Below are 57671 nucleotides of genomic sequence, written 5' to 3'. Positions count from 1 at the left end.
CCCTCAATTAAGTGATGACAACAGTATTTCTGTTACGACGCTCAAGGCTAGTCGAGGTTCGATCTTAGATCGAAACGGGGAAGCAATCGCACAAGATGGGACAGTTTATGAAGTAGGTTTTGTGGCTGGAGAAGAAAGTGGATCTTCTTATAAGGATCTGGCTGATGTACTGGATATTTCGCAAGATACGATTACCAATGCGATGGAAGCACAGTGGGTTCAGGATGGATTGTATGTACCAGTAAAAACGATCTCTGCTTCTGATTATGAAAAGTTGAAAGAAAAGCTTTCAGCAATACAAGGTATTCAGATACAGGAAACGAGCGGACGTGTATATCCATATGGGGAAATCTGTGCACATTTAAGCGGATATGTACAAAAAGCTTCCGCAGAAGATCTGGAAAAGTATGCTGACAAGGGATATACGGAAGATACTTGGATCGGTAAAAGTGGTTTGGAAGCTGCTTACGAAGAGGAACTGCATGCACAGGATGGTGTCAGCGTGCAAGTTGTGAGTGAGAATGGTCAGATCGTTGCGACCATTGGTGAGAAAGCAGCGGTGAATGGAAAAGATATCAAAACAACGATCGACATCGATATGCAAAAAGAAATTTACGAAAAAGTAAAAGATGATGTTGGAAGCAGCGTGGCAATGAATTCTAAAACGGGAGAAGTTTATGCACTGGTCAGCACGCCGGCTTATGATCCAAATGATTTTGCCAATGGAATGGATGACAAGACATGGGAACAGTTGAATAATGATGAAGAAAATCCGTTGCTGAGCCGTTTTCAATCTACCTATTGCCCGGGATCTACATTTAAGGCCATTACCGGTGCCATTGGCTTAGAGAGCAAGACCATAACGGCAGGTACAGTCTATGATAAAACAGACCGCTGGCAAAAAGATGACAGCTGGGGCGATCATTATGTAACAACAACACAGCAGTATTCAGAAGACAGTAATTTAGCAAATGCTCTGAAGTATTCAGATAATATTTTCTTTGCCCGTTTGGCTGATCAGATTGGCGCAGAAACATTCTCTTCTTCTCTGGATGCACTTGGATTCAATGAAACGCTTCCATTTGAATTATCATTGCGTGCGTCTACTTATGGAGAAAATCTAAAGGATGAACAAACACTAGCGGCAACCGGTTATGGACAAGGTGATCTGTTATTGAATCCAGTTCACCTGACAGCTTTATATACGGCATATGTCAATGAAGGAACGATCCTGCAGCCATACTTGATCTATGCTGATGGCGAAAGCAAAGTGTACAAAGAAAATGCATACAGTGCACAGACGGCAAAGACGATTTTTACGGACTTGCAAGAAACAATGGATCATTACGGAACAAATGCAACCCATGCGGCTGGAAAAACCGGTTCTGCAGAAGTCAATGAAGGAAAAGAAGTCATTGGCTGGACATGTGCGGTAAATGATCAAGTCGCATTGACTGTGATGATGGAAAACACCAAGGATAAAGGTTCCAGCATTTATGTTGAACCGATTGCTGAGAAAATTTTAGAGGCAATTACAAAATAGATGTTTCAAACAGACGCAGATGCGTCTGTTTTTATAAAAAAACAGAAAAATACAGTAAATTATAGATAAAGGACACGAAGAAACACTTACAGATATGAAATATTTAATGAAAAAAATACAATTCTATGCGATAATACCAACAAGATAGGAGGTAGGTCAGTTGAAGATCAAAGAAGTGATCGTCGTAGAAGGACATCATGATACAAATGTATTAAAACAATATTTTGATTGTGAAACGATCGAAACCAATGGCCTGTCACTTTCATTGGAAACCATCGAATTGATACGGGAAGCAAAGGAAAAATATGGAGTGATCATCTTTACTGACCCGGATCATCCAGGCGAAAAGATCCGCGCAAAGATCAATGAACAAATAAAAGGCTGCAAGAATGCCTATATCGAAAAAAATAAAGCAAAGACCAGCCGTAAGGTAGGAGTAGAACATGCCAGCAGAGCGGATTTAGAAGAAGCGCTTTGCCATTGTTTTACTTATGCTGAAACACCGTCTGTCACATTTACGATGGAGGATCTGCTGCAGCTAGGTTTGCAAGGCAGGGGCGACAGCAGCAAACGAAGAGCGTATTTGGGAAAAATTTATCATTTAGGAAAGCCCAATGCAAAGACGTTATTAAAACGTTTAAACTTGCTGCAGCTGAGTGTTTCAGAAGTCCGTGAACAGTTAGAGAAGGGAGGATTTGCATGAAAAAGGTGATTGCAACACCATCATCTACGAAAGAAATATTAGAGCGTCATTCTCTATTTGCCAAAAAAAGTTATGGCCAAAATTTTTTAGTGGACAGCGGTGTAGTAGATAAGATCGCCCGTCATGCAGTCATCAGCGATCATTGCGTCGTATTTGAAATCGGTCCCGGCATCGGGGCATTGACCCAATTTTTATGTATGTATGCCAAAGAAGTCATCTCTTTTGAAATTGATGAACGATTAAAAGAAGTCTTAGCGGATACTTTATCCGATGCAAATAATTTTACGTTGGTGATGGAAGATTTTTTGCAAGTGGATCTAAAAGCATGGGTTGATCGTTATCGGCAGCAGGGCTATGATGTGGTCATCGCAGCCAATTTACCTTACTATATTACGACACCGATTTTATTTAAGATCTTTGAATCTGATGCGCAGATCGATGCGATTACGGTCATGATGCAAAAAGAGGTGGCAGATCGTTTTCATGCCCGACCGGGCAATAAAGATTACAATGCATTAAGTGTTATTACACAATTTCGTTGCAGCGTACATCCGGTGATGAAAGTGCCAAGAAATGTATTTATGCCAAAGCCAAATGTGGACAGTGCAGTCTTGCAGTTTCGTTTTATCGAACATCCACCACTCGATGAAGAAATGTTTTTTGCCATGGTCAAGGCATGTTTTGCCATGCGGCGAAAAACGATCTTAAATAATTTTTCAAATTTTTGTCAAGATAAAAATAAAGCGGCTGCTCTTTTAGAAGCGGCTGATATAGAACCAGGTGTGCGCAGTGAACAGTTGCCATTGTCTGCATTTCTGCACCTGTATGAGGTATATGAGAATGAAAGAAGATGCGAATGCAAAAATTAATCTATCATTAGATGTCATACGAAGAAGAACGGATGGTTATCATGATCTGCGTATGATCATGTTGCCATTATCATTGCATGATACACTGCATGTTACTTTGTCAGATCAAGATATGTTCACCTGTGATGACCCAAGCGTTCCCTTGGATGAACACAATCTGATATGGAAGGCTCTTCGTTATCTGCGGCAGCAATGGGGACTGCAGGAGCATTTTACGATACATCTTGAAAAAAGGATCCCAATGGAAGCAGGCCTGGCTGGCGGAAGTGCAGATGCAGGTGCCATCATCCGTGCTGCTATGAAATTGGCAAATATTCAAGCGCCTTTAGAAGCGGTTGCACAAGGGGCAAAACAAGTGGGAGCAGATGTGCCTTTTTGTGTGATGAATCAAAGTGCCCGTGTAGAAGGCATTGGGGAGAAGATCACAGTATTGCAAGATGCCTGTTCTTTTGAAATCTTGCTCGTAAAACCTGCAACAGGTGTTTCCACCAAACACGCTTATCAAATGCTTGACTTTGCACAGGTCATACATCCGGATATCGATGCTATCGAACGATGTCTATTACGGGATGATTATCATTCTCTATGTGCTTTATTAGGGAATACGCTGGAATATAGTGCCTTTCTATTGAATCCGCAAGTAAAAGAATTAAAAGCATCATTGATAAAAGATGGCGTGGACAGTGCATTGATGTCGGGAAGCGGTTCTACGGTCTTTGCGATTGACCGGGATCATCAAAAATTGCAGCGGCTGCAGCAATATTACCAGGCACAAGGATATTTTTCTCAGCTCGTGCAGCGAAAGGGATAGAGGAGGAGCTATATGAGATGGATCGAAAATATCAAAGCGTTTTATCATCGCAAATTAGACGGATATTCTTTTGAAGAATATTTGATCATGTTTGTCACATGTTCTATCTTTTTGCCTTATTTCTGTTCATTGATCGCTATTGTCTTCGTACTCTGCTATTTGGCATACACTCATCAACTGATCAAGATCATACGTAAGACGCCGCGTGCATTTTTTATTTTTCTGTTTTGCATGCTTTCTTTCGCAGTTTCAGCTTATTATCAAAATGATACGGGAATGGTCCAGTCATTCGTCATGTTATTGATTTTTTTATACTATATGTTTTACCGCAGTATCATCAATAAACGCCTGTTTATTCTGTTGATTGATGCCTGCTGCATTATTTCCATCTTTTGCTTTATTTGGGCAATCATGGAATATTTTCGGATCATTGACCATTTTGGTTACAATTTTTTGGACCTGGAAGTGGAAGATGCACCTCGCTGGCGGGTCAACTCTACTTTTTACAATGCAAATTTATATGCAATGATGATTGAGTTTCTAGTATTATGCTGTGTCTATAAACTGTTATACTCCAAGGCATTGCATCGAATCTTCTTTTATTGGGGAATCATCTTGTTAAATTTATTTGCTTTGTATCTGACCGGATGCCGTACGGCTTGGGCATCTTTTGTCGTCGCCATACCTGTGATGTTTTTTCTTACAAGACATTGGAAATCATTTACCGTGTCAATGGGGATCATCTTAAGTGGTTTGACGGCAGTATTGGCCGATCCAAGCCTACTGCCCCGCAGCGGTTTCTTAGATTCTTTTATCGTGCGGGGGCGCATATGGAAGACGGCGCTTTTAGGGATCCGCGATCATTTGTTTTTTGGCGGAGGACCGCAGTGTTATCAGATTTTTTATAAACTGTATGACGGAAGAAAGGCAATGCATGCACATAATGTGTTCCTGGATCCATTGTTGAGTCACGGCATTATTGGACTGTTGATCTTATTTTCTTACTTTTGGGAAAATTTGAAGGAAATCAAACGTTTGTATACTAAGCGCTATGATGTGCCTTTGTTTGCACTGATCGTTGCCTTTTTATTAACGGTAGTTATTCATGGTATGTTAGATCATACGATCAATTGGATTCAGACCGCAATGTTGTTTTTAATGGTTTTCTCTTCCAGCGCTATTTATGTAAATAATGGAGGACAACCGGAATTGGAAGGAAATGTCTTTTTTGATAAGAAACAGGATTAAATTTCTGTTTCTTTTTTCATTATTTGAAAAAGAAGACGGCTTTCGTTACAATAGAAGTGGAAAAGAGGAGTATGGATGGTATATACGATCGTAAAGCTGGCTATTTATTTACTTTGTTTTTTGGTGTCGCTCTATGCTTTAAGCGGCGTACGGTTTGATTGCTTTGTCAATGTTCGTCAACCCATGAAAGCGCAAGTGCTTTTGTTGGTGCTGGCAATGGCTTTAGCATATCTGTGCGGACGTTTCTTGCTAGAGCTGACAATTTTTAATGGACTCACTTAAACGTTTTAAAGTCATCGTTGTGGATGAAGATATGCGTCGCCAGCTGCGTATCAAAAATATGATTCCATGGCGAGAGACGGCTTGTGAGATCGTGGCGTTTGCCCAAAATAACAAAGATGCATACCGGTTGTATCGGGAGATCCGTCCAGATATCATTTTATTAGGTGTGAGCGGGAAGCGGTTAGACCGCATCCCATTGATTCATCAGATTCGCCGCATGGACGAGCATGTGCAGATATTATTGATAATGGAAGGATATTCTTATTATCGAGTTCGTTCCTATGTCCGTAGCGGCATTGATGATCTGTTGCTGTATACTTTATTAAGCAAAGAAGGATTACAGGCAGCGATCGAAGAAGCAAAAGTAAAGGCACATCAGCATAAACGGCTGCATGCTGCCGTAGTGGAGGGTGTCATCCGTGAATTGCAACAATGTCTATTGTTGCGAAAAGAAGATCACTCCAGTGATGTTTCCGATTTTGAACAAGTACTGCAGCATCCATATTTTGATTTTATCAAATCTGGTGCACTGCTTGCCTATTTTCGCATTGATCACATTCATCTGATCCATCATCAGCGAAAGATCGATCGTAAATATCTGCGGGCACAGCTAGAACGGCTTTTAAATGAAAATCATTTAGGCGAACCGGATGCAGTTCCTCTATTTTTGAACCAGCACAGCGTAATTGTCCTGTTCCGCAGTGCAGATATTACACAGGCTTTATTTTCTGCCCGCTCTTTTCACTTGCAGTTCACTCAGCAATTAGATTATCAAATGACGGTAATTGTCAGTGATCCTTTTACTTCGGCGCAAGAGATGATGGAACAATTTGATCATTTATTGTTGTGCAGTCGTAACCGCTTTTATGAAAAAGAATCGGTGCTGGTGCTGCGCGAAACAAAAAAACCAGAATTTCAACGATTACAAGCAACAGGGATCCTGTTTCATCGCGATCTGTTTAACGCCGCAATTGCACAGGATTTTGATCGTGTACGGCAAATACAGGAAGAAATTCTGGATTATATGGAAGAGCATCGGATATTGCCAAATGATGTGTTGTCATACAGCAGTTTTATTGTGAGCAATGTAGAAGGAAGAGAGATTACCTTCCGTGTACAAACAAAAGATTTTCCTTTTGAAGATATCGGAGCACTTATTTCCAATTGTGAAACGTTACAGCGATTGCGCATTGAAATGCAGCAGATCTGGAACATCATTGAAACTTGGATCTTGGAACAAAATAAGCCGCGCTATCGCCGGGATGTCCGTGACTGGATGGAATTTATTCATAATAATATCCAGCGTCCGTTAAGCCTGAAAGAGGTTGCGGCCCATTTTCAGGTTTCCGCCAGTTATGCCAGCCGTTTGTTCAAACAGGAGATTGGCAAGACCATGATCACTTTCATAACGGAGGAAAAGATGAAAGAAGCGAGTGTGCTGCTGCATGAATCGAATTTATCGATCAAAGAAATCGCAAAACGTGTCGGGTATGAAGATCCTTTCTATTTTGATCGCGTGTTTCACAAATATTATCAGATGACACCGAGAGAATATCGAAGAAAATTAAAAGAGAGAAGCATATAAAACGATCGCAGTCTCATATAGTGGGAAGAGGATGTGATCGTTTTTGCGTGTTGAGTATAAAGCAGGTTTATTTTTGCTGATCTTATGCCTCTGTATGTACCTGTGGTTATTACAGGAAAGAAATACAGCCTCCTTTCACAGTGAGATCCAGCAAGAGGAGTTAAAAGAACAAGTAGAGGAGAAGACGAAAACAGTGACCTTGCAAAGAGGTGAAGAAATCGTCAAGCTGGACTTGGAAACATATCTAAAGGGAGTGGTCGGGTCGGAAATGACACCTTCCTATGAAATGGAGGCATTGAAGGCGCAGGCAGTTGCGGCCCGTACATTTGTAGCTTCGCGTAATTATAAAGTAGATGATACGACAGCATCACAAGTGTATCTGGATGATTCTCAGCTGAAAGCTGCATGGAAAGAACAATATGAAACAAGTAAAGAAAAAATTGCAGAAGCGGTGGATGCGACAAAAGGAGAGATCATGGTAGTGGATGGAAAGCCGATTACTGCCTTCTTTTTTGCAAGCAGCGGCGGGAAAACGGCAAACAGCGAAGAATATTACAGCAGTGCTCTTTCTTATCTGCGCAGTGTGGATTCGCCGTGGGACGCCGATATAGATCAAGATTATGTCACTACTTTTCGATGCAGCAAACAAGAACTTGCTCACGCGTTGGGCAAATCATCGATTTCTGAAATTGAAGCACCTATTTTCTATGACAGCGGATATGTCAAAGCAATCATGATCGATGGGCAAGAATATAGCGGCCGGACAATTAGAGAAGCATTGCAGCTGAAGTCCAGCTGTTTTCATATTGCTGTTGCAGATGATGAAGTTACTTTTACAGTATATGGTTCTGGGCATGGCGTGGGGATGTCGCAGGAAGGTGCACAGGGCATGGCCAAGGAAGGTTATGACTATAAAGCGATATTAGAACATTATTATAGTGGAATCGAGTGGATGAATGTGTATAAATCATAAAGGCGTGGGCATAATGGGGATAGAGGTGATGAAATGCTCAGTTATGAAAATAAAACAATCAAATGGAAAAAACGTGGAATCATCGTCTTGTCACTATTTTCGCTATTAGCTGTCGGTACCTTGACCTGGATGATGAACCAAGATACAGCGGCAGAACCGACAATGGCGGATGATCAAGAAGTGATCTTACCTTTGCCGGATGCCGAAAAAGAAGAAAAAACGATAAAACCGTTCACGGTAGAAGCAGTAGTTGCAGTAGATTATTTTGACGGTGAAAATAAAGAAGCAGATACTTTTACCAAATTTGAGGATGTGTATCGTTCTTCTCAAGGAATTGACTATACATATAATGGAGAAGCTTTTGCAGTGACTGCCATGTTGTCCGGGAAGATCGCTGATGTAAGAGATGATGGATTATTTGGTAAAACGGTCGTGCTTCAAAGCGGAGAGTTATCTGTGACGATGCAAAGCCTGGGGGATGTAAAAGTAAAAAAAGGTGACCAGGTAAAACAAGGCGATACGATTGCTAACGCAGGGACTTGCGTGTATAGCAAAGATCTTGGCAACCATTTACATTTGGTAACCGAAGTCAAAGGACAATTGGTAAATCCCAATGATGTGTATGAAAAAAGTGCGCAAGAACTGATGGCATTAGTGGAAACGGATGGATGATGAGGCATTCCAAAAGGAGTGCCTTTTCTCTTCTGTAAAGAAAAATGTGAAATGTTGGCTGTTCTCTGCAAGCTATTTGTTTTTAGATGAAAAAGTGATAAAATATAAAAGCTGTTATACCTTGAATTTTTATGGATATGGTTGACAGAGTGTGATATCATTAATAAATCAAGTATGGAGGAATGTTCATGTTTTCAAAAGAAGTTGGAATCGACTTAGGGACAGCAAATATATTGATGTATGTAAAAGGCGAGGGAATCGTTATTGATGAACCTAGCGTAGTAGCAATTGATGCAGAAACGAAACGTTGTTTGGCTGCAGGCAGTGAAGCAAAAGAGATGCTAGGACGTACGCCTGGCAAAATGATGGCAATTCGACCGTTGAAAGACGGTGTTATTGCTGATTTTGAAGTAACGGAGATCATGTTGAATTATTTCTTTAAAAAATTGGAAATTAAAGGCATGTTCCGCCGCCCGATCATTTTGATCTGCTGTCCAAGCAATATTACAAGCGTAGAGCGTAATGCAATTCGTGATGCGGCTTATCGCAGCGGTGCAAAGAAAGTATATATCGAAGAAGAACCAAAAGTTGCAGCTGTTGGTGCTGGTTTAGATATCGGAAGACCAAGCGGCTGTATGGTATTGGATATCGGTGGTGGAACGACAGATGTTGCTGTTATTTCATTGGGAGAAATCATTACGAGCACTTCCCTTCGTGTTGCAGGCGATGCAATGGATCGTGAGATCATCAAATTCTGTAAGGAAGAAAAGAAATTGTTGATCGGTGATCGTACAGCAGAAGAAGTAAAGAAAAAAATTGGTACAGCATGGAAGGGCTCAACGAAAGATGTAATGGAAGTCAGCGGACGAGATCTTGTCAGCGGATTGCCGATCAGCATTGAATTGAATAGTGCAGAAATCCAAGGATGCCTGAGCGAGCGATTAGCAGAGATCGTACATGCATGCCGTACGGTATTGGAAAATACACCACCGGAATTAGCAGCGGATATCGTAACGCGCGGTATTGTTTTAACTGGCGGCGGATCCTTGCTGAAAGGTCTGGATGAACTGCTTCGTGACGAATTGCATATTCCTGTTTTCGTTGCTGATAATGCACTTCGTTGTGTTGCGGAAGGTACCGGCATTTTACTAGAAAATTTGCATTTAGTAAAATAAAGACAGACTGAGGACTTTTTATGAGGGATGTTCTTTATGTCATTCTTCCCTTTCTCATTTCATTGATACTGACGCCAATCGTCAAACAAATTGCTTTTCGTTTGGATGCTTACGCGCAGATCAATGAAAGGACGATACATTCAGGGAAGATCGTGCGGATCGGTGGTGCAGCGATATACCTTGCTTTTATTGTATCAATGGCGGTATTTGTGAAGACGGATATGTCGATGAACGGCATTTTATTAGGTTCTACGGTCATGTTTTTAGGCGGCTTGATCGATGATTTCGTCAATCTGCGCCCATTATACAAATTCAGCTTTCAAATCGTTGCTGCTATTATCTTGATTTCTTCCGGTGTAACTTTAGATGTGATCCGGCTGCCGTTTGGGATTACGATTTCAATGGGTGTCGTATCGGTGATCGTGACATTCTTTTGGATCACAGGGATTACAAATGCAGTCAATCTGATCGACGGGTTAGATGGCCTGTGCGGGGGAATCAGCGTTATCATACTGGTCGTAATTGCAATGCTGGCTGTCATTGAACGCAGAAGTGATGTTGAAATGATTTCATTGATCTTAGCTGGTGCTACATTAGGATTTCTGGTGTATAATGCACATCCGGCAAGTATTTTCATGGGCGACTGCGGAGCATTGTTTTTAGGTTTCATCATATCGGCGATCTCGCTGCTTGGATTTAAAAGTTCAACGATCATGACGCTGGCATTGCCTTTGTTATTGCTTGGACTGCCGATCATTGATACCCTGAGTGCAATTTTACGAAGAACATTAAAAGGACATAAGTTTTCAGAAGCTGATAAAAGTCATATTCATCATTTATTGATGAATAAGTTTGGACATAAAAATACTGTCATCATCATGTGTATTGTGACGGCGATGTTTGGCTTAACGGCGTATTGTTATATGATCAATAAAGGAATCGGGTTACTATCTTTATTTATTATCATGACCATCGTTGAGTTATTTATTGAGGTTTCCGGCATGATATCAGATAAATATCATCCGATTTTATCCATAGCGCGAAAGATGCAGAAAAAAATATGGCGTAAAAAGAGCGCGGAGGAATCCAGCAACAGCAGATAAATGGCTGTTGCTTTTCTTTTTGTCTCGAGAAAAAATTCACATTTTTCTTCTTGACAGGATAACATATCTTACTATAATTGTTAATATACTAATTAGTACGCTAACTAATTAGCGGGGAGGTGAGTAAATGGAAGAAAATATGAAGATCAGCAGTTTACTGCGGATGATCGATATTCGGATACGGATGGATCTGAATTTACGTAATGAAGAATTTCAGCTCTCCTCTTTGCAAGTGCGGATCTTGGCCTTTTTGATTCAGCACGATGAGAAAGAAATCAATCCGCGTGATCTTGAACATTATTTCCATATCAGTAAGCCGACTGTCACAGGTGTTTTAAAGCGCTTGGAAGAAAAAGGGTATTTGCATTATGAGCCAAGCAATAAAGATCATCGATACAAGCAGATCGTTTTAGATGAAAAGGCATATCAATGTGCCAAGCAGCTGGAAAGCAACTTTAAGGCGATGGAAGAAAGATTGTATCAAGGCTTAAGTGATGAAGAATTGCAGCTGGCCCGCTCTTTGTTACTGCGGCTATTAAATAATATTTCAAATGAAGGGAAGGTAGAACAATGAAACGTTTGTTGGAAGAACTAAAAGAATACAAAGCAGCTTCGATCAAAGCGCCATTATTCATGGTTGGAGAAGTTGGTTTGGAACTCTCTTTGCCAACATTGATGGCATTCATCATTGATAATGGTGTTTCCAAAGGGGATATGAAAGCAGCAATCATGATGGGGATCATCATGCTGGTCGTAGCATTCCTCTCGCTTGCCTGCGGTGCTCTGAGTGCGAAGAATGCTTCTTATGCCTCAGCAGGTTTTGTGAAAAATATCCGTCGTGCGATGTTTGAAAACATTCAGCGTTTTTCATTTCGCAACATCGACCGTTATTCTACTGCAGGATTGATCACACGATTGATGACAGATACGACAAATGTGCAGAATGCATATATGATGATCTTGCGTATGTGTGTACGTGCACCAATGATGTTGATTCTGGCAATGATCATGACTTTTACAATTCATGCAAATCTAGCAGTATATTTCTTGTATGCACTGCTGTTCTTAGCAGTTGCACTGACATTGATCACTTGTTTCTCGTATCCGGTATTTCGTAAGGTATTCCGCAAGTATGATGATCTCAATGCCAGCGTTCAAGAGAATATTACGAACATGCGTGTCGTAAAAGCGTATGTGAAAGAAGATGCGGAAACAGAAAAATTCAAAGGCGCAAGTGACAAATTATATCAAATGTTTTGTAAAGCAGAGAAGATATTAGTGTTGAACGGACCGATGATGCAGCTGGCAATGTATGCCTGCATCATGGCTATTGGATGGTTTGGAGCTCAATTTGTCGTGGAAGGTTCACTGACAACAGGAGAATTGATGAGCATGTTCACATACACGATGCAACTGCTGATGAGCCTGATGATGTTATCCATGGTCTTCGTCATGGTTTCTATGTCTACTGCTTCTGCAAAGCGTATCATCGAAGTATTGGAAGAGACCAGTGATATCCATAATCCAAAAAATCCGGTATATGAAATAAAAGATGGATCGATCCGTTTTGAAAATGTATCGTTTGATTATTATACGCATGAATTTGATAAAAATGACAATGATGCGGTTTTACGTAATATTAATTTAGAGATCAAAAGCGGAGAGACGATTGGTATCTTGGGTGGAACAGGTAGCGCGAAAAGTACGCTGGTGCAGTTGATTCCTCGTCTGTATGATACTAGTAAAGGTGCAGTTTATGTAGGCGGACGGAATGTAAAAGAATATGATCTGGAAACACTGCGTAATCAGGTTGCGATGGTATTGCAGAAAAATGTATTGTTCTCTGGTACGATCAAAGAGAATCTGCGTTGGGGGAATGCACAGGCAAGTGACGAGGAAATGATAAAAGCTTGCCAATTGGCGCAAGCAGATGAGTTTATTTCTCGTTTTCCAGATGGTTATGATACACATATCGAACAAGGCGGCAGCAACGTGTCTGGAGGACAGAAACAGAGACTTTGTATTGCACGAGCATTATTAAAAAAGCCAAAGATCTTGATATTGGATGATTCAACGAGTGCAGTGGATACCAAGACGGATGCATTGATTCGCAAAGCATTCCGCGAGGATATTCCAGATACGACCAAGCTGATCATTTCTCAGCGTATTTCTTCAATTGAAGATGCAGACCGCATCATCGTGTTAAATGATGGAGCAATCGATGGTATAGGCACACATGAGGAATTGCTGAAGAGCAATGCCATTTATCAAGAAATCTATGAAACACAGAAGAAGGGGGCAGATGACGATGAATAAGCGACGTATGAATTTTAAAGTGCTTGGACGTTTGCTGCGTTATGTGCTGGCTCATTATAAATTTTCCTGTTTAATTACATTGATATTCATTATTCTGGCAAGTATAGCGAATGTATCTGTTTCATTGTTTATTCGAGTATTGATTGACGATTATATCACGCCTTTATCTCAAAGCGCAGTTCCAGATTTTGCTCCTTTGTTGCGAATCCTGCTGCTGATGTTGTGTATATTTGGTATGGGAGTACTTTCTACTTTCACATATCAGAGAATCCTGGTCAATGTAGGGCAAGGAACTTTACGCAATATCCGTGATGATTTGTTTGCCCACATGGAAAAACTGCCGATTTCTTATTTTGATACACATGCACATGGAGATATCATGAGTGTGTATACCAATGATGCTGATACATTGCGTCAGGTTATCACACAAAGTATTCCTCAGTCGCTGCAGGCAGGATTCAATGTGCTGTTTGTTGGTGTATCGATGCTTGTGATTTCTTTGCCGTTAGCCATTATTTCCTTTCTCATGGTCATCATCATGTTAAATGTGGCCAATATGATCGGTTCTCGTTCTGCGCAAAACTTCCAGCGGCAACAAAAGAATTTGGGTCGTGAAAATGGTTATATCGAAGAAATGATGGAAGGCTCAAAGGTCATCAAAGTATTTACGCATGAAGATGCGGTCATCAAAGGCTTTAATGAAATCAATGAAGAATTATTTGAGAGCAGTTATAAAGCAAATACGTACGCAAGTATCTTGATGCCGGTCATCGCCAATGTCGGCAATATCTCTTATGTGTTGTCTACAATATTTGGCGGAGTACTCGCTATTGGCGGATGGACAGGTCTTACATTGGGCGGTTTGGCCTCCTTCTTGCAGTTAAACCGTTCTTTCAATATGCCTATTTCAAATATTTCTATGCAGATGAATGCAGTCGCAATGGCAATGGCAGGAGCAGAACGTATCTTTAAATTGATGGATGAGACAGTAGAACAAGATCAAGGCGTTGTAACATTGACCCGCTGTAAGATCGATGAGCAGGGACATATTGAAGAAACGCAAGAATATACGACACAGTGGGCATGGCGCCATCCGCGTGCTAACGGAGAAGTGGAATATGTGCCGTTACGCGGAGAGGTATTATTCCATGATGTTACGTTTGGCTATGTACCAAACAAGACAGTCTTGCATAATATTGAACTCTATGCAAAACCGGGACAAAAGATTGCTTTTGTTGGCGCTACAGGTGCCGGAAAAACAACGATCACCAATTTGATCAATCGCTTCTATGACATTCAGCAAGGCTCAATCACGTACGACGGCATTGATATCAAACTGATCAAAAAAGATTCTTTGCGTAAATCGTTGGGAATCGTTTTGCAGGATACTCATCTATTCTCTGGCACGATCCGCGATAATATTCGCTATGGAAAACCAGATGCGAGCGATGAGGAAGTGATTGCAGCAGCCAAATTAGCAAATGCCCATGAATTTATTCGTCATTTAGAGCATGGATATGATACGTATTTAACTGGAGACGGTACTTCTCTCTCTCAGGGACAGCGCCAATTATTGTCCATTGCCCGTGCAGCATTGGCCAATGCACCGGTATTGATCCTGGATGAGGCAACAAGTTCCATTGATTCACGTACAGAAAAAATGGTACAGGATGGTATGGATAAACTGATGAGCGGACGCACGACATTTGTTATTGCCCATCGTTTATCAACTATCAAAAATTCCGATGTGATCATGGTACTGGATCAAGGAAGGATCATTGAACGCGGCAACCATGAAAGCCTGCTGGCTAAAAAAGGAGTCTATTACCAGTTGTACACAGGTGCATTGGAAATGGATTGATCATACGATGTATGAGATCTGTCGAATTTCAATTCGATAGATCTTTTTTTGATGTAACCCGTTACAATCTATGGACAAAATTACAAAATTCTATCGTTTTTCTATTTAAAATGGAGTACAATAAAGGTAGCAGACAAAGAAAGGAGAATTTCTCTTGAAAGCAAAATATTTAAAAGATTATCATGAAGGAAATTCATTAGAAGCATACCACTTCTATGGAGCCCATCTAGAAAAAGAAGGGGTACGCTTTACTGTATATGCACCAAATGCACAGCAGATCCAGGTCATCGGTTCATTTGATGACTGGTCTTGTAAAGGTCATAAAATGCGAAAAGTAGATGAACGAGGCACATGGAGCCTGTATGTCAAGGGTGCGAAAGTAGGAGACTCTTACAAATATCGTATTACACAGGCAACAGGCCGTGTAGTAGATAAAATGGATCCATATGCTTTTTATAGTGAATTGCGTCCCAATACGGCAAGCATCATAGAAGATCTTTCATGGGATGGATGGAAAGATGACGCATGGATCCAACAGCGGAATAAAGGTTTTGATCAGCCGGTGAATATCTATGAAGTACATATTGGTTCCTGGATGAAAGATGAAGATGAAACCTTTGTGAACTATCGTAAAATAGCAAAAAAATTGATCAAGTATGTAAAAGATAATCATTTTACGCATATTGAATTAATGCCTCTCTGTGAATATCCTTTCGATGGTTCCTGGGGCTATCAATGCTCAGGATATTATTCCGTTACGAGCCGTTACGGTACATGTCATGATTTGATGTACTTGGTGAATGAGGCACATAAAGCAAATATCGGTGTCATCATGGATTTTGTGCCTGTACATTTTGTCAAAGATGATTTTTCATTATCCTATTTTGATGGAACTCCAGTGTATGAATATCCACAAGCACATGATGCGGACAGTCAATGGGGAACAGCCAACTTTGATCTTTGGAAAGAAGAGGTACGTTCATTTTTAATGTCCGCCGCATCCTTCTGGATCGATGTATATCATTTTGACGGCTTGCGCATGGATGCCATTTCAAACGCAATTTTCTGGCATGGAAATAAACAGCTTGGTGTCAATGAAGGAGCTTTGAATTTTATTAAACGAATGAATTACCTGCTGAACCAGCGCTATGAGGGAAAAATTATGTTGATTGCGGAAGATTCTACGGATTTTCCGAATGTTACGAAAAGTACGTTGGATGGCGGACTGGGCTTTGATTATAAATGGGATCTGGGATGGATGAATGATACATTGAAGTATCTGAAAAAGGATCCTGTCTATCGTAAATGGCATCATAACAATATTACATTTTCAATGGCCTATTTTTATTCAGAGCGTTTCTTAATGGAGTTTAGTCACGATGAGGTCGTGCATGGAAAAGCAACTATCATCAATAAGATGTGGGGAACCTATGAACAAAAATTTGCACAGGTCAGAACCTTGTATTTGTACATGTTTACGCATCCAGGCAAGAAGTTGAATTTTATGGGAAATGAGCTTGCACATTGGCGTGAATGGGATGAGCAGAAAGAAAATGACTGGTTTTTGTTAACTTACCCTGCCCATGCTGCTTTTCATAAATTCTTTGCAAAATTAGGTGAGCTGTATACAAAAGAACCTACTTTATATGAAAATGACTATAGTTGGGAAAGTTTTGAATGGATCGATGCAGATAATGCAGATAAAAACTTATTCTCTTATATACGAAAAGGAAAGGATAAAGACTATGTGGTTATCTTGAACTTTTCTCCAAATGTTTATACGCAGGAAGTATTTGGCGTCCTGACAAAAGGAATGTATACAGAAGTGTTGAATACAGAATGGAATCGTTATGGCGGCAGTATCGATGTACCGGCACAAAAATGCCATGCGATCCGAGTAAGCCGTAATAATAAACCATTTATGATTGAAGTAAATGTTCCTGCTTTTGGCGGCATTTTGTTAGAAGTAGAAAAATAATGCAAGAAAACAGTTTCGTTGGAAACTGTTTTCTTTATGCCTTCTTTAGCGTATAATATACATAAATCAATAGAAAGAGAGGAACAGATATGGAAGTATGGATCATGATTTTGATCATGGTGATCATTGGTACATTGTTTTTTGCATTACTGCCGTATCTGCTGCCATTGTTTCTCATTTTATTTATCTATAGTTTGTATCATAATTACAAGGTACGTAAACAGTATCAAGACTATTATGAGAATCAGCAGCGTACACAACAATCTTATAAAAATACAACCTCACAGGTGAATCAAAATACAAATCCAGATGTCATTGATGTGGAATACAGTGAAGAAACAATTGATAATGATAAGTAGGTGAGAGAATGATCAACAGAGGGGCTAGAGGACAAGAAGCAGAGATCTTTCATTTGCTGGAGATCGCATATCCAAATATTCATCGGCGAATGCTGGAAACGAATTTTCATAGTCGATTTGATCCGGATCATTGCTTATATATTGCAGAAGATGGAAAAGTGATTGCTACTTTGCAAATGATCAGAGCTCAATTACAGTTTCACGGTTATTGTTTAGAAGTATCCTTGTTTGATCAGATCGCTACTTTGCCTGATTACCGCCGCCGTCATAAAATGCATGATCTGCTGCAAGCAGCATTGGATGAGGCAAGTCATAACCAATTATTTTCTTTGATGTATGTCATGAATCCCCGTTTATTTGAGCGTTTTGGCTTTAAGTGCGTGCATACAAGCAAACGTTATCTTTTAGCTTCTAATGAATGCCGGCGAAGTAAATGTACGCAGGTACATACACAAGGGGACAGTGAGCAGATGCTTCAGCTGTATCAACAGTTCATTTCTCATTTTGACGGTTATTTTGTCAGAAATTTGCAATATTATGATCGATTGTTGCAACAGATCAAAAATAGCGGAGAGAAAATTTGTTTTTACTATGCCAATGGCGTGATGCGCGGTTATTGCCTGTACCTGGTTGAACATCAAGAGGCAAAAGTGATCGAAATCGTTTATTTGGATTCAAAAGCATTGCAGCAATTATTAAGCTATATAGCACAGAATGTGAGCGGGGTACAGTTGGTCGTATCAAAGGAAGAAAAGATCGAACGTGTATTTCCGTTTGCTATTCCGCGTAGAGAGGCTTATCTAATGGCGCGGCTGAATAATATCGCATTATTTAATAAGCTGTATAACTGTAATGTACATCATGCAGCGGATGCATTTGCATTTCTTCATAAGCCAATGTGGAACCATCATTTGTAAAGTGCAAATAATGTAGAATTTTGTTTCCTGGGAAATAATAAGAGAATAAGAAAGCATCGATTGAAAAGTCGATGCTTTTTTCTATGTGTGCCGGGCATGGCACGAATTCAGTTGGAGATAAACCAACCACAGGTAGTTACCGCCAAGTGTAGCGAACCACAAGTCGTTAACAGTGATGTTGAGGATGGAGGAAGTGGTGTAGCGATTCTTTCGAGCGTACGAACAGAAACCGGATATAAGGCTAAATGGTGGATAAGGTTGCATATCAAACCGAAGTCCAAAAGGTAAACGTAAAACCAAGACAGTAAATCAGGACGTTGTGAAAGAAACAGGATTCGTGAATTACCCCGGGAGGTCTTGTGGACGATGAAATCCAATATCTTTAAAATCAGTGATGGTAACATCGGTCGAAAAAGGTTTACCACAAGAAGTCAGCTGAGGTCGTAGTAGGTAGAGACATCTATACCCAAGGACCTAATGTTTATATGGTGCAGCTCACCATGCGCAATGTTTGGATAGTTCGAAATCGAGGATAGTTCCATAAGTGGGAATCGTAATCCCATGGGAATGAAGGTAGAGGGAATGGTTCCAAATATATTTACAAAAGGAAGGAGAAGCAACAACATGAAATTGATCGAAGTGATCTTAAGAGATGAAAATCTCGAAGAGGCAATCAAAAGAGTCAAAAGTAATAAAGGTGTACCTGGCATTGATAAGATGACAGTGGATGAAATTGACGAGTATTTCAAGGCCTATAGGGAACAGATAAAGAAACAGATACTGGCGAAGAAATACAAACCTCAACCTGTAAGAAGAGTCTATATTCCTAAATCAAATGGAAAGAAAAGACCCCTGGGAATTCCGACAGTAGTAGACAGGGTCATCCAACAGGCGATAGCTCAAGTGTTATCAGATATTTATGATAGTAAATTCAGTGAGAATAGTTTTGGATTCCGACCAAACAGGAGTGCACATGATGCCATCCTGCGAACACTGGACTACTTAAATGAAGGATACGAATGGGTCATCGATTTAGATATAGAAGCATACTTCGATACAGTAAATCACGATAAATTAATTTCAATACTTAGAGAGCATGTGAATGATTCGACAACATTGCATTTGATTCGTAAATTCCTGCAGGCAGGAATCATGGAAAATGGTTTTGTCAAAGCAAATGCCATAGGAATGCCACAAGGAGGACCTCTAAGTCCAATTCTATCAAATATTTACTTAGATAAATTTGATAAGGAACTGGAAGAAAGGGGACTATGCTTTGTGAGATATGCAGATGATAGTAATATCTTCGTTAAAAGCGAGATGGCAGCAAATCGAGTGATGAAGTCCGTCACATCATGGCTGGAGAGAAAATTATTCCTAAAAGTCAGTGCAACCAAAACAAAGGTAGTACGACCAACGAATAGTAATTTTCTAGGTTTTGCATACTGGAAGAACTCATCAAAATGGGAATGTATTCCTACAAAGAAGAGTAAGAAAAGCCTGTATGATAAATGTCGAAAGGAACTCATTCGAAAGAAATGTGTAGCACAGACCAACGCTAAAACATTCACCAGGATAAACCAAATCGTCAAAGGATGGATAAACTACTTTCGAATCGGAAGGATGAAGAACTTCATCGATGAATTTGGACAATGGTTAAGGCACAAAATAAGGGTCATCATCTTAAAACAGTGGAAAGTACCACCGAGGATATATAAAAATCTACAAAAGTTGAATGAGAAATTGCCATATCACTTCAGTGATGAACAACTCTACTCGGTAGCGAATACAAGGCTTGGCCTATATAAACAAGCAAATGGGAATGTAATTAATTTCTTACTTAATGCGGATATTCTAGCCATAAGAAAAGAGGAAAGACCTGGATTGGTCAATCCTCTAGCATACTATCTAAGATAGGTTGTATTAACATATAAATGTAGCGCCGTATACGAGACCCGTACGTACGGTGCAATGAGAGGGGCGAAGATTAATTTCTTCCCTCTACTCTATTTTCTTCTGTTTTTCTTATTATTCGGATGATTCTCTTTGATAAAACTCAGATCTAAATCAGGATGATTCCGTTTATAATTAAGAGCGATCAATTCCATTGCCACTTGGAAAGTAGCATAAGCTGCTAACAGCCAGCTGATGATCAAGGATAGTGTATTGTAGTTCTGCACATAGGAGTTATAAACGACCAAACATGCTAAAGCAACAAATAATACGATCTTTAATAAAATTTTCTTTGTATCCTCTACTGCTAGTATCTGGATATGCCCATAAGCTTCCTTCGTATTAAAATTGGCTATGCTGGTGCAATGTTTTAAAAAACCGTTAAATTTTACCTGCAATACAGCGAATACCAGGATACCGACACCAATTGCAAAGACCGGATTTGCTAAAAAGGTATCGGAAAAAGAAAAGAGAACGATGATCACAGCCAATGTGAGAAAGATACGCATGTTATACGTTTGGAAAGTACTAAAATCATTCGGTTTTATAATATAGGCTCTTTTCGAAAATCGATTGTAATAAATGGTACGATTTTTATCATCGTGATAGACATTGAAGCCACCGATCATCATAGGTTGTTGCCCTCTCTTTGCGGCAGCTTTATTTTGCTTTTTCATTGAAACACCTGCTTTCTGAATAACATTATAACAGACAAAAACCACATGACAACTGAAAACGTTTATAAATTAATTATCTTTTTGCACATTTTAGCAAAGATATCTTGAGAAGTTTGAAAAAGTACAAACATTGACTATAATAGGAACTGTAAAGAGACATCAGATAGAACACTGATGAGAAGGAGAGGATAAAGATGATTTTTGGTAAAGACAATGCTAAATGGGAATCACTGAATGGTATTTTTACTGCTACAGAGATTCGCCAGCAACCGGCTACTTGGAAAAAGACAATCGCCCAGATTAAAAACGAAAAAGAAGCAATCCGCAGCTTTATTTCAAATGTAACAAGCAAAGAAGATTATGATATTATCCTGACAGGAGCTGGAACAAGCGAATATGTAGGAAATGCTTTGTATTCTTATTTGAACAAAACAAACGGTTTCAAAGTAAAATCCTATGCAACTACTGATATCGTATCAACTCCAGAGAATTATCTGTCTCAGACTAGACCGACATTATTAGTTTCTTTTGGACGTTCAGGTAATTCACCAGAATCTGTTGGTGCTGTAAATGTTGCAGATGAGGTATGCGGCGAAAATGTTTATCATTTATTTGTAACATGCAATCATGAAGGTGCACTTTCCAAAGCAGCTGCAGATCGTCATAATGCATATGCCATCAATTTGACTCCTGAGACACATGATCAAAGTTTTGCAATGACAAGCAGTTTCTCTAATATGATGTTGGCAACTTTGCTTTGCTTCAATTTAGATCGTATTGATGAAATTGCTGCAGAATTTGAAGATGTTCTGAATGCAACTGAAAAACTGTTAGAAGATGGTTGGACACAATTGGCAGATATTGTAAATGATTATGATTTCAACCGTATCGTTTACTTAGGTGCAAATGCATTAAAAGGAATTGCTCAGGAATCACAGTTAAAGATGTTAGAGTTAACAGCAGGTAAAGTTTGTACTTGTTTTGATTCTCCAATGGGATTCCGTCATGGACCTAAATCAATTATCAATGATGAGACTTTAACTGTTGTTTATGTAAGTGATGATCCATATACACATCAGTATGAATTGGATCTGATCAAGGAAATGAGTGGACAACGTAAAGGAAACAAGATCCTGGCAGTGACTAACAAGGCAGATGATGAAATTGCAGGCCTGGTTGACTATACTGTATCTTATAATATGGAAAATACACATGATAATATGTTGTTAGGCTTTGCCTATATTACTGCTGCTCAGTTGATTGCGTTATTTAAATCCTTATCTTATGACATCACTCCTGACAATCCATGTCCTACAGGTGAGGTAAACCGTGTAGTTAAAGGCGTTATCCTTCACCCATATACAAAACGTTAAGATTACGTTATAATAAGGTAAACAGAAGAAAGGAGAGCACACGCTCAAGGCGTGTGCGTATGCAGAGATGTTAGGTTTAATTGTTACAGGTCACGGACATTTCGCAAGTGGCTTAACGAGTTCTTTAGAATTGATTGCTGGAGATCTGCAAAACTATCGTGCGGTTGATTTCGAGGCAAGCGATTCTGTAGAAGACTTAGAAAAAAAGCTCAATAAAGCAATGGATGAGCTGAAAGATTGCCAAGGAATCTTGGTATGCTCTGATTTAGCTGGCGGTTCGCCATTTAAAACAGCAGTTATGTGTGGATACCCGCGCGGTAATGTTGAAATCGTTGCTGGCAGCAATCTTCCAATGCTGATCGAAGTCAATATGGGACGTCAATTTGTAGAAGAATTGGAAATGTTAACCAATATGGCTATTAATACTGGAAAAGACCAAGTCATGCGTTATGAGTTCAAACCAGTAGAACAAGTAGAATCAGAGGACGGAATTTAATTCATATAAAAAAGAGGAGAAACAGTTGTAGTGACAATTTGAAATCACTTCACTGTTACATCCTCTTTTTTTATTTTACAATATTTGGATCCAAGAATACATCAAGGGCAGTTAAGGCCATTGCTTTGGCAGCGGTATGGAGCGTAAAGCGTGCATTTTCACCATGCACATAGTCTAAAAAATCAGCCTGGTGCGCATATACTTTCGGAGCGGCACCAGTATCGATCTCGCAATATACGCAAGGACATACCTGTGATACATTGCCAATATCGCTGGAACCGCTTGCTTGTGCATCTTCTTCTACAAAATTGGTAATACCTAATTCCTCTAAATGCTTACGCAATAAGGAACGTAAACCTTCATGGTAGATGAGATCATCATATGAATTTTCAAAATTATGATATTCTAGTGTGGCGCCAGTCATCAAAGCAGCACCTTTTGCACAATTGATGATCTTTTCTGTTAATTCTTTCAGGTAACTTCTTTTGGCAGCACGAATATAGAAACGGCAACTTGCCTGATCCGGTACGATATTGCAGGCCACACCGCCTTTTGTAATGATGCCTGCCACACGTGCATCACTTTGCATATGCTGTCGAAGTGCATTGACACCGGCAAACATTAACTGTACAGCATCCAATGCATTGATGCCTAATTGCGGGTAAGCAGCTGCATGTGCGGCTTTGCCGGCAAAGTTGAATTCTATGGAATCCATGGCCAATGTAAAAATATTGATATTGTTTTCTGCACCGAGATGCATTTGGATTGCGGCATCAATATCGGCGAATGCACCTTTCTCTACCAGGTCGCATTTACCGCCGATCGTTTCCTCGGCAGGAGTTCCGATTACAACGATCGTTCCATTGAAATGATCTTTGATTTTCGCTAATGCAAGTGCAGCGCCCAGGGTGCTGGCTGCGATCCAATTATGGCCGCAGGCATGCGCATTTTCGTCGTTGTTTGAACCATATCCGGGTAATGCATCATACTCTGGAAGAAAAGCAACCTTGCATCCGCCATTTCCGCATTGCAGCTCTGCTCGAAACGCAGTTTCTAAACCTAAATAAGGTTTTGTGATCGTAAAACCGTTTGAAGCAAGGCAGTTTGCTAAGTAATTGCTTGATTCAAACTCTTCCATACCCAATTCAGGATGTTGAAAGATAAATTCACTAATTTCTTCAATAGAAGCAGCATAAGCATCCTCTGCCTGCAATAATAATTGTTGAATATCCATGTTTTTCCTCTTCCTTTAATAACCAATCAGCATTGCCACAACCAATAAGGCGATTTCTGCAATAAATATCAAACCAAATAATGGAGTCACGAATTTATACCATTTATTGATCGGCAGACGCATGATACCGCACATCATGAACACACTTGTCGGCCAGAAGATATTGGAGAAGCCATCGCCAAATTGATAAGCCAAGACGCTTACCTGGCGGCTGACACCTACCATTTCGCCAACAGGAGCTAAGATCGGCATCGTAACAAGTGCTTGACCGGCACCGCTTGGAATAAAGAAGTTGATGATATTTTGTACGAGCAGCATGCCGATTGCGCTTGTCACACCTTGGAAGCTTTGCAACAGATTGGCCAACCAGTTGACGATCGTATCAATGATATAAGCATTTTCCATGATCAATGGGATACTGCGGCTGATACCAACCAACAAAGCACCATACATCATTTCTTTGCTGGACTCAATGAAGAATTCACAAATCTGACTTGGCGTGTAACGAGAAATTAAACCCGTAATGATCGTCATGATGATGAATAAAGTTGCAATCTCATCAAAATACCATTTTAACTGAATTGTACCGACTAATAACATTCCGATCGTAAAGACAAAAATCAGACAGCTGATCTTATGTGTCAAAGTAAAAGATTTGCTCATCAATTCTTCTTTAGAACCAACTTCCTGCATTTCAAGCGGAATACCATACAGATAGGATTTTGTCGGATCATTCTTTACTTTCTTTGCATAGTGCATAACATACCAGATAGCGATACCCATAAAGATGACAAAACAGAATACACGATAACCTAAACCAGAGAAGAGCGGGACACCTGCAATCGGTTGAGCTATTCCAATTGTAAACGGGTTGATCGTCGCAGAGGCAAAACCGATCGCCACCCCTAAATAGATGATACTGCCCCCAACAATCGCATCATAGCCAATGACAGCGGCAATCGAGATAAAGACTGGTAATAAACCATAAGTTTCTTCAAACATGCCCATCGTTGATCCCAAGATGCCAAAGCAAAGCATACAAACCGGGATGATCAGGTGGATGCGATTGCTGACACGGCGCAAGATGAAACCAACAACAGCATCAAATGTACCGTTTTTGATCATGACATAGACAAAAGCATACGCAAATACGATGAAGAAGATGATTTGTGCACTGTCAATAAATCCAAGCTGAATAGATTTGAACATATCGAAAATGCTGCAGCCAACACGTTCTACCAGATGATAGCTGCCTGCCACGACAACTTCATTGCCGTCTGCATCGGTGATGCGGTCAAAAGTACCAGCAGGCACGATGTTCGCTAAGATGGCCGTTAGTATCGTCATTGAAAAAATGATGACATATGCATGCGGCATTTTGAATTTTCTTTTTGTTTCCATAAAAACCCCCTATAAAACAAAAGCCTTTGCATCTCAAAACAAGCAAAGGCGTTCATTTATGAGGACTTTGTTGTTTTAAGAGCGCATCCTTTTTTAAAAAGGACAGTGATATGTCTATTAAACATATCCCCAGCAATAAATTTGACTTTATTGCTTCGGCGTATCATCCTTTCGTACATGATCATGGACTTTCGATCTCCCATGCACTACTCATAATCAACGCGCCTCTACTTAAAAACAAGGCTAAGATTATTCTAGCACTATTTCAAACAACAAGCAATAAAAAAGATGCAGTCAGCATCTTTTAATGATAAATGGATTTTGCGTAATCGCTTGGCGTGATGCCAAACTCTTGCTTGAATTTGCGTGAAAAATAATGAACGGAAGTAAAACCGAGCATAGCGGATATTTCAGAAATCGTATGGGTGCTTTCCTTGATCAGGACTTTCCCTTTATTAAGTTTGATATTGCTGATATATTGCTTTGGTGCCACTTTTAGATTCTTTTTAAATAAGGTTTGAAGCGAAGAGCGTGAGATAGAAAATTGATGACAGATTTCCTCAATCGTAAATTGTTCATATATATGGGCGTTAATATATTGAATGATTTCATTAAGCAGTTCGTTTTCAAAGCGCTCTTGCATTGGCGAACTGGAGACTTCTTCATCATCATTGAAATCATATTGTAATATATAGACCAGTATTTCCTTTAAATAACAGATCATAAGATCTTCATCATACATGTTGTCTAATTGGCTGACCCGTATAAAATTCGTCAATGCATTATAAATTCGCTTATGTGCATGATATACACGATTTGTCAGCAGATACGAGTTTTCACAATCCAATTCAAACATGACGGTGAGATAGCTGCAAGATGTATTTGGTCCCGTTTCTTGTGTATGAAATTGTCCAGGCGCATAGAGCATCAAATCTAGTTTTTCCAAATGATAATCTTCGCCATCGACCATCGTTGTTAAAGAACCGTTATCTATATAAGTTAATTCAAAATAATTATGCGTTTCACCTGGAAAAAAATAATTGGAATTTCGTACTTGATAGTAACAACATAAAATTTCTTCAATATTGATCTTCGGCAGCAAGCGCTCATATACGATCGGTACACCATTGTATGTAGAAATCTCTTCATATTTACCAGAATTCTGATAACAGATCTCATAACGGGCACTTTGGGATACAGAAATAAAATTAAAGATCGTATCCGGTTTCAATTTAACGACACGATGAATGATAAAACGTTCGTAATTTTGAGGATCATTTTCCTTGGCGACAATCAACATGATGATGCCGCTGATGGAACGAATATAAACTGGTTTGTCATATTTCATGAAATGATGAATTTCTTTCTCGCGGAGGCGTACATTGGAAATGCGTGCATTTCGCATGATACTTGAATCCGGATCAGGCATAGAACGAAATACTTCGCCATATTTACTGAAAAGAAAACTTGTTGTTCGATTGAACATGAATATTCCACCTCCATTGATGGTTTGAAAGTAAAAAACACTTTTTCTATATTATAATGCATATTATAGGTAATTTAGAAGAAAAAAAGAATAAATCGGAAAAAGAAAAAAACAAATTTATCACATATTTATCCATAATCATAAAAAAAATAGGAATAAATATGGATAAAATTGTAAAAAAAATAGAAAATATTGTCATATATTGTAATTCTTTTTATAAAAAAGTTGATGAATACTAAAAAGTGCAAATCAATTTTTAAAAAGTGTAAAGAAAAGTGGGCTCTATTTACATACAATGAAACCGAGCTAATGAAAGGGTTTTCTTAATTGGGTGATTAAAAAAACCACCTTGTTTGGTTCATTATTTATTGGTAGAAGGGAGAGAGAATAATGCCAAATATTATGTTGACTCGTATTGACAACCGCCTGATTCATGGCCAGGTTGCTACACAATGGACTGGTGTAATCGGGGCAAATTTACTATTAGTTGCAAATGATGCAGTTGCAGGAGATCAATTCCGTCAAGGATTGATGAACATGGCTGCTCCATCATATGCACAGACTCGTTATTTTACAATTGAAAAAACTTGTCAGATTATTAGTAAAGCAAGTCCTGCACAGAAGATCTTTATTATCTGTGAAACACCTCAGGATGTACTTCGTCTGGTAGAAGGCGGTGTGCCAATCAAAAAAGTAAACATCGGAAACATGCATATGGCTGAAGGTAAACGCCAGGTTGCTACTTCAGTTGCAGTAAATGATGATGATGTTGCTTGTTTCAAAAAACTTCAGGAGTTGGGTGTAGAGCTCGAAATTCGTCGTGTTCCGGATACAGCTGCTGAAGATCTGGACAAACTGTGGAAATAGTTAGTTCAAAAGAAAGGGTTATTTAATCTTAAATATCGGTTAAATAATGAAAGGAGAAAATTATGGGAGATATTAATATTGTTGAACTCGTGTTGTTGGCAATTGTAACATTTATCTTTGCTATCGACCAGTTCTCATTGACTGAGTTGATTTATCGTCCTATGATCGCTTGTCCAATTATTGGCTTGATCTTAGGTGATCCTACAACTGGTCTTGCTATTGGTGGTACCTACGAATTGATGATGGTTGGTAATATGCCAATCGGTGGAGCTCAGCCTCCGAACGCAGTACTTGGTGGTATTGTTGCCATGGTATTTGCTGTGAAAGCAAACATGGATATCAACACTGCTTTAGGTGCTTGTATGATTTTCGCTACTTTTGGTCAGTATGTTGTAACATTGGTATTTACAGCTACTTCTGCTTTGATGGCTAAAGCTGATAAAGCTGCTGAAGAAGCAAATCCAAAAGGAATTACAGCTTGCTTGAACATCCATATGGGTGGCTTAGGTGCATTGTTCACAATCATCGCTATCGTTGCGTATGTTGGTGGTACAGCTGCAGCTGGTCCGTTGAATGATTTCAAAGAAAATGCTACTTGGTTCATGGCAGGTCTTGGTGCTGCTGGTGCTATGATGCGTTTCGTCGGTTTCTCTATCTTGATGAAGATCATGATGGCTGCCGATATGTGGGGTTGGTTATTAGCTGGTTTCGCAATGGCATTGCTGTTCGGTAATGTTGCAGCTACAGCTTCTGCTGCCTTGATCTTGGTTGCTTTCATCGGTATCGCAATCGCATTGTTGGATTTCAGAATCAATTCTCTTGCTAAAAACGCAGAAGGAGGTATGAGTGATGGCATCTAGTAATGAAATGTTACAATATAAGGACTTAACTCCTGCTCCTAGACTGGATAATAAAACTTTAAACAAGATGGTTTGGCGTTCATGCCAGCTGCAGGCATGCTTCAACTATGAGCGTATGCAATCAGCTGGTTGGTTGTGGGCATTGCTGCCAGGTCTTCAAAAGATCCATACAAACAAAGAAGATTTAGCAACTTCAATGACTCATAACTTGGACTTCTTAAATACTCACCCATTCGCTGTTACATTCGTTATGGGTATGGTATTGTCAATGGAACAACAGAAAATGGATATCCAGACAATCCGTTCCGTACGTATCTCTGTTGCCGCTCCATTAGGAGGTATCGGTGATGCATTATTCTGGATGACATTGATTCCAATCGTTGCTGGTATGACAGCACAGATGGCAATTGATCACAGTTGGTTAGGACCAATTCTGTACTTCATCATTGCATTCGGTGTTGAAATGGCACTTCGTTATGGTTTGATGTACTGGTCTTACAACATGGGTACAAAAGCAGTAGCTATGATGACTGCGCATGCAAAAGAAATCACACACGCTGCTTCTGTATTAGGTGTATTTATCATTGGTGCTTTGATTGCTAACTATGGTGGTGGAACTTCTTTAGCTATCTCTATTCCAAATGGACAAGGTGATCCACTTGTAATTCAGAACTACTTGAATAGCATCTTACCTTGCATCTTACCTTTATTGCTAACTTTGATGTGCTACTTCTTGATCATCAAGAAAAACTTCACTCCAGTAAAACTGATCCTGTTATTATTGGTTATCGGTATTGTTGGATGTGCATTTGGTATCTGGTATCAGGCTGGTGGATATACACCTTGGGTTCCAGTACCTTGGGATATCTTAGCGTAATAGTTGGATTCAACTCTCTCAACCCGACTATCGGAAAGGCTGCCAAACGGCAGCCTTTCTATTGATATAGTACAATGAAAACACGATCTTTACTTGTGCTTTCATTTGGCTTTTTATATAATGATGTTTGAAAAGATAGATGGAGAAATAAAATGAATAATCAAGGAAATATGATCGTAGTATGGATCATCATTATTGTTGTCGTATTTTTTGGGGTTGGTTATCTATTGCGCAAATATCAAAAAATCAGCGTTCTAAACAAGGCAATCAATCAAAAAGACTATAAAAAATTATTGACTTTGTGCGAAGAACCACAGTACCGCAAAATGTTAGGCGATTTTACCTGTGATTTATACCGGTTTTACGCATTGCGATCATCCAATCAAATGGATGCATTAAAAGAAGCATTGGAACAAGGTATTCAGTTTTACGGCGGAAAAGATTTGGAAAAACTTTTAGAACTCTATTATCATTATTTTCTGGTCCATGGTGATTATAAATATGCTGAAAAATTATTAAATGATATTCGCGATACGAATTTGGAATCATTCATTCTTTGCAGCGAATGGAGCTATCAGGTAATTGCACAAGGCAGAAATGATCTGTTTAATGAGATGGAGGATGCAGTGAATGATAATACATTCAAGGGTTTCTCTTTGGGAGTTATCTTATATTTGATGGGCCTGCAATTAGAACATGATGGAGATTATGAACAGGCAAAAGGATATTATGAAACGGCAACGCAGTGTTTTGTTCCAGATGCTATCTATATGACTTTGTGTAAACGTCATATGGAGCAAATAGATGAAAAATTAGATGTTATACAAGACGAATAGAAATAATATATTCAATCATTTGATCCCGCTGCAGTAGACATAGGAGATTCATAGTCGTGTGTCTATATAGTTGGGATTTTTTTTATTGAATAGAAAGTGATGCTTGTTCAAACAAAAAACCATCACCAGGATAATAATGTGATGGTAAAAAGATATGGTCTGATTATTGATTGGAGCTGTTGACAGGCGGTCTCCCGCTTTGAAATGTACATTTTCTTTGACATCTTTTATATTTCACATAAGATATCTTTTTCGTAAACGGGCAGATATTGTCCATTTGTGATAGAGGCAATCTCTTCACTGTTGTCCGTTTCAGAAAGATAGGTATATTGTACAGTCTCGGCATATTGTTTATCTGTTATCTCGATCGCATGTTCCCGGAAATAATAGTCCATGCGGCCAATCAAAGCATAGTCAAAACACAGGGTAAAACATTTCATCCATTTTTTTTCGACTAATTTTGCTTCGCTTAACGCGTGAGAAACACTTTTTGAATATGCGCGGATCAATCCTCCTGCACCTAATTTGATGCCCCCAAAATAACGTACAGTTACAGCTGTAATATCTTGCAGGTGATTAAGGTCTAAACATTCCAGCATGGGAATGCCGGCAGTTCCGGCAGGTTCCCCATCGTCATTGCTGCGGCGGATCTCATTTTGCTCACCAATCAGGAAAGCATAACAGTGATGAGTCGCATTTGGATGTAATTTGCGTATACTTTGTATAAAAGATTTAGCATCTTCTTCTGTATTGCTGCGATGCAAATAAGTAATAAAACGGCTTTTTTTAATTTCTAATTCAGAAACAGAATCTTCTTTGATCCGGTACATAATATCACCGAGTGCATTATAATATAAAAAATAAGGAAACAAAAGGGATTTTATTGAAAAGTTATGCAATTCAAGATAAGAATATGATATTATATATAAGTAATAAACAGTACTTCTATTTTTAAATACTAGATTACCGGTTATGCTGATTTAAATAGCCTTTTCCAAATGCATATACAGGGAATTGTCATCTTCTTCTTACGATGCGTACATTGAGAAACCTTTCAAAACATGATAGGATAAGACTGGCTCTTTTTTAATCAAAGATTGGGAGGAATTGAAAATGAAAATAGCAGTTGTTACTGATAGCGGTACCGGTTGGACAAAAGTACAGACAGAAGAGAGAGGTCTGTTTTATTTACCTTTACAAGTGAAATGCGGAGACGATGAATTTCTTGATGGTATCGACATCACTGTAAATGAATTATATGCTCGATTAAAAAATGGAGAAATGCCGACGACTTCTATGCCGCCCCTTGGACAAGTGGAAGCGTTGTTTGCAGAATTAAAAGAAAGTGGATATGAACATGTGATAGCTGTTCCTTTGTCAGCTGGTATTTCCTCAACTGCAAGCATGATCGAAGCAGCAGCAAAGCGTGCAGAATTACCAATTACCTTAGTGGATCCTTATACAACAGTGAATGCACAAGGTTACTTGGCAGAATGTGCTTTTGTTTTAGCAAAACAAGGCGTTGAGCCTGCAGAAATAGAACGTCGTCTAAAGGCGAGCGTAGAAAGCGCAAATACTTTGCTGGTACCAGATGATCTCATGCATCTGAAACGTGGAGGACGTTTGACACCGTTAGCGGCGACGTTAGGAAGCATGTTAAAGATCAAGCCGATCTTGCAGCTAAATGTTTCTACCGGTGGAAAAGTAGATGTGTTGGACAAAGTACGTACAATGTCAAAAGCATTGTCGCGTATGGTGGATGTCGCAAAAGAAGATGGTTTTGATGCGGCAACTTACAAACTTCGCTTATTGGATAGCGAAGGAGGAGATAGCGTAGCGCAGTTACAGCAGTTACTGGAGGAAACTTTTCCAGGCTGTAAGATAGAAAGAAGCACGATCTGTCCAGTTATTGCAGCACATACTGGATTAGGTGTCGTAGCTATCCAGTATCAAAAGAAAGTAGAAGGCGTTGAAGAATAAATTAATAAAGGAGAGATTGCCAATGAAAACAGCAATTGTAACAGATAGTGGAACAGGAGAAACGATTGAACAATTACGGCAAGATGGAATCTATAGCGTTCCTCTGCAAGTAAGCTATGATCATCAAAATTTTAATGATTCACTGGATATTTCGATTGACGAGGTATATGAAAAAATGCGGGAAGGAAAAATGCTAAGCACTTCATTACCTGCATTAGGAAAAATCGAAGAGCTGTTTTCGCAGTTGAAAGAGGATGGGTATGAGCAAATTTTTGCTGTTCCTATTTGCAGCGGATTGTCTGGAACAATTGATGCCATGGCAATGGTTGCCAAACAAACAGGGCTTGCTTTTGAATATGTGGATTGTCATGTAACGGCAGTTGTACAAGGTTATTTGGTTCGTTTGGCAAAACAGTTGATGGAAAAAGGAAAAAGCATTCCAGAGATAAAAGATGTCTGTGCACAAGTTATTCATACGACAGATACGCTGCTGTTGCCAGATGATCTTCAGCATCTCAAGCGCGGGGGCCGTTTGACCCCTTTGGCAGCAACGCTAGGAGGGCTGTTAAAGATCAAACCTGTATTGGCAATCAATGAACAGACCAAAGGAAAGATCGATGTAATCGGTAAAGTACGGACGATGTCTAAGGCCATGGATACGGTGATCGAACGCATGAAACAGGATGGTGTAGACAGCACTTATTCCATTACGGTCGCACATGCAGATGCGCCAGAGCAAGCAGAGGTTTATCGTAAAAAAATCGAAACTGCCTTGGAGGGCGTGCAGGTACAAGTAATCAAACTGGTGAGCGTTGTTGGTGTCCATACCGGCAGAGGATGCCAGGCATTGCAATATTTCAAACCATATATGGAATAGAAAAAAGGAACTATGAAAGTCAGATATAATTACTTCATAGTTCCTTTTTAAATGGTATCTGCTTCTGCTATTGAACGTCTGGAAAAATATGTGACAGCAAAATAACTGATATAAAGTATCAAGATGATGCAAGAGGTTTGTAAAAATGCTGCTGCATAGCCGCTGCGATTCAAATCGTATAGGAAGGATTTGATCGCTTTTAAGAAAATAAGGCTGTCGATACAGGCTAATGCAAAAGGAAAGGAAAAGAAGATCAACGTTTGCCAAAAGAGATCTCTTCTGCGTAAACGAAGAGGCGTACCTAATTTTTCTAACAGTTTTGCATTTTCCAATTCGTTATATCGCGGTGCCAACAGCTTTAAAGCTAAAATAATGAGCGGACTAATAACTAAAATCATACCTAAAAACAAGGAGAGATAAGTAAAGATAACAGAAAAGCCTAGATTATTATCATGGACTTCGTCACGGTTGATGATAAAGTGTTCATTTAATGCCGATGAAGGTGATTGCGCTATCTGCTCTTCGATCATAGAGCTAAACAGATGGGATGATTGACCTGGTTTTAATTCGATATTCCAATACTCCATATATTTTTTTGCATTTTTAGGGATCATGGCATCTTGAACAACTAAATAAGCAGCATCGTGGGGAGCAGTTTCGAACGCATTGCTTAAACGAAGCGATTTCACATTTTTTGGTAAAACATGAAAGGTTTGGTTAAATAAAGTGATATAGGGCTGTCGCTGCTGCAGGCTGTGAATTGCAGAAGCAAAACGTTTATTGCAACTGTATAGCAGAATTTCCCCGGATTTTAATTTGATGTTTTTTAATCCTTGATCTCTGCGCAACTGGTTGTAGCTTGATAAGGGAATGATTTCAATAGGTTCTTTCAATAAAGCAAGTTCCCAAGATACATGCAAGTTATAATCATCAAATAACGAGTATAAAGTTTGATAAGTAAATTCACTTTGATAAGTGTGCAAGATATTTTCTGATTGTATCCAATCACTTGGTATATGCAAGCTCTTAATTTCTTCGTCAAATGCCATGACATGTCCCTCTTTGCCGTTTTCCTTCTCATAAGGCTGGATTAATGAAAAACTGTAGGGAGTCAGATGATCAATTTCACTATTTAAATTATTACTGATACACAAACCGGTAAATAAGGAAGTGATGCCGATCGTAAGCATGCCAATCAAGATACATAATGATTTTATATTACTAGAGATGAGCCGGTGCAGACGCTGAATCGTGAGCATATGCAAGCCCTGATAACAATAATGAGTGCTTTTTTTGATAAGAAGCGGAAAAAAATGATAAAGCGACAGAAGAAAGAAAAGATTGCTGCAGGTGATCAGAAGAAAGCTGATAATAAATGAAATGAATGAGAGATCATATAATAAGAGGATACTTATCAGGAAAGTACAGACAGCAAGTAAAGGAGAGAGACAACATACTTTTTTTTGAGAGAAGGGAATGGTTTTTTCAAACTGAGGATGAAATGAGCGAATCGGGCGATATAGCAAAATGATGATATTGATCAAAGTGGTTAGGAAGAAAATCACAATGAAGACAAATAAAGTGAGCAACAAAGAACTATATGAGAAGACAAAATGATAGGTGACATGAGAAATAAATAGAGAAGCAGTAAAAGTTGTGATCAGTTGCGAAAAAAGCAGACCGGCAACAAGACCTGCAGCTAAAGCCATTGCTGCTACGAAAAAGGTTTCTAGATATAAAACACAGACCCAATGCTTTTGCCGCATGCCAAGTACGTAATAAAGAGCAAATTCTTTGTTTCTGCGCAAGATGAAGGTGCGGTTTGCATAAAAAACCAGGATCATCAGGATACATGCAACGAAAAAGGAAAGAATATGCATGCGTTCATTTAGAATCTGCAATAATTCGATCACGTTAGCAGAAAGTAAAGAGGGATCTGTTAATTGCCATACAGCATCTTGTGCATTGAAACAGTAAAACAGCGTTACAGTTAAAACGAGTGTCAAAAAATACAAAAGGTAATCGTGAAAACTGGCACGGACATTTTTTAATGCAAGCTTAGTGTACAACATCATCGCCTCCCAATAATGTGGTCACATCAATGATACGTTGAAAAAATTCTTTTCTGGAATCATTGCCCCGAATCAATTCATTAAATATTTTTCCGTCTTTTATGAATAAGATACGCTTTGCATAAGAAGCAGAAAAAGGATCATGTGTCACCATCATGATCGTTGTGTGATATTCGTTGTTGATCTGTTCCATCATTTCAAGCAATAACCGGGAATTTTTAGAATCCAGTGCACCAGTAGGCTCATCAGCTAAGATCAAAGAAGGATTTGTGATCAAGGCGCGGGCACAGGCAATTCGTTGTCTTTCGCCGCCTGACATTTGCTGAGGATATTTTTCTAATATGGATGCGATGTTTAATTGCTGGGCAATCGTATGAATGCGAGAATGTATTTGATTTGGCGCAATTTCTTGTATTGTTAAAGCTAAGGCAATATTTTCGTATGCATTCAAAGATGGCAATAAATTAAAATCTTGGAAGATGAAACCAAGCTCTTCACGGCGAAAACGTTCCAATGTCCGTTTATTCATTTGTGTAATATCTTGCTGATGAAGAAAAATGTGGCCGGTGGATACGGAATCAATCGTGGAAATACAATTGAGCAAAGTTGTTTTGCCGCTGCCGCTAGGTCCCATGATACCGATAAATTCACCTTCGTCTACATCAAAACTAATGTTATCCAATGCCTTGGTGATAGAATCACGGCTGCCATAATATTTTTCGATCATGGATACTTTTAAGATTCTGCTCATAAAGAGTAGCCTCCTTTATTCTTTTTATTCAGGTGATGGTGGAAAGAATGCAGCTGTAAGCAGGCCATCGTAATGACAAATGCAAACAGCAAGACATAAGATAAAGGTCCAGCCATCATTTCTGGTAATAACCATACGATGATCTCCAGTATGGCCAAGATCACAATGCAGATCACGCTGCTGTAACGAAATAAATGTCTTTTCATCAAAACACCTTCTTTCTGTCTTTGAATTCATTATAAGAAAGGTGTTTACAATATAACATCGTTTTTACTGCCACTTGGCGAACAATATTGTAAGCTAAAGCTGCTTTTCAAGAAACATTTCGGCTTTTTTTGCATCTTTTTCCTGGAAGACAGAGCGCGTGGTAATTGCATGGCGGGGAAAAATGGAATCCATAGGCAGATCGTCTAGCGAGATCCAGACATCTATTGCGGGATGTTCCTTTAAGTAGTGTTTGATATTTTCGCTTCTTTTACCGACGTAAGGGACGGTATCGATGATATAAGAAGCAAGATCATAGAGTGAAAAAAGCAACTGCAGTTCTTTTAAAGAATAAAATAATCCCCATGAAGAACTGATAACGATCTTTAATTGATATTTGTCGCAGAGTTCTTTTAACAATCGCAATGCGACAGGATCCCAGCAATCATAGGCAAGCCGTAACGCTGTGAATGAAATATGATAAAATTCATCGCTTCCCTTTTCTTTTGCCAGCCGTGACTGCAGATGAGGATCAAAACGGGGAAACTTCTTTTGGGGAATTGGATTGATAACGCCATCAATGTCTAAAAAGAGCACACGTTTCATTTTAACAGTAATAAATTGGATAATGGGAACGTGATGATCATCGTTGTTCCTTCATGCAGACGTGATTCCACATCGATATCCAGATATAATTTATGGCATAAGTTATGGCAAAGATACAATCCAATTCCCGTTGCTTTTTCATTGTGCGGACGATTGTTGCCGGTAAATCCTTTTTGGAAAATACGACGGATATCTTTCGGATCAATTCCGACACCGTTATCGCGAATATATAATTGAATGCTGTTCTCTTTTTTCTTTGTAAAGATGTGGATGATTCCGCTTTGAGCGGGAGTATAGGTCAAAGCATTGGTAACGATTTGATCAATGATGAATTCGATCCATTTTTGATCGGTATAGACCGTAACATCCAGATCGGTCAATTCGATACGGTTTTTTTTATAAATAAAATCACTTGAATGTTTTTTGATAACGTTATGTACGATCAATGAAAGCGATACTTCTTTGATGATGTAATCATTTTCTACATTTGCACTGCGTGCATAAAACAAAGCTTGTTCAACAAAACTTTGTACATGTTCAATTTCTTCGCTGATAGATGAAGAAATATCACTTGGATTGTTATCGGCAATCAGTTTTGCGGCAGCCAGCGGAGTCTTGATCTCGTGTACCCACATTTCAATATAATCGCGGTAATCATTTTCTGCTATTCGATATTGTTTGACATTTTCCTGCATCGACCGCGAACTTTCTCTTAAAATCGCATAAAGCATGCGGCCATCGATAAAACGCGGTTCTGAAATGATGTCGGCAATCAAATACTTTTGATCCAAGGTTTGCATCGTTTCAAATAAGTTTTGATAATACTGCCGTCTGCGAATAAACTCTACTAATATATAACTGACGGGCAGTATCCAATATAAAACTAAGATCATGCAGATGATAGAAACAGATATCTGCAAAGAAATCAGGAATAAAATCAATAAGATACTAATAAAAACTGCAGTCAGCAGGACATACAGTTTGTCTGCCAGAAACTCATAGATCTTCATAGATAATATATCCCATACCGCGTTTTGTTTCGATAAAATCGATCAATCCGATGTATTCCAGTTTTTTCCGCAAACGATTAATATTGACGGTCAGTGTATTGTCATCAACAAAAGCATCACAGTCCCACATGTGTTTCATCAATTTCTCTCGTGAGACAATTGAATTTTTGTTTTGAAATAAGCAATGCATGATCCGTAATTCATTCTTTGTTAAGTCAACATTTTTGTTTCGATATGTGAGCAGACTTTTTGACAGATCCATTGTCACTTCGCCAACTTTCATATGGTTGGAATCTTTTGTCTCATAGACACGCTGCAATACTCGTGCGATGCGTGCTAATAAAATCTGTAAGTTATATGGTTTTGTTACATAATCGTCTGCACCTAAATGCATGCTCTGTAATTCATCTACTTCCGAATTGCGGCTCGTAACGATGATGATAGGAACATTGCTGGTGCGGCGCAGTTCCCGGCAGATAAAATGACCGTCCATAAAAGGCAGGTTAAGATCTAATAAGATCAAATCTGGTTTGCGTGAGCGGATATCTTCCAAAATATGCTCAAAATCGCTGCACCCTTCGCTTTGATAACCATTTTTATTTAAAAAATCGCATAATTCCATACGAATCTTTTCATTGTCCTCTACTACTAAAATACGATACATTAATCTCCCTCTTTCTTTTTTTACCTAACAATATTATATATGAAAAGTAGTGTTCATAAAAGTAACAGTTCTGTCAGATTTGTTGGAAAAGAGAAGGCCTTGGAGTTCTGATTTCTGCACTGTTTTTCATAGAATACAATGGTGAATCCATACTATGGTTGTGTTAAAGTGCAAAGGATGATGAGATAGATGAATGCGGAACAAAAAGCAATGTTGGAACGAGCAAAAATAGAAGCAAGACGAATGGGAAATGATTACGTGGGCAGTGAGCATATCCTCTTGGCGTTGCTGCGCAGCGGGAAAGGAAAACTAGCGAAGGCGTTGGCCATACAAGGTGTTTATTATTTTCAAGTACGTGATGATACGATGATCTTGTTTGGGATGAAAGAACAAAGAGGCGAAGAACTGCGGATCACGGTGACGGTGGAAACAATGTTAGAACAGTGTGAATTGCTGCAAAGTGATGGTGAAAGCTTTGAAGACTGTATGGGGGAAGTACTGCTTCGCCATCCTTCTTGTGTGGCAATGGAACTGCTGCGTCGATATGATATACACATCGATCAGCTATCGAAGGAAAAAGGCGACCGGCAAGGAATCGTATCCTTGGATGAACAAGATGCGCTGTACTGTTTAAATTTTCAGCAGCGGCAGTCCTATGTAGAAAGAGAAGAACAAATTGAATTGCTGGTGGAAATTTTACTGCGGAGAGAAAAACCAAATCCTTTATTGGTGGGAGAAGCCGGCGTTGGGAAAAGTGCATTAGTCGAAGCATTAGCGCAACGAATACAGAATGGTGAAATTTCGGCTTTGCGAGATCACTACATATATGCGTTGGACATTAACACCCTAGTGGCCGGCACACGCTATCGTGGTGATTTTGAAGAAAGAATCAAGAAGATCATTGCATTGTTTCGATCCCATCCAAATGCTATTTTATTCATTGATGAACTGCATCAGATGATTGGCGCAGGCAAATCGGAGGGAAGCATAGACGTGGCTAGTGTGCTGAAACCGTGCCTTGCCCGAAGAGAACTGCGCTGTATCGGTGCAACGACGATAGATGAATATGAACGTTATATTGAAAAAGATCCGGCTTTGCAAAGACGTTTTCAATGTGTCTTGTTGAAAGAGCCGGATCAAAAAGAAACGATGCATATCTTGCAGGCAAGAGCAAAAGATTACAGCCGATTCCATCAAGTGGAAATTGGACAGGATCTTTTGCCGAAGTTAGTACATTTGACAGATTATTATCTTCCGATCGGTCATTTCCCTGACAAAGCATTGGATGTCTTGGATCTCAGTTGTGCTCATGCCAGGGCACATGAAAAAAAACAAGTGGATGAACAGTGTGTGCGAGAGGTCATTACTTCGCTTTCTCATATTCCCTTCAGTGCCAAACAGCGTTTTCAACAAACGATGGAAGTACTGCAGCAGTCAGACATGGGATGGATCTGCGGGCAAATGGAAAGGGCAATCTCGCAATTAGGAGAAGAAAAAGGCCAAGAGGCAATGCTGGGCTGCTGGCAGATCAATGGAGACATCAGACAAAGCAAGCAGGTCCTGCAAGTGATCAGTGAGGAATTCTTTCAACAAAAGACATATCTTTCACTTGACATGCAGGCCTATCCATTTTTATTGGATCCAATTATTCATAAGCTGCATCGCTGTCCCTATACGATTCTTTGTATTGAGCATTTTTCTCAGGCTTTTGATGAAATGCGTTCATTATTGGCTGGTTCATTGGCGCAAGGTGAATTGCAGGATGGAAAACAAAGTGCCTTGTTACGGCATACACTGGTCGTTTTTTTAGAAGAGGAAGGCGAATATTGTAAACAAAACGAAGAACTGATACAAATTTCTTTTCATTTGCAGCGGGCAACACAACAGCTGCTCTCGTAAGCAGCTGTTTGGCAAATGAAAACTACATAGAAGAAAGATAATAGGTTGTTTTTCCAAGCAGCTTGCTTTATGATACAATAGATGTAAATATAAGAAATGGGGGAATTTCATGAACGGATCAAATAAGAAAAACATCGTATTGATCACGGGTATGAGCGGTGCAGGAAAGACAAGTGCAATGAATGTGCTGGAAGACATGGGATATTATTGTATTGATAATTTTCCTGTACAGTTAATTTCTTCTTTAGGACATTTGATTCGCGAGCAATCGGATCATCGTTATGACAATATCGCTTTGGCAACGAATGCAGTTGACTATATGCAGTTTGTCAATTATTTTGAAAATATTGATATGACCGTGAATGTCGTATTTTTGGATGCCAGCAATGAAGAACTGCTGCTGCGTTATCGTTTTACACGCAGACATCATCCGATGCTGCTGTATTCCATGGCAAATACATTGGAAGAAGCGATCGAGGTAGAGCGGGATCTGTTTGATCGATTAAATGAGCGTGCAATCTTGCATATTGATACGACCAAGCTTAGCTTGCAAGAATTGCGAAAGTTGTTATTCTCTCGTCTCTCTTTTAAAGTAAAACCTGAATTTACGATCAGCTTTATGTCATTTGGATTTAAGCATGGTCTGCCGATTGATGCAGATATCGTCAGCGATGTTCGCTTTTTGCCAAATCCATATTATGTAGAAGATCTGAGACAAAAGACGGGAAATGATCAAGAAGTTTATGATTATGTGATGAAATTTGATGAGACAAAAGAGTTTTGCCGCCGCTTCCATGATTATATCGACTATGTGTTGAAGCAGTATGCAAAACAAAAAAGAAGTCATCTCAGTATTGCCGTCGGTTGTACGGGAGGACATCATCGAAGCGTAACGATCGCCAACTGGCTGTATAATGAATATAAAGATCGTTATCAGTGTTTTCTCTCTCATCGAGACTGTGAGGTGTAGGATATGAAAAAAGTTGTGATCATTGGTGGAGGAACTGGCTTGTCTGTGATGCTGAGAGGGATGAAGAGCATCGAAGATGTGCAGTTGTCAGCTGTTGTGACCGTAGCAGATGATGGAGGAAGTACAGGACGTATTCGCGATAGCTATCATATTCCGGCAATGGGAGATATTCGTCATGTCATGTGTGCAATGGCGGAAGAAGAAACCATTTTTTCAGAGTTGATGAATTATCGCTTTGAAGGAGAAGGTGATATTGCCGGGCATAATTTAGGAAATTTGTTATTGCTGGCCTTAGCACAGACCACGGGCAGTTTTATGGAAGCGATTCGCACTTTCTCTCATGTATTAAAGGTAAAAGGAAAGATCATTCCTTCCACATTAGAAGTTGTTACATTGTTTGCCATGATGGAAGATGGTACGATCGTACGTGGGGAAGACAATATACCTAAGTTCCGAAATCATATCGACCGCGTATTTTATCAAAGAGATATCAAAGCGACAAGCGAGTCTCTTCAGGCCATTAAAGAGGCAGATCTCATCATTTATGGAATTGGTTCGTTATATACGAGCATCATGCCGAATTTGATCATTGATGAAATTCGAAACGAGATCATAGCAAATCCATGCCCAAAGGTGTATTTCTGCAATGCTATGAGCCAGCCCGGCGAAACAGATAATTATTCAATCGAAGATCATGTAGACGCGATCCTGCATCATGCATATGCCAATGCCGTTGATATCGTTGTGACGAACAATAATACCTATCCTAAAGAAATATTAGAGAAATATGCAGCAATGGGGAGCAAGCCGGTGGTGTTGAGAGAAAAACGGCATCCGTATTTGGTGCTGCAGAGAGATCTGATGAATATGGATGATGGTCTGATTCGTCATGATTCACAAAAGGTAAAAGCAGTAGTTGAAGAAATATTGCGTATGCCGTAAAGAAAAAGAAATGTGAGGAGTTGCAGTATGTCATTTACCGCAGAAGTCAAAAACCAAATCTGTGCGGCTAGTTGGAAAGAATGTTGCCGAAAGATACAGTTAGCTGCATTGATCCAAATGTGTTCTACTATGAACATCACTTCACAAGGAATGCATATTCGCATCCAGTGTGAACATGCCAACACGGCAAAACATATTTGGAAGTTATTGAAAGAATTCTATCAAGTATCTCCTCAACTATCTGTCCTTCGTAAGATCAAGTTAAAGAAAAACAATATTTATGTCATTCGTGTTGCCGCACAGGCGCTTGCAATATTAAAAGATCTGGGGATCTACACAGATCAGGGCCTGCAAACGCATATTTCTTCCAAGATGCTGCGTAAAGATTGTTGTGCACAGAGTTACCTGGCAGCTGCTTTTTTAGCGTCAGGAAGTGTCAATGCACCGCAGACGACCAATTATCATTTGGAAATCAGCAGCAATGAAGAATCAATGGCAAAGTTTCTATGCCGATTGATGAATCGCTTTTATCTGCCGGCAAAAGTGATCAAGCGGCGTAATCAATATGTGGTGTATTTAAAAGCAAGTGATAAAATTGCAGATTTCTTAAGAATGTGCAAAGCCAATGATGCGTTATTTGAATTTGAGGATAACCGTATTCAACGTGATTTTTTAAATTCTTTGACAAGACTGGATAATTGTGAATTAGCAAATGAAATGAAAAGTATTTCAGCAGCCCGTAAACAGCTAGAGGATATTGAGTGGATCTTGAATTATCGTACGATGGATTCTCTGTCAGAAAAACTGCAGCATGTCATCATGGTTCGACAGGAACATCCAGAAGCGAGCATGAAAGAACTTTGTGATCTTTGTTATGAGCGTTTTGGTGAAGAAATCAGCAAATCAGGCATGAAACATCGTTTGACAAAGATCAGAGAACTGGCAGATCAATTGCGAAATGCATGAGAATTGAATAAAAAAAAGGAAGCAGTGAACAATAGAAACAGGTGATCAAAATGCGATTTGAACTTGTTTTATTAGCAGCACTGCTTCCCTTTTTGCATGAAGAGCCATATGAAGCAAAAGTGAAAAGTTGTGATGCAAACGGGATTACGCTGCTTTCTGAAGGAACGACTTTTCGAAGTACATTATTCAATATTGAATATAATCAGGAGGATGGATGGAAAGATACATGTGCTATTGTGACAAAAGCAGATTCTATTTCTTTCGAGGTGGATGATACGGTCAAGATGGAAGAAGTTCTTCCTGTATATTTATTTGCAGATGGTAAAATGGTGCAGGTGACCTTATTGGAACAAGAAAAAGCAGCGATCGCAATCCATAATCCAAATTATGCATATATAGAAGAAATGGAAATGGCACAATCTGGACAAAGTGTCATGGCAGCGCCGGCATCTGCACTTTCCCAAAGAAAGGCACCAATTCATTCCTATATCGTTTATTTTTTTGTTTTGGTTCTATGGGCATTTTTATTTTATTTTCTTATCTACAGTCATCGGCCTTTCCATATGAAACAGATGATACAGAAAAATGGTAAAAATCAACAGCATGCGGATGGCAAATAAGAAATAGAAATGATATGATAATAAAGAGATTTTTATAAATGATCATGGAGGTAATAAGATGAATCAGTATGATGTGATCATCGTCGGTGCTGGTCCAGCTGGGATGAGTGCAGCTGTTTATGCGGCTCGTGCAGAATTAAACACATTAATGGTTGATTTTGGCGAACCAGGCGGACAAATTAACGGAACCAACGAGATTCAAAATTATATCGGTGTTGGCTCAATCAGCGGCTCAGCTTTGGGCTATCGGATGTTTCAGCATACAAAACAGCTGAAAGTACCATTTCAAAAGAAAAGAGTAGTCAAGATCGAGCCGGATGATCCATATCATAAAGTATATATGGAAGGAGAAGAAACGCCTTATCTGACACGCAGCGTTATTCTGGCAATCGGTACGACACCAAAATCCCTGCATGTAGAAAAAGAAGATGTTTTTTCCAGAAAGGGAATCAGCTGGTGCGCGATCTGTGACGGTGCACAATATGCCGGCAAAGAAGTTGTTGTGATCGGCGGCGGCAGTTCCGGCGTGAAAGAGTCTTTGTTTTTGTCAAACATCGTAACAAAGTTGACTATATTGACCAATTATGATTTGACGGCTGATGAGGTAGCGATCCGCCAATTAAGAAAAAAGGAGAATGTCGAGATTCGTACGTATCAAAAAATCCTTGGTTTTGTTGGCGATGACTGTTTAACTGGTGTGAGAACATTAGATACAAAGAGCAATGAAGAATATGTCGTTCCATGTGCAGGTGTATTTGAGTATATTGGATTAGATCCGCATACAAGTTTTTTACAAAATCTGCAGATTTTAAATCAGCAGGGATATATCCAGGTCAATGCCAGCATGGAAACAGCGATCCCTGGCATCTATGGAGCAGGAGACTGCAATGCCAAAGATCTTAGACAAGTGGTTACTGCTTGCAGCGACGGTGCTATTGCCGCACAGAATGCTTCACATTATTTGCGAAAGAAGGGCGTATGAACAGAGGGGACAAAATGTCCCTTTTTTTGTGTACAACGGTTGAAGAATTTCTGAAATCGATAAAAATAGGATATCATGTGTATAAAAAGTACTATATAATAAAAGAATCAATTCATTGTTGATCGAATACATTGAAAAAGGAGGGAGAAAAGCAGATGCAAAAAGAGAATTCAATGACCATAAAAAGGACGATTGCACTGCTTCTGACCTATTTTATAGGTTATCTTTGGCTGGTTCCGCAAATAGCTGCATTTCTCACATTGTGCATAGATCCGCAGGCACAATATTTCAATGTAGGCGTACTGACCATTCTTTACATTGTCTTGATCTTGCTGTGTGTTGTATTGAGCTGGAATGAGTGGAAACGTTCCTTTCATATGATAAAAAAAGAGCCGGCAAAAGTTTTGATTCGTACGGTGACCGGCGGTGTTCTTGCCATTGTTTTAAATGTTATTTTAAGTTTATTATGCGGAGCATTGAGCGGGCAAAGCGACAGTGCAAATCAAGAAGTCATTCAAGCCAATGTGGTGATCGCACCATACTTTATGTTGTTTTCAATCATGATATTTGCGCCGATGGTAGAGGAGAGCGTATTCCGGGGAGGCGTCTTTGCATGTACCCGGCGCTACTTTGGATTTTGGGCAGCTGCTTTGATCAGTGCATTTGCTTTTGGCTGGATTCATGTGATGGACTCTTTTTTTGCAGGACAATGGCAAGATCTCATTTATTTGATTGTTTATGGCGGGATTGGATTATTTAATGCCTGGTATTATGAACATCACGGCGGAATCATAGCAAGTGCCGGTGTCCATCTTTTCAATAATTTGATTTCTTATATCGCCATGATTTTGTAGCTGCTATTTCAGATGCCGTTTCCGTTGGGTTGCATAATAGAACAGAACACCAAAAATATTAAAAAAAAGAACAACGAAATACCAGAAATGGCGGTTTCCAAATGTGAAAGAAGATTGATTTTCGATGTGATCCAATACCTGTGCAATGATCTTAAAATAATAAGAGATGGCAGTACAGATTAAGAAAACAATAACAAGCAGCACTAGATTTGATGAGAGCATACATTCCTCCAATGATAAAATATATATAAGTAAAATATACTATGCGGAAGACATCTTTACAATATGCAGCAATCTTGAATAAATATTTTTGCAAAGTTGTCCTTGTATTCGGGTGCAAGTTTATTATAATGGTAAATGAACTGAAGGGTGAATGATAAGGGTAATTGATTCCTTGTGTTTTGCAGGCAGCAGCAAGGAAACGATGGACAGGTATAGATTTATGAGGATAGAACAAAAGAATATCAAAAAATACTGTTCTCTTACAAAGCATAGATGCAAGCGGATATTGCATCGCATTATAAGGGAAATCAAAGAATTGAAAAATAAAAAGGCAATGCTAATATTATTTCCTGCTGTTGTGCTGTATTTGGAATTATTGTTGCGGATCATCGGGAAGACAGGCCTCTTTAAGGGCTTTTTGCCAATGCTGCTTTTCACACTGGGAGCTGGATTGATTTTAGATGCGGTTACTTTGCCATTAAAAGCTAAATGGAAACATTGCGTCAATGTACTCTTGCTGTTGCTTATGGGGATTTTCTATATCACAGAGTGCCTGATACGGGAGAGCTTTCAGATGTATATGACCCTATCGGGTATGAAAACAGGAGCTGGAGGCGTGGTCGGCGGTTTTTCTGCAGAACTTTTGCGTGTGATTGTTTCCAGCATCCCGGTCATCTTTTTCTTTTTATTGCCTGTGATCCTTTATTTATGGTATCTAAAAAGAAGCAAACGGGCTGCTCGATTAACTATTTGTCAATCAACGATCGTTTTGTTATGCGGGATTGTTGTCAGCGTAGCGGGAATATTCACCACATATCCTTTGCAGCTGCATGATCTTTATGCACAGCAGTATCATTTTGATAAAGCAACACAGGCATTTGGTTTATTGACTAGTTTTCGGCTTAATTTGCAATATGACCTCTTGGGAAATACAGATAAAGAAGAACTGGTAGCTGCGCAGGAGGAACAAAAAGAAGAACCAAAAGAATATGGACAAAATGTATCTTCTATTGATTTTAAAGAGTTAAGCGAGAATACGGATGATGAGACGCTGCGTTCGATGCATGTTTATGTCAATAGCTTGCGTCCAACTACAAAGAACCGCTATACGGGTTTATTCAAAGGAAAGAACTTGATCTTGATTTGTGCTGAAGCATTTTCTGATGCGGTAATCAATAAAGAGCTGACGCCTACGCTGTATCGTTTAACACATAATGGTATTTATTTTTCAAATTATTATCAGCCGGCATGGGGCGGAAGTACTTCTACAGGAGAGTATTCTTTTTTGACAGGACTAGTGCCGATGGATGGCGTCGAAACCATGTTGGAAACAAAAAGCAATCTAAATTATTATACGCTGGGAACACAGCTGATGAAACAAGGATATTATAGTGCAGCTTTCCATAACGGCAGCTATGATTATTATGATCGAGATCAGACCCATGAAAATTTAGGATACGCAAAATATTTAGGTGTTGGCAACGGCTTGGAGGATATTACGGATGCCTGGCCAAGCGACAGCGTTTTCTTTGACAAGACGATGGATACGTATATCGATCAGCAGCCATTCAGTATTTACTATATGACGCTGAGCGGACATGCTCCTTATGTAAGCAGCGATGCAAAGACAAAAAAATACATGAAAAAGGTCAAAGAAGTATTGGGCGATCAATATAAAGAAACGACATTGAATTATTTCTGTTACCAGATGGAGCTGGAAGAAGCATTGACACTCATGGTAGAAAAATTAGAAAAGGCAGGAATCGCAGATGATACGGTCATCTGTATGACTTCTGATCATTATCCATATGGTTTGGCTCAGTCAAAGACATTTGGAAATGAGGAAGATTATTTAGAAGATCTTTATCAGCAGACGATAGAGAAAGATTGGGATCGGGATCATAATACATGGTTGTTGTGGTCAGGCAGTTTAGAGGATGAAAAGAAAGAATATGCATGTGAGATATCGTCTCCTACTTACAGTTTGGATATTGTCCCAACACTGTTAAATCTGTTTGGAATCGAGTATGATTCAAGATTGCTGGTTGGACGGGATGTTTTTTCGGATGCTGCACCGTTAGTTATCTGGAATGATCGTTCCTGGATCAGCGACAAGGGAAAATATGATTCTGAAACGGGTAAATTTACCCCGAATAAAGGTGTAGAAGTAGATGATGAATATGTAAGCAATATGAAAAAAGTCGTATCCAATAAGATTGTCTTTTCACAAGAGGTATTGAGTACAGATTATTATCGCGTCCTATTTGGCGCAAAAGAAAATGGATAGTGGCAGAAAGAAAATGCTGCAAGAATATCTTTACTTCAGAAAGAAAGTTTGTTATAATCTTAAAACGAGCAGAATCATCTGTTCCTTGCTTCCATAGGGAAGCCGTTAGACCAAGAGGAGGTGTGCAGAATGAAAAAATACGAGATCATGTATATCGTGAACGCATCTTTAGATGATGCAGCGCGTCAGAGCTTAATGGAGCGTTTGCATGCAATCATCACTGACCACGAAGGTAGCATTGACAAAGTGGATGAGTGGGGAGTAAAAGAGTTCGCGTATGAAATCAACCACATGAACAAAGGTTACTATGTGGTGATCAACGTAACTGCCAATAACGAAGGAATCGAGGAATTCCAGCGTATTGCACGTATCAGCAATAATGTCGTTCGTTATATGGTATTAAAAACAGAAGATGAGAAATAAAACAGATAACTAAGGAGGAGAGACGATGATTAACAGAGTTGTATTAGTAGGTCGTCTTACGCGAGATCCCGAGCTTCGCAAGACCGCTTCCAATGCTTCGGTCGTATCTTTTACGGTAGCCTGTGATCGTCGTTATAAAACACAAGGACAGCCGGATGCTGATTTTATCAGCTGTGTTGCCTGGAACAAGGTAGCGGATCTGATGGTCCAATATCTTCATAAAGGGTCTTTGGTAGGCGTGGAAGGACGTATCCAGACGCGCAATTATGACGATGCGAATGGAAGACGTGTCTATGTGACGGAAGTTGTTGCTGATAGTGTGCAGTTCCTGGAACCAAAGGGTGCTGGTAATGCACAGTCCAATTATCAACAGCCGTCTTATCAGCAGCCTAATTACCAACAGCCATCCTATAGTGCTCCAAATGGAGGTTACACGGCAAACAACGGCTATCAACAAAATGAGGTAAATTCGGATTCCTTCTCCAATGATTTTGATGCCGGGGATACTCTTGACATCGCAAGTGACGATTTACCATTCTAAGAAAGGAGATCAATATGGCTTTCAAAAAACAGCGTATGGGTCGCAGAAAAGTCTGCTACTTTACAAAGAATAAGATTGAATATATCGACTACAAAGATGTTGAACTGTTGAAACGTTTCATCAGTGCCAATGGAAAGATCATTCCTAGACGTGTGACTGGAACACGTGCAAAATACCAGCGTATGCTGGCTACTGCAATCAAGCGTGCACGTCAAATGGCATTGCTGCCTTACGTAGCTGAGTAATTAAGTCCCCGCTTCAGGGGACTTTTGTTTTATCAGGGAGGTCAAAAAAATGCGGAAAAGTCAACAATTAAGCGAAGGTGCTTTGATCAGTGCATTGACTATGATATTGGCATTGCTGAATCAATACAGCGGATTTCTGATAGATGCTGCGATTCCTTGGCTGTATGCATTTCCTATGTTGCTGTATGCTGCGCGCAATGGACTTCGATGGGCGTTAATTGCTTTGGGCAGTATCTGTCTGCTTTCATTGGCGTTTCTTCCCTGGACTTCTTTTTTTTATTTGCTGTCCTCTTTGCTGCTTGGTCTTGTTTATGGCAGTTGTGTGCAGCATAAAGTATCCAATGCCTGTCTGTTATTCTTTTCCTTTTTGATTGCTTTTGCTGTTAATATGATCACGATGCTGCTTTTGGCTGGTCTTTTTGGTTACGATCTCACTGCAGATATTGCGCTGATCGATGCTTTCCTTCAAAATAAGATGGCGGCTTGGCTGCCGCAAGCACAAAGCATTTTGTTCTTTTCAATTGTTTTTTTATCCGTATTGCAGTCGCTGATCATTCATGCAGGGGCGCAAATGTTATTAAAAAGGCTGCATATAAAGACGATTCCAATGAAAAATCTGCTGCAGATCCGTGCACCGCGATCACTTGGTATTGCTATCCTATTGATTTGGCTTCTATATTTATTGCAAATTGTGATAGAATTACAAGTAGAAACGCAATGGCTGATCGAATGCTTAGCAATGGGGGCATGGTTGATCGCAGTCATCTATGGGGCAATATGTGCGTTTGCTTATTTAGCATTGCATCAGGTACGAAAGATAACCATGGTCTTCGTCTATCTAGCATTATTTGTCCCTATCGTTAATATAGCTTTTGTATTGCTGGGTGAAGCGGATCTGTTATTTGGTCTTCGGAAAGCAATGATGTGAGGTGTTATCATGGAACGTTTGGAAAACTTTAAGGTTCAGTTATCGATCGTAATGGCGGCCCAAGTGCTTGCAGCCATCATTTTGTTTATGGTAGGACTGCAGCAGACAGCTTTGGTCATTGCAGGTGTCGTGCTCGTCAATATATTGATCATCATTTGGATCATGGCACGCATGGAGAAAGAAAAGAAGACCGTCGATTTAGATATTTCACGTGTGCTGGGAAAAGATGCGAAAGAGGCGCTGGTGTTTGGCAAGATCGGTCTGATCACATATGATGATCAGTATTGTGTTACGTGGGTCAATGATTTTTTAGAAGATCGTTATCCGGATCTGATTGGAAAAAAACTGACTGCATGGATCACGGCAATCAAAGAATTGTTTAATGATGATGGACGCGAAGTAGTAGTTTGTCATTTAAATGACTATGTCTATGAGATCACGCGAAAAGAGGATGCACAGGTCTTATATGTTCGCGATATTACTCAAATGCATAATCTGGAAGAAAAATATCGCAATAATGGAATTGTGGTAGGACTGCTGCAGTTAGACAATTATGCAGAATACCAGCAATACGAAGATGAAACTATTTTATCAAATATCAATACGCGGATCCGTCAGCCGCTGTCTGAATGGGCACGCGAGATGGGAATGTTTACCCGCCGTTTACGCAGCGATCGTATCTTGGTTCTGTTAGATGAACAAATTTTTCAAAAAGTAAAAGAATCCAAGTTTTCGATCCTGAATACGGTTCGTGCAGCAAGTGAGGAGATGGATGTATCTATTACTTTGAGCATGGCCTTTGCCAGAGGAACCAGTGACTATGTTGTGTTGGACGGCATGATCAATGAATTGATCGAGCTGGCGCAAAGCCGCGGCGGAGATCAAGTGGCAGTACGGGAATATGGGCATAGCGTACATTATTACGGCGGTAATTCAGAGTCCAAATCGAATCGTTCCAAAGTACGTGTGCGCGTGATGTCGCAAACGATCCGTGAAGCGATCATCGACAGTCAGCAAGTGTTTATCGTCGGCCATCAAATGATGGATTTTGATTGCATGGGAGCTGCTTTATGTATGTCGCGCATTGCACAGCGCTGTGAGCGAAAAACTTTCATCGTCTCGCAGGATTGCGCAAAAGACAGCCAGCTGGAGGATGCCTTGCGTTTGTATCATGATGAGTTAAATGCTCGTCATGCATTTATCAATGAGGATGCTGCTCTTTCTTATTTACATGAAGATGATCTTGTGATCATGGTCGATCATCACGTGCCGGCACAAAGCACCGGTGCAAGATTGATCGAGAAGGCCAATCGCGTCATTGTCATCGATCATCATCGCCGCAGTGCCGGTTTTGTGGACGGGCCGCTGGTGACTTATCTGGAAAGCGGTGCCAGTTCTTCTTGTGAATTGATGACCGAGATGCTGGCATATCAGCCGAATCGTGTAGAAATCAGTGCGGAAGAAGCGACGATCATGTATCTGGGTATTGTTGTTGATACGAACCGCTTCAAGATGCGTACAGGCTCGCGTACATTTGAAGCAGCTGCTGCATTGAAAAAATTTGGAGCAGATCCGATCACAACAGAAAATATCTTAAGTGAGCGATATGACCAGTTTGAAGAAAAAACACGTATAGCAAAATATGCGAAACTGTATCATGATAAGTTCATGATCGCCGCTGTACTGGAGGATATGTATCCAAGCCGGCCGTTGATGGCGCAAGTAGCTGATCAATTATTAACTATTCGCGGTGTGGAGGCAAGTTTTGTCATTGCAAAAACGTCCAAGGAAAATGATGTCGTTGCGATCAGCAGCCGCAGCCGCGGTAATGTAAATGTACAGGTGATCATGGAGCATATGCAGGGCGGCGGTCATTTTACAGCTGCGGCATTGCAGCGTGAACACAGTGATGTGAAGGAAATCGAACAAGAGTTGATAGCGACTATAGATGCGATAGAGGAGGAACATAAGTGTGAATAAAACTGTAAAAAAAAAGCCGACTTAAAAATAAGTAGTAAAAATATCGAAAAAATTTATAAGTTGATTTGAATAGAAGATATATCAATGCCGGATTGTTTCAAAAAGTTTAATGCTTCTTCAACTGTTAGTGATTGTTTGGTATCGGATCGTGGATTCATGAAGGATTCATAATCCGTTGGTTGAAATACTTCGCCTGTTAGGATCATGTGATAGATACTGACCAACATCATGCGTGCGATCGCAATGATGGCTTTCTTGTGACCACGTCGTTTCTTGATATTGGAATACTTTCTTCCAAAATAAGATGTCTTATCTTTGATGGTCGATAAAGCACATTGGACAAGCAGTGGTTTGAGATATTGTCCAGCTTTGGAGATACGAACTGACTTTTTCTTGCCGGCACTTTCGTTGTTGGCAGGAGAAAGTCCAGCCCAACTGACAAGTTGTTTGTCGGATTCAAACTGAGACATATCGATTCCTATTTCAGAGATGATCAGAATGGCCGATAAGGAACTAATTCCTTTTATTTGTGTGATATGCTGGAAAGATTCGCGTAAAGGATAAGCCCGCTTGACCAATTCTGCTTCACATGAATTGATGAGTTGATCCAAGTACTCCATATGATTCAATGATTTTTCCATCTTGAATCGTTGATCCGCTTCGATGTGATAGCCGTGAAGGGAGTCTAGTATCTTATCTTTGTTCTTACAATTTTTGTGAATGAGTTTTAAGATCTTGTCATCATCAATCACGTTTGGCTTCATGACTTCTTTCATGATATTGGAAGCTGTCTTGCCAAAAGGATCGGAGACAACAGAAGCTAATCCGATATTGGAAACGGTCATACAGTTCTGATAACGATTCCGTTCTGAAGAACGCATGCAGACCAGCTTGTATCGGTAACGGGCGATCTCACGCAGTTCTCGGATTTCTTTTGGAGGGATAAACGAGAATTTGATCAGATCATGTTTGAAGAGATCACAGATCCATTTGGAATCTTTCTTATCAGTTTTTTTGCCTTTGATGGCTTTGACATACTTGGGATGAGTTAAATGGACATTGATCTCACCTTCAAGAATGTTGAAGATAGGGATCCAGTATTTACCGGTAGATTCCATGCAGACATCACAACAGTGATAAGAATTCAGCCAATCCTTTAAACGATATAGGTCCGAGTTTAAAGTGGAAAAAGATTGTTGGAAATATTCTGTGATGTTCGACTGTCTATCGGTGATACCAATAGTAGCGACGACCAGATCTTTGTGAACATCCATGCCACAGCAGTTGAAACGAACGATTTTCATTGCCATATAAAAAAGCTCCTTTCATACAAAAGGAGAGGTGGCATTGACTGTCATCAAAGCGAATCGACAACAGTTGATTGAACAATCATAAGTGTCCAGGCTCAAAGTCCTACTTATTTGTGCTTGATATGATGACGGCAACTTATAAAAATACAGGATATTCAATTGAGTAGAATTCCTACTCACCTCCACGTGCTCTGTAGTATACCACCTCTCTTATAGGGTAACACGAAAATAAAGCATGTGGGATTTATTGATGAAATATTTGTGTCCGCGCGACTTTAGGCGCGGGGAAATGGAGGAAAAAATGAAAGTAATTCTGCTGAGTGACGTAAAGAATGTAGGGAAAAAAGATGAAATAGTAGAGGTAAAAGACGGGTATGCCCGCAACTTTCTATTCAAAAGAAAATTAGCTGTTGCACAGACCGAAACAAGCATGAAAGTATTGGATCAGCAGCAGGAGGCAGAACGATTACATCAGGAACAGTTGGAAAAAGAAGCAGTTGAAATTAAAGAACGTTTAGATAAGATCGTATTGCAATGTCAGATCAAGACAGGAAATAATGGGCGATCTTTCGGCTCGATCTCTACAAAACAGATCGTGCAGCAACTGGCAAATGAACATGCGATTCATATTGACCGCCGTAAGATCCTGGGACATGATTCTATTTCCTCTTTAGGAGACAGTGATCTGAAGGTGGATCTTTATAAAAACAAGGTCATCGGGGTCATTCATGTTCATGTAAGTGCAAAATAGCGATGAGAGGAGGTATATCCAATGGCAAGAGAGCTGCCACATAGTACAGAAGCAGAACAGTCCATTCTGGGTGCCATGCTAGTATACCCTTCTCTTGTTCGCATGGCCATTGATCAGGACCTGCATGCAGAAGAGTTTTATGTAGAAGCACATCAGCGTATTTATCGCTGCATGATGGAATTACAAGACAGCGGACAGAATGTGGATATTACGACCTTGATCACCCGTTTAAATGATACAAATCAACTGGCTATGGTCGGTGGTGCCGATTATGTCATCAAGTTAAGCGACAGTGCCGTTTCCAGTGCGAATGGCATCTTCTATATCGATATCATCAAAGAACGTTACCATTTGCGTCGTTTGATCGAAACGGCAGAGCAAATAGCAGAAGAAGGTTTTGATTCTTCCAGTTCTTTAGATGATGTATTAGATCATGCGGAAAAAGAAATATTAGAAGTTACCCGCAGCAGAAGAGCCAGTGAATTCCAAAGCAGCAAGGAAGTCGTCAATCGGGTCATCAAAGAGCTGGTTGCTTTGCGGGAAAGTGATAATCATATTACCGGTGTGCGTACAGGTTATCAGGATCTGGATCGTATGACCAACGGTTTTCAGCGCGGAGATCTGATCATCTTGGCGGCACGACCTGCAATGGGAAAAACCGCTTTAGCATTGAACCTGGGAATGTATACCGCTTTGCGTAATCCAGGCGCGGTTGCTTTTTTCTCGTTAGAGATGCCGGCAGATTCTTTGATGAAACGTTTATTGAGCGCCAAGAGTCAAGTGGAAGGAAATAAACTGCGTGGCGGAAACATCAGTGATGAAGAGCTGAATCGATTAAATGAAGCCGGAAATGAGCTTGCAGCAGCTAAGATATTTATTGATGATTCTGCGAGCATCAAAGTATCACAGATCTTTTCTAAATGTCGAAAGCTGATGAGTGAATGTGGACTTTCCCTGATCGTGATCGATTATTTGCAGTTGATCAGCGGCAGCGGCCGGGGCAGTGGTGACAACCGCCAGCAGGAAGTCAGCGAGATTTCCCGTAATTTAAAGATTTTGGCAAAAGAGATGAATTGTCCGGTCATTGCCTTGTCACAGTTGTCACGCAGTGTGGAACAGCGAACGGATAAACAGCCTATGTTATCGGATCTACGTGAGTCAGGTGCAATTGAACAGGATGCAGATATCGTCATGTTTTTGTATCGTGAGGACTATTATAAGAAACCAAGCGAGCAGGAAGAGCGAGCAGAAGCTAACGAAGTTGTCGATCTCAATTTGGCAAAACATCGTAACGGCAGCGTAGGACACGTTTCTTTGGTTTTCAATAAATCTATTTCTGCTTTTTATAACCACCTGGAAGAGGGAGGCTATTAAGATGAAAGCAGCATTGTTGGAAAGCGGTTCAAAAGGAAATTGCTGCCTGATCAAGCATAAAGGCACGAAGATCGTGATCGATTGTGGAGGAACCAAACGCTATCTGCAGCAGTGTCTGCAGACACTGCAATGTGATGTAAGCGATGCAGATGCTTTATTGGTCACACATACCCATAAAGATCATGTTGCCCAATTAAATTCATTCCGCCATTTACCGGCCTATGCCTGGGCAGACCTGGGAAGAGAACAACAGCAAGTAGAACCATTTGAGACTTTTTGGATCAAAGATATCCAGGTACAGGTATTGCCGTTAAGCCATGATGCAGAGCATACGATCGGATTTGTATTGGAAGCAGATGGCGAGAAACTGGTCTATATCACAGATACCGGCTATGTGCGCAATGATGTCAAAGAGCGGATCTGCAATGCAGATTACTATGTGTTTGAAAGCAACCATGATGTAGAAATGCTGATGCAGACCAATCGTCCGATTTATATCAAACAGCGGATCATCAATGATTATGGACATTTGAATAATGAAGACAGTGCACAAGTATTGCGGGAAGTGATCGGAGAGCGTACGAAAGAAATTGTATTGGCCCATATTTCGCAAGAAGGAAATACGCGCGCGCAGGCACATCAAACGCTGGAACACGAGCTTTCCCGCCACGGTTTTTTGCGTAATGATCTGCGTTTGTATCCTGCACAGCAGTTTGGCATTCATATTTTCGGCAGTAAAGAAGATTGACCCCTATTGGGAAGAAAGGAAAAAAACATGTATAAATTGATCGAGCATCCATTGATCACGCATAAGTTGACACAGATGCGCAATGTAGAGACAGGAACGAAAGATTTTCGTCAGAATTTAGATGAGGTAGCCGGTTTGATGGCATATGAGATCACGCGGGATCTGCCATTAAAACCAGTTCACATCACAACGCCTGTTGCACCATGTGATACTTATGAATTGGCAAAGCCTATCATTCTGGTCCCGATTTTGCGAGCAGGGCTAGGAATGGTCAATGGTATTTGCAATCTGATACCAACTTTGAAAGTTGCACATATCGGATTATACCGCGATGAAGAAACGTTACAGCCGCATACTTATTTTGAAAAATATCCAAAAAATATTGCGGATGCCACAGTGATCATCGTTGATCCGATGTTGGCAACCGGAGGAAGTGCAATCGCGGCTATCGATATGGTGAAGAAGCAAGGAGCAACCGATATTCGCCTGGCGAATATCGTAGCAGCGCCTGAAGGAGTCAAGGCAGTCGAAAGTGCACATCCAGATGTTATGATTTATTTGGCAGCACTCGATGATCATCTCAATGAGCATGGCTATATCGTGCCTGGACTTGGTGATTGCGGAGATCGCATCTTTGGTACAAAATAATTGAGTTTCTCTATAAAAAGAGAAACTTTTTTCATTTTTAGACAGATGAACCGGATCAAAGGAGCTGATCCGGTTTGATTATTTATAGAAAAGTCGTTTTTCTGTTTTGCGTTGCTTAAGAGTTGTGTTACAATATTTGCGATAATGCCTGATCTGCTGATCAGGCATCGAAGTAAACAACAACATAGCTGAGAATGGAGGGCATAACATGGCAGGTTTTCTAGAACGTATGCTCAGTAGTGATAAACGTATTGTGGCAAAGTTAGAAAAAAAGGCGGAAGAAGTCTTGGCTTTAGATGACAAGATGCGCAGCTTGAGTCAGGAGGAAATGATCGCACAGACAAATGCATTCAAAGAACGTG

At 39.9% G+C, this 57671-nt stretch carries 57 protein-coding genes and 1 riboswitch (2 of these 58 cut by a window edge); of the genes, 44 read left to right on the top strand and 13 right to left on the bottom strand.

Annotated elements, in window-relative coordinates; translation table 11 throughout:
* From BQ9859_RS03360 to ltrA, 18 genes are all read left to right on the top strand, one after another.
* On the top strand, positions 1 to 1543 hold the 3' portion of the coding sequence (locus BQ9859_RS03360; RefSeq protein ID WP_075876869.1) for a penicillin-binding transpeptidase domain-containing protein. The gene continues 416 nt to the left of window position 1, outside the view; only the last 1543 of its 1959 coding nucleotides appear in the window; the start codon falls outside the window, past its left edge; the stop codon is at positions 1541 to 1543.
* Between the two features lie 160 nt (positions 1544 to 1703).
* Positions 1704 to 2246 (top strand): ribonuclease M5, encoded by a 543-nt coding sequence (gene rnmV / locus BQ9859_RS03355; protein ID WP_075876868.1) that lies wholly within the window; start codon positions 1704 to 1706, stop codon positions 2244 to 2246.
* On the top strand, positions 2243 to 3115 hold the full coding sequence (gene rsmA, locus BQ9859_RS03350; RefSeq protein ID WP_075876867.1) for a 16S rRNA (adenine(1518)-N(6)/adenine(1519)-N(6))-dimethyltransferase RsmA: 873 nt from the start codon (positions 2243 to 2245) through the stop codon (positions 3113 to 3115). The genes rnmV and rsmA overlap by 4 nt, the downstream gene beginning before the upstream one ends.
* Positions 3087 to 3926, top strand: a complete 840-nt coding sequence (gene ispE / locus BQ9859_RS03345) for a 4-(cytidine 5'-diphospho)-2-C-methyl-D-erythritol kinase (RefSeq protein ID WP_075876866.1) — start codon at positions 3087 to 3089, stop codon at positions 3924 to 3926. Before rsmA ends, ispE begins: the two co-directional genes overlap by 29 nt.
* Positions 3927 to 3938: 12 nt before the next feature.
* Positions 3939 to 5174, top strand: a complete 1236-nt coding sequence (locus BQ9859_RS03340) for an O-antigen ligase family protein (protein WP_235846379.1) — start codon at positions 3939 to 3941, stop codon at positions 5172 to 5174.
* A 75-nt stretch (positions 5175 to 5249) separates the two neighbouring features.
* On the top strand, positions 5250 to 5456 hold the full coding sequence (locus BQ9859_RS03335; protein ID WP_075876865.1) for a DUF1146 family protein: 207 nt from the start codon (positions 5250 to 5252) through the stop codon (positions 5454 to 5456).
* Positions 5443 to 7041, top strand: a complete 1599-nt coding sequence (locus BQ9859_RS03330) for a response regulator transcription factor (protein WP_075876864.1) — start codon at positions 5443 to 5445, stop codon at positions 7039 to 7041. The genes BQ9859_RS03335 and BQ9859_RS03330 overlap by 14 nt, the downstream gene beginning before the upstream one ends.
* Before the next feature lie 43 nt (positions 7042 to 7084).
* Positions 7085 to 8014, top strand: a complete 930-nt coding sequence (spoIID, locus tag BQ9859_RS03325) for a stage II sporulation protein D (protein WP_075876863.1) — start codon at positions 7085 to 7087, stop codon at positions 8012 to 8014.
* A 33-nt stretch (positions 8015 to 8047) separates the two neighbouring features.
* The gene (locus BQ9859_RS03320) at positions 8048 to 8686 is read left to right on the top strand and encodes a M23 family metallopeptidase (RefSeq protein ID WP_075876862.1); all 639 of its coding nucleotides are present in this window, start codon (positions 8048 to 8050) and stop codon (positions 8684 to 8686) included.
* A 188-nt stretch (positions 8687 to 8874) separates the two neighbouring features.
* The gene (mreB, locus tag BQ9859_RS03315) at positions 8875 to 9861 is read left to right on the top strand and encodes a rod shape-determining protein (protein ID WP_075876861.1); all 987 of its coding nucleotides are present in this window, start codon (positions 8875 to 8877) and stop codon (positions 9859 to 9861) included.
* 20 nt (positions 9862 to 9881) lie between these two features.
* On the top strand, positions 9882 to 10964 hold the full coding sequence (locus BQ9859_RS03310; RefSeq protein WP_075876860.1) for a glycosyltransferase family 4 protein: 1083 nt from the start codon (positions 9882 to 9884) through the stop codon (positions 10962 to 10964).
* 127 nt (positions 10965 to 11091) lie between these two features.
* The gene (locus tag BQ9859_RS03305) at positions 11092 to 11538 is read left to right on the top strand and encodes a MarR family winged helix-turn-helix transcriptional regulator (protein WP_075876859.1); all 447 of its coding nucleotides are present in this window, start codon (positions 11092 to 11094) and stop codon (positions 11536 to 11538) included.
* Entirely contained in the window at positions 11535 to 13280 is a 1746-nt protein-coding gene (locus BQ9859_RS03300) for an ABC transporter ATP-binding protein (RefSeq protein ID WP_075876858.1), read from the top strand. Before BQ9859_RS03305 ends, BQ9859_RS03300 begins: the two co-directional genes overlap by 4 nt.
* Positions 13273 to 15141, top strand: a complete 1869-nt coding sequence (locus tag BQ9859_RS03295; RefSeq protein WP_083662622.1) for an ABC transporter ATP-binding protein — start codon at positions 13273 to 13275, stop codon at positions 15139 to 15141. Before BQ9859_RS03300 ends, BQ9859_RS03295 begins: the two co-directional genes overlap by 8 nt.
* Before the next feature lie 154 nt (positions 15142 to 15295).
* A complete protein-coding gene (gene glgB, locus BQ9859_RS03290; RefSeq protein WP_075876856.1) occupies positions 15296 to 17119 on the top strand; it encodes a 1,4-alpha-glucan branching protein GlgB in 1824 nt (607 codons plus the stop codon).
* An 89-nt stretch (positions 17120 to 17208) separates the two neighbouring features.
* Positions 17209 to 17478, top strand: a complete 270-nt coding sequence (locus BQ9859_RS03285) for a YfhD family protein (RefSeq protein WP_075876855.1) — start codon at positions 17209 to 17211, stop codon at positions 17476 to 17478.
* A gap of 8 nt (positions 17479 to 17486) precedes the next feature.
* Complete coding sequence (locus BQ9859_RS03280; protein WP_075876854.1) at positions 17487 to 18395, top strand: GNAT family N-acetyltransferase; 909 nt, start codon at positions 17487 to 17489, stop codon at positions 18393 to 18395.
* Positions 18396 to 19019: 624 nt separating this feature from the next.
* Positions 19020 to 20312, top strand: coding sequence for a group II intron reverse transcriptase/maturase (gene ltrA, locus BQ9859_RS03270; RefSeq protein WP_075876852.1), 1293 nt, complete (start codon positions 19020 to 19022; stop codon positions 20310 to 20312).
* Positions 20313 to 20401: 89 nt separating this feature from the next.
* Here ltrA and BQ9859_RS03265 read toward each other — a convergent pair whose 3' ends face one another.
* Entirely contained in the window at positions 20402 to 21025 is a 624-nt protein-coding gene (locus BQ9859_RS03265; RefSeq protein WP_075876851.1) for a hypothetical protein, read from the bottom strand.
* Positions 21026 to 21219: 194 nt separating this feature from the next.
* Here BQ9859_RS03265 and BQ9859_RS03260 point away from each other — a divergent pair, with 194 nt between their 5' ends.
* Positions 21220 to 22398 carry an SIS domain-containing protein gene (locus BQ9859_RS03260; RefSeq protein WP_075876850.1) on the top strand — a complete coding sequence of 393 codons (1179 nt, stop codon included), beginning with the start codon at positions 21220 to 21222 and terminating at the stop codon, positions 22396 to 22398.
* 67 nt (positions 22399 to 22465) lie between these two features.
* Positions 22466 to 22894, top strand: a complete 429-nt coding sequence (agaF, locus tag BQ9859_RS03255) for a PTS galactosamine/N-acetylgalactosamine transporter subunit IIA (RefSeq protein WP_075876849.1) — start codon at positions 22466 to 22468, stop codon at positions 22892 to 22894.
* 70 nt (positions 22895 to 22964) lie between these two features.
* Here the strand turns inward: agaF and BQ9859_RS03250 are convergent, their stop codons facing one another.
* The 3 genes from BQ9859_RS03250 to BQ9859_RS03235 form a co-directional block, all read right to left on the bottom strand.
* The gene (locus BQ9859_RS03250) at positions 22965 to 24128 is read right to left on the bottom strand and encodes a M20 family metallopeptidase (protein WP_075876848.1); all 1164 of its coding nucleotides are present in this window, start codon (positions 24126 to 24128) and stop codon (positions 22965 to 22967) included.
* Positions 24129 to 24143: 15 nt separating this feature from the next.
* A complete protein-coding gene (locus tag BQ9859_RS03245) occupies positions 24144 to 25529 on the bottom strand; it encodes a YfcC family protein (protein WP_075876847.1) in 1386 nt (461 codons plus the stop codon).
* Between the two features lie 71 nt (positions 25530 to 25600).
* Positions 25601 to 25767, bottom strand: a riboswitch (Lysine riboswitch).
* 66 nt (positions 25768 to 25833) lie between these two features.
* Positions 25834 to 27015 (bottom strand): AraC family transcriptional regulator, encoded by a 1182-nt coding sequence (locus BQ9859_RS03235; protein WP_075876845.1) that lies wholly within the window; start codon positions 27013 to 27015, stop codon positions 25834 to 25836.
* A gap of 390 nt (positions 27016 to 27405) precedes the next feature.
* Between BQ9859_RS03235 and agaB the strand changes: the two genes are divergently transcribed.
* From agaB to BQ9859_RS03210, 4 genes are all read left to right on the top strand, one after another.
* Complete coding sequence (gene agaB, locus BQ9859_RS03225; RefSeq protein ID WP_075876843.1) at positions 27406 to 27882, top strand: PTS galactosamine transporter subunit IIB; 477 nt, start codon at positions 27406 to 27408, stop codon at positions 27880 to 27882.
* Between the two features lie 62 nt (positions 27883 to 27944).
* Complete coding sequence (locus BQ9859_RS03220) at positions 27945 to 28742, top strand: PTS sugar transporter subunit IIC (RefSeq protein WP_075876842.1); 798 nt, start codon at positions 27945 to 27947, stop codon at positions 28740 to 28742.
* Entirely contained in the window at positions 28732 to 29619 is an 888-nt protein-coding gene (locus tag BQ9859_RS03215) for a PTS system mannose/fructose/sorbose family transporter subunit IID (RefSeq protein ID WP_075876841.1), read from the top strand. The genes BQ9859_RS03220 and BQ9859_RS03215 overlap by 11 nt, the downstream gene beginning before the upstream one ends.
* A 152-nt stretch (positions 29620 to 29771) precedes the next feature.
* The gene (locus BQ9859_RS03210) at positions 29772 to 30455 is read left to right on the top strand and encodes a hypothetical protein (protein ID WP_075876840.1); all 684 of its coding nucleotides are present in this window, start codon (positions 29772 to 29774) and stop codon (positions 30453 to 30455) included.
* A gap of 227 nt (positions 30456 to 30682) precedes the next feature.
* Here the strand turns inward: BQ9859_RS03210 and BQ9859_RS03205 are convergent, their stop codons facing one another.
* The gene (locus BQ9859_RS03205) at positions 30683 to 31285 is read right to left on the bottom strand and encodes a YigZ family protein (RefSeq protein WP_075876839.1); all 603 of its coding nucleotides are present in this window, start codon (positions 31283 to 31285) and stop codon (positions 30683 to 30685) included.
* Between the two features lie 283 nt (positions 31286 to 31568).
* Here BQ9859_RS03205 and BQ9859_RS03200 point away from each other — a divergent pair, with 283 nt between their 5' ends.
* Together BQ9859_RS03200 and BQ9859_RS03195 are read left to right on the top strand one after the other, a co-directional pair.
* Positions 31569 to 32435 carry a DegV family protein gene (locus BQ9859_RS03200; RefSeq protein WP_075876838.1) on the top strand — a complete coding sequence of 289 codons (867 nt, stop codon included), beginning with the start codon at positions 31569 to 31571 and terminating at the stop codon, positions 32433 to 32435.
* Between the two features lie 22 nt (positions 32436 to 32457).
* Positions 32458 to 33312: a DegV family protein gene (locus BQ9859_RS03195; RefSeq protein WP_075876837.1), complete on the top strand. Its 855-nt coding sequence runs from the start codon at positions 32458 to 32460 to the stop codon at positions 33310 to 33312.
* A gap of 47 nt (positions 33313 to 33359) precedes the next feature.
* Here the strand turns inward: BQ9859_RS03195 and BQ9859_RS03190 are convergent, their stop codons facing one another.
* From BQ9859_RS03190 to BQ9859_RS03165, 6 genes are all read right to left on the bottom strand, one after another.
* Positions 33360 to 35384 carry an ABC transporter permease gene (locus BQ9859_RS03190; RefSeq protein ID WP_075876836.1) on the bottom strand — a complete coding sequence of 675 codons (2025 nt, stop codon included), beginning with the start codon at positions 35382 to 35384 and terminating at the stop codon, positions 33360 to 33362.
* Positions 35371 to 36135: an ABC transporter ATP-binding protein gene (locus tag BQ9859_RS03185; protein WP_075876835.1), complete on the bottom strand. Its 765-nt coding sequence runs from the start codon at positions 36133 to 36135 to the stop codon at positions 35371 to 35373. Before BQ9859_RS03185 ends, BQ9859_RS03190 begins: the two co-directional genes overlap by 14 nt.
* On the bottom strand, positions 36132 to 36341 hold the full coding sequence (locus BQ9859_RS03180) for a hypothetical protein (RefSeq protein ID WP_075876834.1): 210 nt from the start codon (positions 36339 to 36341) through the stop codon (positions 36132 to 36134). Before BQ9859_RS03180 ends, BQ9859_RS03185 begins: the two co-directional genes overlap by 4 nt.
* Positions 36342 to 36435: 94 nt before the next feature.
* Entirely contained in the window at positions 36436 to 36945 is a 510-nt protein-coding gene (locus tag BQ9859_RS03175) for an HAD domain-containing protein (protein WP_075876833.1), read from the bottom strand.
* Positions 36942 to 37955 (bottom strand): sensor histidine kinase, encoded by a 1014-nt coding sequence (locus BQ9859_RS03170; RefSeq protein ID WP_075876832.1) that lies wholly within the window; start codon positions 37953 to 37955, stop codon positions 36942 to 36944. Before BQ9859_RS03170 ends, BQ9859_RS03175 begins: the two co-directional genes overlap by 4 nt.
* Complete coding sequence (locus tag BQ9859_RS03165; RefSeq protein WP_075876831.1) at positions 37942 to 38619, bottom strand: response regulator transcription factor; 678 nt, start codon at positions 38617 to 38619, stop codon at positions 37942 to 37944. The genes BQ9859_RS03170 and BQ9859_RS03165 overlap by 14 nt, the downstream gene beginning before the upstream one ends.
* Before the next feature lie 189 nt (positions 38620 to 38808).
* Here BQ9859_RS03165 and BQ9859_RS03160 point away from each other — a divergent pair, with 189 nt between their 5' ends.
* From BQ9859_RS03160 to BQ9859_RS03130, 7 genes are all read left to right on the top strand, one after another.
* Positions 38809 to 40518: an AAA family ATPase gene (locus BQ9859_RS03160; protein WP_075876830.1), complete on the top strand. Its 1710-nt coding sequence runs from the start codon at positions 38809 to 38811 to the stop codon at positions 40516 to 40518.
* Positions 40519 to 40627: 109 nt separating this feature from the next.
* Positions 40628 to 41488 carry an RNase adapter RapZ gene (gene rapZ / locus BQ9859_RS03155; protein WP_075876829.1) on the top strand — a complete coding sequence of 287 codons (861 nt, stop codon included), beginning with the start codon at positions 40628 to 40630 and terminating at the stop codon, positions 41486 to 41488.
* A 3-nt stretch (positions 41489 to 41491) separates the two neighbouring features.
* Positions 41492 to 42430 carry a gluconeogenesis factor YvcK family protein gene (locus BQ9859_RS03150; RefSeq protein WP_075876828.1) on the top strand — a complete coding sequence of 313 codons (939 nt, stop codon included), beginning with the start codon at positions 41492 to 41494 and terminating at the stop codon, positions 42428 to 42430.
* Between the two features lie 27 nt (positions 42431 to 42457).
* Positions 42458 to 43396, top strand: a complete 939-nt coding sequence (gene whiA / locus BQ9859_RS03145; RefSeq protein ID WP_075876827.1) for a DNA-binding protein WhiA — start codon at positions 42458 to 42460, stop codon at positions 43394 to 43396.
* Between the two features lie 50 nt (positions 43397 to 43446).
* On the top strand, positions 43447 to 44016 hold the full coding sequence (locus BQ9859_RS03140) for a hypothetical protein (RefSeq protein WP_075876826.1): 570 nt from the start codon (positions 43447 to 43449) through the stop codon (positions 44014 to 44016).
* A 58-nt stretch (positions 44017 to 44074) separates the two neighbouring features.
* Entirely contained in the window at positions 44075 to 44998 is a 924-nt protein-coding gene (locus tag BQ9859_RS03135; protein ID WP_075876825.1) for an NAD(P)/FAD-dependent oxidoreductase, read from the top strand.
* Between the two features lie 155 nt (positions 44999 to 45153).
* Positions 45154 to 45852 carry a CPBP family intramembrane glutamic endopeptidase gene (locus BQ9859_RS03130; protein ID WP_075876824.1) on the top strand — a complete coding sequence of 233 codons (699 nt, stop codon included), beginning with the start codon at positions 45154 to 45156 and terminating at the stop codon, positions 45850 to 45852.
* A gap of 3 nt (positions 45853 to 45855) precedes the next feature.
* Here the strand turns inward: BQ9859_RS03130 and BQ9859_RS03125 are convergent, their stop codons facing one another.
* Positions 45856 to 46074, bottom strand: a complete 219-nt coding sequence (locus BQ9859_RS03125) for a hypothetical protein (RefSeq protein ID WP_075876823.1) — start codon at positions 46072 to 46074, stop codon at positions 45856 to 45858.
* Positions 46075 to 46390: 316 nt separating this feature from the next.
* On the opposite strand from BQ9859_RS03125, the gene BQ9859_RS03120 reads away from it, so the two are divergent.
* The 6 genes from BQ9859_RS03120 (at position 46391) to BQ9859_RS03095 (ending at position 52478) form a co-directional block, all read left to right on the top strand.
* Positions 46391 to 48361 (top strand): LTA synthase family protein, encoded by a 1971-nt coding sequence (locus BQ9859_RS03120; RefSeq protein ID WP_235846378.1) that lies wholly within the window; start codon positions 46391 to 46393, stop codon positions 48359 to 48361.
* Between the two features lie 129 nt (positions 48362 to 48490).
* Positions 48491 to 48784: a 30S ribosomal protein S6 gene (gene rpsF, locus BQ9859_RS03115; protein WP_075876821.1), complete on the top strand. Its 294-nt coding sequence runs from the start codon at positions 48491 to 48493 to the stop codon at positions 48782 to 48784.
* A gap of 25 nt (positions 48785 to 48809) precedes the next feature.
* The gene (locus BQ9859_RS03110; protein WP_075876820.1) at positions 48810 to 49325 is read left to right on the top strand and encodes a single-stranded DNA-binding protein; all 516 of its coding nucleotides are present in this window, start codon (positions 48810 to 48812) and stop codon (positions 49323 to 49325) included.
* A 14-nt stretch (positions 49326 to 49339) separates the two neighbouring features.
* A complete protein-coding gene (rpsR, locus tag BQ9859_RS03105) occupies positions 49340 to 49570 on the top strand; it encodes a 30S ribosomal protein S18 (protein WP_075876819.1) in 231 nt (76 codons plus the stop codon).
* A gap of 49 nt (positions 49571 to 49619) precedes the next feature.
* Positions 49620 to 50498, top strand: a complete 879-nt coding sequence (locus tag BQ9859_RS03100; RefSeq protein ID WP_075876818.1) for a DUF2232 domain-containing protein — start codon at positions 49620 to 49622, stop codon at positions 50496 to 50498.
* 9 nt (positions 50499 to 50507) lie between these two features.
* Positions 50508 to 52478 (top strand): GGDEF domain-containing protein, encoded by a 1971-nt coding sequence (locus BQ9859_RS03095; RefSeq protein ID WP_075876817.1) that lies wholly within the window; start codon positions 50508 to 50510, stop codon positions 52476 to 52478.
* Between the two features lie 53 nt (positions 52479 to 52531).
* On the opposite strand, the gene BQ9859_RS03090 is transcribed toward BQ9859_RS03095, so the two are convergent.
* Entirely contained in the window at positions 52532 to 53788 is a 1257-nt protein-coding gene (locus tag BQ9859_RS03090; protein WP_075876486.1) for an IS110 family RNA-guided transposase, read from the bottom strand.
* Between the two features lie 301 nt (positions 53789 to 54089).
* Between BQ9859_RS03090 and rplI the strand changes: the two genes are divergently transcribed.
* From rplI to secA, 5 genes are all read left to right on the top strand, one after another.
* A complete protein-coding gene (rplI, locus tag BQ9859_RS03085) occupies positions 54090 to 54539 on the top strand; it encodes a 50S ribosomal protein L9 (RefSeq protein ID WP_075876816.1) in 450 nt (149 codons plus the stop codon).
* A 21-nt stretch (positions 54540 to 54560) separates the two neighbouring features.
* A complete protein-coding gene (gene dnaB / locus BQ9859_RS03080; protein ID WP_075876815.1) occupies positions 54561 to 55913 on the top strand; it encodes a replicative DNA helicase in 1353 nt (450 codons plus the stop codon).
* A 1-nt stretch (position 55914) separates the two neighbouring features.
* Positions 55915 to 56661, top strand: a complete 747-nt coding sequence (locus BQ9859_RS03075; RefSeq protein WP_075876814.1) for an MBL fold metallo-hydrolase — start codon at positions 55915 to 55917, stop codon at positions 56659 to 56661.
* Between the two features lie 27 nt (positions 56662 to 56688).
* Positions 56689 to 57309 (top strand): uracil phosphoribosyltransferase, encoded by a 621-nt coding sequence (upp, locus tag BQ9859_RS03070; RefSeq protein WP_075876813.1) that lies wholly within the window; start codon positions 56689 to 56691, stop codon positions 57307 to 57309.
* Positions 57310 to 57517: 208 nt separating this feature from the next.
* Positions 57518 to 57671: the beginning of a preprotein translocase subunit SecA gene (gene secA, locus BQ9859_RS03065; protein WP_075876812.1), read on the top strand. Its footprint extends 2315 nt past the window's final position; only the first 154 of its 2469 coding nucleotides appear in the window; its start codon is at positions 57518 to 57520; its stop codon lies beyond the right edge, outside the window.

It is taken from the genome of Merdibacter massiliensis (assembly GCF_900155395.1).
Lineage (GTDB): Bacteria > Bacillota_I > Bacilli_A > Erysipelotrichales > Erysipelotrichaceae > Merdibacter > Merdibacter massiliensis.
This window is presented reverse-complemented; position numbering and strand designations above follow the sequence as displayed.

What these genes read in the sequence shown, in the direction of transcription:
- rplI (WP_075876816.1), top strand. Translation starts at nt 54,090, where the DNA reads ATGAAAGTAATTCTGCTGAGTGACGTAAAGAATGTAGGGAAAAAAGAT.
- BQ9859_RS03340 (WP_235846379.1), top strand. Translation starts at nt 3,939, where the DNA reads ATGAGATGGATCGAAAATATCAAAGCGTTTTATCATCGCAAATTAGAC.
- BQ9859_RS03095 (WP_075876817.1), top strand. Translation starts at nt 50,508, where the DNA reads ATGGAACGTTTGGAAAACTTTAAGGTTCAGTTATCGATCGTAATGGCG.
- agaB (WP_075876843.1), top strand. Translation starts at nt 27,406, where the DNA reads ATGCCAAATATTATGTTGACTCGTATTGACAACCGCCTGATTCATGGC.
- BQ9859_RS03175 (WP_075876833.1), bottom strand. Translation starts at nt 36,945, where the DNA reads ATGAAACGTGTGCTCTTTTTAGACATTGATGGCGTTATCAATCCAATT.
- mreB (WP_075876861.1), top strand. Translation starts at nt 8,875, where the DNA reads ATGTTTTCAAAAGAAGTTGGAATCGACTTAGGGACAGCAAATATATTG.
- whiA (WP_075876827.1), top strand. Translation starts at nt 42,458, where the DNA reads ATGTCATTTACCGCAGAAGTCAAAAACCAAATCTGTGCGGCTAGTTGG.
- BQ9859_RS03300 (WP_075876858.1), top strand. Translation starts at nt 11,535, where the DNA reads ATGAAACGTTTGTTGGAAGAACTAAAAGAATACAAAGCAGCTTCGATC.
- BQ9859_RS03295 (WP_083662622.1), top strand. Translation starts at nt 13,273, where the DNA reads ATGAATAAGCGACGTATGAATTTTAAAGTGCTTGGACGTTTGCTGCGT.
- BQ9859_RS03130 (WP_075876824.1), top strand. Translation starts at nt 45,154, where the DNA reads ATGCAAAAAGAGAATTCAATGACCATAAAAAGGACGATTGCACTGCTT.
- rpsF (WP_075876821.1), top strand. Translation starts at nt 48,491, where the DNA reads ATGAAAAAATACGAGATCATGTATATCGTGAACGCATCTTTAGATGAT.
- BQ9859_RS03090 (WP_075876486.1), bottom strand. Translation starts at nt 53,788, where the DNA reads ATGGCAATGAAAATCGTTCGTTTCAACTGCTGTGGCATGGATGTTCAC.
- rapZ (WP_075876829.1), top strand. Translation starts at nt 40,628, where the DNA reads ATGAACGGATCAAATAAGAAAAACATCGTATTGATCACGGGTATGAGC.
- BQ9859_RS03160 (WP_075876830.1), top strand. Translation starts at nt 38,809, where the DNA reads ATGAATGCGGAACAAAAAGCAATGTTGGAACGAGCAAAAATAGAAGCA.
- BQ9859_RS03075 (WP_075876814.1), top strand. Translation starts at nt 55,915, where the DNA reads ATGAAAGCAGCATTGTTGGAAAGCGGTTCAAAAGGAAATTGCTGCCTG.
- BQ9859_RS03190 (WP_075876836.1), bottom strand. Translation starts at nt 35,384, where the DNA reads ATGTTGTACACTAAGCTTGCATTAAAAAATGTCCGTGCCAGTTTTCAC.
- BQ9859_RS03215 (WP_075876841.1), top strand. Translation starts at nt 28,732, where the DNA reads ATGGCATCTAGTAATGAAATGTTACAATATAAGGACTTAACTCCTGCT.
- BQ9859_RS03140 (WP_075876826.1), top strand. Translation starts at nt 43,447, where the DNA reads ATGCGATTTGAACTTGTTTTATTAGCAGCACTGCTTCCCTTTTTGCAT.
- BQ9859_RS03250 (WP_075876848.1), bottom strand. Translation starts at nt 24,128, where the DNA reads ATGGATATTCAACAATTATTATTGCAGGCAGAGGATGCTTATGCTGCT.
- BQ9859_RS03330 (WP_075876864.1), top strand. Translation starts at nt 5,443, where the DNA reads ATGGACTCACTTAAACGTTTTAAAGTCATCGTTGTGGATGAAGATATG.
- BQ9859_RS03320 (WP_075876862.1), top strand. Translation starts at nt 8,048, where the DNA reads ATGCTCAGTTATGAAAATAAAACAATCAAATGGAAAAAACGTGGAATC.
- BQ9859_RS03125 (WP_075876823.1), bottom strand. Translation starts at nt 46,074, where the DNA reads ATGCTCTCATCAAATCTAGTGCTGCTTGTTATTGTTTTCTTAATCTGT.
- upp (WP_075876813.1), top strand. Translation starts at nt 56,689, where the DNA reads ATGTATAAATTGATCGAGCATCCATTGATCACGCATAAGTTGACACAG.
- BQ9859_RS03110 (WP_075876820.1), top strand. Translation starts at nt 48,810, where the DNA reads ATGATTAACAGAGTTGTATTAGTAGGTCGTCTTACGCGAGATCCCGAG.
- agaF (WP_075876849.1), top strand. Translation starts at nt 22,466, where the DNA reads ATGTTAGGTTTAATTGTTACAGGTCACGGACATTTCGCAAGTGGCTTA.
- BQ9859_RS03195 (WP_075876837.1), top strand. Translation starts at nt 32,458, where the DNA reads ATGAAAACAGCAATTGTAACAGATAGTGGAACAGGAGAAACGATTGAA.
- BQ9859_RS03260 (WP_075876850.1), top strand. Translation starts at nt 21,220, where the DNA reads ATGATTTTTGGTAAAGACAATGCTAAATGGGAATCACTGAATGGTATT.
- BQ9859_RS03310 (WP_075876860.1), top strand. Translation starts at nt 9,882, where the DNA reads ATGAGGGATGTTCTTTATGTCATTCTTCCCTTTCTCATTTCATTGATA.
- BQ9859_RS03200 (WP_075876838.1), top strand. Translation starts at nt 31,569, where the DNA reads ATGAAAATAGCAGTTGTTACTGATAGCGGTACCGGTTGGACAAAAGTA.
- BQ9859_RS03285 (WP_075876855.1), top strand. Translation starts at nt 17,209, where the DNA reads ATGGAAGTATGGATCATGATTTTGATCATGGTGATCATTGGTACATTG.
- BQ9859_RS03170 (WP_075876832.1), bottom strand. Translation starts at nt 37,955, where the DNA reads ATGAAGATCTATGAGTTTCTGGCAGACAAACTGTATGTCCTGCTGACT.
- BQ9859_RS03335 (WP_075876865.1), top strand. Translation starts at nt 5,250, where the DNA reads ATGGTATATACGATCGTAAAGCTGGCTATTTATTTACTTTGTTTTTTG.
- BQ9859_RS03185 (WP_075876835.1), bottom strand. Translation starts at nt 36,135, where the DNA reads ATGAGCAGAATCTTAAAAGTATCCATGATCGAAAAATATTATGGCAGC.
- BQ9859_RS03150 (WP_075876828.1), top strand. Translation starts at nt 41,492, where the DNA reads ATGAAAAAAGTTGTGATCATTGGTGGAGGAACTGGCTTGTCTGTGATG.
- BQ9859_RS03245 (WP_075876847.1), bottom strand. Translation starts at nt 25,529, where the DNA reads ATGGAAACAAAAAGAAAATTCAAAATGCCGCATGCATATGTCATCATT.
- ltrA (WP_075876852.1), top strand. Translation starts at nt 19,020, where the DNA reads ATGAAATTGATCGAAGTGATCTTAAGAGATGAAAATCTCGAAGAGGCA.
- rsmA (WP_075876867.1), top strand. Translation starts at nt 2,243, where the DNA reads ATGAAAAAGGTGATTGCAACACCATCATCTACGAAAGAAATATTAGAG.
- dnaB (WP_075876815.1), top strand. Translation starts at nt 54,561, where the DNA reads ATGGCAAGAGAGCTGCCACATAGTACAGAAGCAGAACAGTCCATTCTG.
- BQ9859_RS03180 (WP_075876834.1), bottom strand. Translation starts at nt 36,341, where the DNA reads ATGAAAAGACATTTATTTCGTTACAGCAGCGTGATCTGCATTGTGATC.
- BQ9859_RS03220 (WP_075876842.1), top strand. Translation starts at nt 27,945, where the DNA reads ATGGGAGATATTAATATTGTTGAACTCGTGTTGTTGGCAATTGTAACA.
- BQ9859_RS03135 (WP_075876825.1), top strand. Translation starts at nt 44,075, where the DNA reads ATGAATCAGTATGATGTGATCATCGTCGGTGCTGGTCCAGCTGGGATG.
- BQ9859_RS03210 (WP_075876840.1), top strand. Translation starts at nt 29,772, where the DNA reads ATGAATAATCAAGGAAATATGATCGTAGTATGGATCATCATTATTGTT.
- BQ9859_RS03165 (WP_075876831.1), bottom strand. Translation starts at nt 38,619, where the DNA reads ATGTATCGTATTTTAGTAGTAGAGGACAATGAAAAGATTCGTATGGAA.
- BQ9859_RS03265 (WP_075876851.1), bottom strand. Translation starts at nt 21,025, where the DNA reads ATGAAAAAGCAAAATAAAGCTGCCGCAAAGAGAGGGCAACAACCTATG.
- rpsR (WP_075876819.1), top strand. Translation starts at nt 49,340, where the DNA reads ATGGCTTTCAAAAAACAGCGTATGGGTCGCAGAAAAGTCTGCTACTTT.
- BQ9859_RS03235 (WP_075876845.1), bottom strand. Translation starts at nt 27,015, where the DNA reads ATGTTCAATCGAACAACAAGTTTTCTTTTCAGTAAATATGGCGAAGTA.
- BQ9859_RS03280 (WP_075876854.1), top strand. Translation starts at nt 17,487, where the DNA reads ATGATCAACAGAGGGGCTAGAGGACAAGAAGCAGAGATCTTTCATTTG.
- BQ9859_RS03100 (WP_075876818.1), top strand. Translation starts at nt 49,620, where the DNA reads ATGCGGAAAAGTCAACAATTAAGCGAAGGTGCTTTGATCAGTGCATTG.
- BQ9859_RS03305 (WP_075876859.1), top strand. Translation starts at nt 11,092, where the DNA reads ATGGAAGAAAATATGAAGATCAGCAGTTTACTGCGGATGATCGATATT.
- ispE (WP_075876866.1), top strand. Translation starts at nt 3,087, where the DNA reads ATGAAAGAAGATGCGAATGCAAAAATTAATCTATCATTAGATGTCATA.
- BQ9859_RS03205 (WP_075876839.1), bottom strand. Translation starts at nt 31,285, where the DNA reads ATGTACCGGATCAAAGAAGATTCTGTTTCTGAATTAGAAATTAAAAAA.